This window comes from Streptomyces sp. NPDC000151 (assembly GCF_040301705.1).
GTDB lineage: Bacteria > Actinomycetota > Actinomycetes > Streptomycetales > Streptomycetaceae > Streptomyces.
Map to the genome: position 1 here is coordinate 1 of NZ_JBEPFC010000046.1, position 44,996 is coordinate 44,996.

41 protein-coding genes, 1 tRNA gene and 1 pseudogene are annotated in these 44,996 nt (G+C 70.8%); 29 read left to right on the plus strand and 14 right to left on the minus strand.

From position 1 onward, the window contains the following. Nucleotides 1–1,440, minus strand: a 1,440-nt coding sequence (locus ABT381_RS15680; RefSeq protein WP_351593531.1) for a sensor histidine kinase, incomplete at its 3' end; no start/stop codon positions are given. A gap of 241 nt (nucleotides 1,441–1,681) precedes the next feature. On the opposite strand from ABT381_RS15680, the gene ABT381_RS15685 reads away from it, so the two are divergent. Next, the gene (locus tag ABT381_RS15685) at nucleotides 1,682–2,908 is read left to right on the plus strand and encodes a GTP-binding protein (protein WP_351593534.1); all 1,227 of its coding nucleotides are present in this window, start codon (nucleotides 1,682–1,684) and stop codon (nucleotides 2,906–2,908) included. Between the two features lie 100 nt (nucleotides 2,909–3,008). Here the strand turns inward: ABT381_RS15685 and ABT381_RS15690 are convergent, their stop codons facing one another. Then, the gene (locus ABT381_RS15690; protein ID WP_351593537.1) at nucleotides 3,009–3,401 is read right to left on the minus strand and encodes a winged helix-turn-helix transcriptional regulator; all 393 of its coding nucleotides are present in this window, start codon (nucleotides 3,399–3,401) and stop codon (nucleotides 3,009–3,011) included. 63 nt (nucleotides 3,402–3,464) lie between these two features. On the opposite strand from ABT381_RS15690, the gene ABT381_RS15695 reads away from it, so the two are divergent. Continuing rightward, nucleotides 3,465–4,580 (plus strand): Gfo/Idh/MocA family oxidoreductase, encoded by a 1,116-nt coding sequence (locus ABT381_RS15695; RefSeq protein ID WP_351593540.1) that lies wholly within the window; start codon nucleotides 3,465–3,467, stop codon nucleotides 4,578–4,580. A gap of 25 nt (nucleotides 4,581–4,605) precedes the next feature. Here the strand turns inward: ABT381_RS15695 and ABT381_RS15700 are convergent, their stop codons facing one another. Further along, entirely contained in the window at nucleotides 4,606–7,101 is a 2,496-nt protein-coding gene (locus ABT381_RS15700) for a phosphoketolase family protein (protein WP_351593543.1), read from the minus strand. A gap of 212 nt (nucleotides 7,102–7,313) precedes the next feature. Here ABT381_RS15700 and ABT381_RS15705 point away from each other — a divergent pair, with 212 nt between their 5' ends. Then, nucleotides 7,314–7,727, plus strand: coding sequence for a hypothetical protein (locus ABT381_RS15705; protein WP_351593546.1), 414 nt, complete (start codon nucleotides 7,314–7,316; stop codon nucleotides 7,725–7,727). A gap of 109 nt (nucleotides 7,728–7,836) precedes the next feature. Further along, a complete protein-coding gene (locus ABT381_RS15710; RefSeq protein ID WP_351593549.1) occupies nucleotides 7,837–8,262 on the plus strand; it encodes a DoxX family protein in 426 nt (141 codons plus the stop codon). A gap of 7 nt (nucleotides 8,263–8,269) precedes the next feature. Here ABT381_RS15710 and ABT381_RS15715 read toward each other — a convergent pair whose 3' ends face one another. Then, nucleotides 8,270–9,013, minus strand: coding sequence for a DUF4232 domain-containing protein (locus tag ABT381_RS15715; protein WP_351593552.1), 744 nt, complete (start codon nucleotides 9,011–9,013; stop codon nucleotides 8,270–8,272). 218 nt (nucleotides 9,014–9,231) lie between these two features. Between ABT381_RS15715 and ABT381_RS15720 the strand changes: the two genes are divergently transcribed. Then, entirely contained in the window at nucleotides 9,232–9,873 is a 642-nt protein-coding gene (locus ABT381_RS15720; protein WP_351593555.1) for a YceI family protein, read from the plus strand. 323 nt (nucleotides 9,874–10,196) lie between these two features. Here ABT381_RS15720 and ABT381_RS15725 read toward each other — a convergent pair whose 3' ends face one another. Further along, nucleotides 10,197–10,709, minus strand: a complete 513-nt coding sequence (locus tag ABT381_RS15725) for a hypothetical protein (protein ID WP_351593557.1) — start codon at nucleotides 10,707–10,709, stop codon at nucleotides 10,197–10,199. 1,390 nt (nucleotides 10,710–12,099) lie between these two features. Beyond that, a complete protein-coding gene (locus ABT381_RS15730) occupies nucleotides 12,100–12,858 on the minus strand; it encodes a GntR family transcriptional regulator (protein ID WP_351593559.1) in 759 nt (252 codons plus the stop codon). Nucleotides 12,859–13,055: 197 nt separating this feature from the next. On the opposite strand from ABT381_RS15730, the gene ABT381_RS15735 reads away from it, so the two are divergent. The 9 genes from ABT381_RS15735 (at nucleotide 13,056) to ABT381_RS15775 (ending at nucleotide 19,180) form a co-directional block, all read left to right on the plus strand. Then, the gene (locus ABT381_RS15735) at nucleotides 13,056–13,385 is read left to right on the plus strand and encodes an SCO3933 family regulatory protein (RefSeq protein WP_351593561.1); all 330 of its coding nucleotides are present in this window, start codon (nucleotides 13,056–13,058) and stop codon (nucleotides 13,383–13,385) included. Between the two features lie 2 nt (nucleotides 13,386–13,387). After that, nucleotides 13,388–14,737 carry an FtsK/SpoIIIE domain-containing protein gene (locus ABT381_RS15740; RefSeq protein WP_351593563.1) on the plus strand — a complete coding sequence of 450 codons (1,350 nt, stop codon included), beginning with the start codon at nucleotides 13,388–13,390 and terminating at the stop codon, nucleotides 14,735–14,737. A gap of 82 nt (nucleotides 14,738–14,819) precedes the next feature. Further along, the gene (locus tag ABT381_RS15745) at nucleotides 14,820–15,560 is read left to right on the plus strand and encodes a DUF2637 domain-containing protein (RefSeq protein WP_351593566.1); all 741 of its coding nucleotides are present in this window, start codon (nucleotides 14,820–14,822) and stop codon (nucleotides 15,558–15,560) included. A gap of 11 nt (nucleotides 15,561–15,571) precedes the next feature. After that, complete coding sequence (locus ABT381_RS15750; RefSeq protein ID WP_351593568.1) at nucleotides 15,572–15,760, plus strand: mobile element transfer protein; 189 nt, start codon at nucleotides 15,572–15,574, stop codon at nucleotides 15,758–15,760. Nucleotides 15,761–15,780: 20 nt separating this feature from the next. Further along, nucleotides 15,781–16,050, plus strand: a complete 270-nt coding sequence (locus ABT381_RS15755; protein WP_351593571.1) for a hypothetical protein — start codon at nucleotides 15,781–15,783, stop codon at nucleotides 16,048–16,050. A gap of 91 nt (nucleotides 16,051–16,141) precedes the next feature. Next, the gene (locus ABT381_RS15760; protein ID WP_502965708.1) at nucleotides 16,142–16,330 is read left to right on the plus strand and encodes a hypothetical protein; all 189 of its coding nucleotides are present in this window, start codon (nucleotides 16,142–16,144) and stop codon (nucleotides 16,328–16,330) included. Next, nucleotides 16,327–17,811 (plus strand): replication initiator, encoded by a 1,485-nt coding sequence (locus ABT381_RS15765; protein ID WP_351593574.1) that lies wholly within the window; start codon nucleotides 16,327–16,329, stop codon nucleotides 17,809–17,811. Before ABT381_RS15760 ends, ABT381_RS15765 begins: the two co-directional genes overlap by 4 nt. A 2-nt stretch (nucleotides 17,812–17,813) precedes the next feature. Then, the gene (locus ABT381_RS15770) at nucleotides 17,814–18,017 is read left to right on the plus strand and encodes an excisionase family DNA-binding protein (protein WP_351593576.1); all 204 of its coding nucleotides are present in this window, start codon (nucleotides 17,814–17,816) and stop codon (nucleotides 18,015–18,017) included. Next, the gene (locus tag ABT381_RS15775) at nucleotides 18,017–19,180 is read left to right on the plus strand and encodes a tyrosine-type recombinase/integrase (protein WP_351593579.1); all 1,164 of its coding nucleotides are present in this window, start codon (nucleotides 18,017–18,019) and stop codon (nucleotides 19,178–19,180) included. The genes ABT381_RS15770 and ABT381_RS15775 overlap by 1 nt, the downstream gene beginning before the upstream one ends. A 63-nt stretch (nucleotides 19,181–19,243) precedes the next feature. Here the strand turns inward: ABT381_RS15775 and ABT381_RS15780 are convergent. Continuing rightward, nucleotides 19,244–19,317 (minus strand) — tRNA-Gly (locus ABT381_RS15780). Nucleotides 19,318–19,563: 246 nt separating this feature from the next. On the opposite strand from ABT381_RS15780, the gene ABT381_RS15785 reads away from it, so the two are divergent. The 4 genes from ABT381_RS15785 (at nucleotide 19,564) to ABT381_RS15800 (ending at nucleotide 22,682) form a co-directional block, all read left to right on the plus strand. Beyond that, a complete protein-coding gene (locus tag ABT381_RS15785) occupies nucleotides 19,564–19,722 on the plus strand; it encodes a hypothetical protein (protein WP_169746141.1) in 159 nt (52 codons plus the stop codon). Between the two features lie 136 nt (nucleotides 19,723–19,858). Then, on the plus strand, nucleotides 19,859–20,434 hold the full coding sequence (gene dcd, locus ABT381_RS15790; protein WP_351593582.1) for a dCTP deaminase: 576 nt from the start codon (nucleotides 19,859–19,861) through the stop codon (nucleotides 20,432–20,434). A gap of 51 nt (nucleotides 20,435–20,485) precedes the next feature. Continuing rightward, a complete protein-coding gene (locus ABT381_RS15795) occupies nucleotides 20,486–20,983 on the plus strand; it encodes a phosphoribosyltransferase (RefSeq protein ID WP_351593585.1) in 498 nt (165 codons plus the stop codon). Nucleotides 20,984–21,128: 145 nt separating this feature from the next. Next, the gene (locus tag ABT381_RS15800; RefSeq protein WP_351593588.1) at nucleotides 21,129–22,682 is read left to right on the plus strand and encodes a ricin-type beta-trefoil lectin domain protein; all 1,554 of its coding nucleotides are present in this window, start codon (nucleotides 21,129–21,131) and stop codon (nucleotides 22,680–22,682) included. Nucleotides 22,683–22,825: 143 nt separating this feature from the next. Here ABT381_RS15800 and ABT381_RS15805 read toward each other — a convergent pair whose 3' ends face one another. From ABT381_RS15805 to ABT381_RS15820, 4 genes are all read right to left on the minus strand, one after another. Beyond that, on the minus strand, nucleotides 22,826–23,806 hold the full coding sequence (locus tag ABT381_RS15805) for a Yip1 family protein (protein WP_351593635.1): 981 nt from the start codon (nucleotides 23,804–23,806) through the stop codon (nucleotides 22,826–22,828). Nucleotides 23,807–23,963: 157 nt separating this feature from the next. Then, on the minus strand, nucleotides 23,964–25,424 hold the full coding sequence (locus ABT381_RS15810) for an FG-GAP-like repeat-containing protein (RefSeq protein ID WP_351593591.1): 1,461 nt from the start codon (nucleotides 25,422–25,424) through the stop codon (nucleotides 23,964–23,966). A gap of 193 nt (nucleotides 25,425–25,617) precedes the next feature. Beyond that, nucleotides 25,618–26,943: an FG-GAP repeat domain-containing protein gene (locus ABT381_RS15815; protein ID WP_351593594.1), complete on the minus strand. Its 1,326-nt coding sequence runs from the start codon at nucleotides 26,941–26,943 to the stop codon at nucleotides 25,618–25,620. A gap of 191 nt (nucleotides 26,944–27,134) precedes the next feature. Beyond that, nucleotides 27,135–29,402 carry a heterodisulfide reductase-related iron-sulfur binding cluster gene (locus tag ABT381_RS15820; protein WP_351593596.1) on the minus strand — a complete coding sequence of 756 codons (2,268 nt, stop codon included), beginning with the start codon at nucleotides 29,400–29,402 and terminating at the stop codon, nucleotides 27,135–27,137. 425 nt (nucleotides 29,403–29,827) lie between these two features. Here ABT381_RS15820 and dnaK point away from each other — a divergent pair, with 425 nt between their 5' ends. The 4 genes from dnaK to ABT381_RS15840 are packed head-to-tail and all read left to right on the plus strand — an operon-like array spanning nucleotide 29,828 to nucleotide 34,007. Further along, nucleotides 29,828–31,684 carry a molecular chaperone DnaK gene (dnaK, locus tag ABT381_RS15825; protein WP_351593599.1) on the plus strand — a complete coding sequence of 619 codons (1,857 nt, stop codon included), beginning with the start codon at nucleotides 29,828–29,830 and terminating at the stop codon, nucleotides 31,682–31,684. After that, complete coding sequence (gene grpE, locus ABT381_RS15830; protein WP_351593602.1) at nucleotides 31,681–32,328, plus strand: nucleotide exchange factor GrpE; 648 nt, start codon at nucleotides 31,681–31,683, stop codon at nucleotides 32,326–32,328. Before dnaK ends, grpE begins: the two co-directional genes overlap by 4 nt. A gap of 39 nt (nucleotides 32,329–32,367) precedes the next feature. Next, complete coding sequence (gene dnaJ, locus ABT381_RS15835; RefSeq protein ID WP_351593605.1) at nucleotides 32,368–33,546, plus strand: molecular chaperone DnaJ; 1,179 nt, start codon at nucleotides 32,368–32,370, stop codon at nucleotides 33,544–33,546. A 2-nt stretch (nucleotides 33,547–33,548) separates the two neighbouring features. Continuing rightward, nucleotides 33,549–34,007 (plus strand): heat shock protein transcriptional repressor HspR, encoded by a 459-nt coding sequence (locus ABT381_RS15840; RefSeq protein ID WP_030259115.1) that lies wholly within the window; start codon nucleotides 33,549–33,551, stop codon nucleotides 34,005–34,007. 11 nt (nucleotides 34,008–34,018) lie between these two features. Here ABT381_RS15840 and ABT381_RS15845 read toward each other — a convergent pair whose 3' ends face one another. Both ABT381_RS15845 and ABT381_RS15850 read right to left on the minus strand, forming a co-directional pair. After that, nucleotides 34,019–34,423, minus strand: a complete 405-nt coding sequence (locus ABT381_RS15845; protein WP_351593608.1) for a hypothetical protein — start codon at nucleotides 34,421–34,423, stop codon at nucleotides 34,019–34,021. 81 nt (nucleotides 34,424–34,504) lie between these two features. Continuing rightward, complete coding sequence (locus ABT381_RS15850; protein ID WP_351593611.1) at nucleotides 34,505–34,909, minus strand: PPOX class F420-dependent oxidoreductase; 405 nt, start codon at nucleotides 34,907–34,909, stop codon at nucleotides 34,505–34,507. Between the two features lie 196 nt (nucleotides 34,910–35,105). Between ABT381_RS15850 and clpB the strand changes: the two genes are divergently transcribed. The 4 genes and pseudogenes from clpB to ABT381_RS15870 all read left to right on the plus strand — a co-directional run. Further along, nucleotides 35,106–37,748 carry an ATP-dependent chaperone ClpB gene (gene clpB / locus ABT381_RS15855; RefSeq protein WP_351593614.1) on the plus strand — a complete coding sequence of 881 codons (2,643 nt, stop codon included), beginning with the start codon at nucleotides 35,106–35,108 and terminating at the stop codon, nucleotides 37,746–37,748. Between the two features lie 105 nt (nucleotides 37,749–37,853). After that, a complete protein-coding gene (locus ABT381_RS15860) occupies nucleotides 37,854–38,384 on the plus strand; it encodes a YbjN domain-containing protein (protein WP_351593616.1) in 531 nt (176 codons plus the stop codon). 279 nt (nucleotides 38,385–38,663) lie between these two features. Further along, entirely contained in the window at nucleotides 38,664–39,185 is a 522-nt protein-coding gene (locus ABT381_RS15865) for an MFS transporter (protein ID WP_351593619.1), read from the plus strand. Between the two features lie 41 nt (nucleotides 39,186–39,226). Next, nucleotides 39,227–39,391 (plus strand): annotated as a pseudogene (locus tag ABT381_RS15870) (LysR family transcriptional regulator); the annotation flags it as partial. A gap of 258 nt (nucleotides 39,392–39,649) precedes the next feature. Here ABT381_RS15870 and ABT381_RS15875 read toward each other — a convergent pair. Continuing rightward, nucleotides 39,650–40,843 carry a pyridoxal phosphate-dependent aminotransferase gene (locus ABT381_RS15875; protein ID WP_351593622.1) on the minus strand — a complete coding sequence of 398 codons (1,194 nt, stop codon included), beginning with the start codon at nucleotides 40,841–40,843 and terminating at the stop codon, nucleotides 39,650–39,652. 794 nt (nucleotides 40,844–41,637) lie between these two features. On the opposite strand from ABT381_RS15875, the gene ABT381_RS15880 reads away from it, so the two are divergent. From ABT381_RS15880 to ABT381_RS15890, 3 genes are all read left to right on the plus strand, one after another. Beyond that, the gene (locus ABT381_RS15880; protein WP_351593624.1) at nucleotides 41,638–42,156 is read left to right on the plus strand and encodes a DUF2617 family protein; all 519 of its coding nucleotides are present in this window, start codon (nucleotides 41,638–41,640) and stop codon (nucleotides 42,154–42,156) included. Nucleotides 42,157–42,254: 98 nt separating this feature from the next. Next, the gene (locus ABT381_RS15885) at nucleotides 42,255–43,958 is read left to right on the plus strand and encodes a polyamine aminopropyltransferase (protein ID WP_351593627.1); all 1,704 of its coding nucleotides are present in this window, start codon (nucleotides 42,255–42,257) and stop codon (nucleotides 43,956–43,958) included. 109 nt (nucleotides 43,959–44,067) lie between these two features. After that, nucleotides 44,068–44,996: SRPBCC domain-containing protein (locus ABT381_RS15890; protein ID WP_351593630.1), on the plus strand; the 929-nt coding region annotated here is incomplete at its 3' end.

Here is a 44,996-nt window from a genome sequence, read left to right on the forward strand (position 1 = left end):
GTCGTCCGGGCCCCGCGACGCGCCCCCGCCGCGCGCGGCGCCCGTGTCCCGGTCGGGGACGGTGGGGTGGTGGTCGGTGGTCTCCGCCGCGTACTCGGTGGTCTCCGCCGCGTACTCGGTGGCTTCCCGGGCGTACTCGGTGGTCTCCCGGGCTTCCCCGGCCCCGGAGGCGGGGCGGGCGGCACGGCCGGCGGGCCGGTCGTGCACGTCGCTGCCGTGCCGGTGGCGTTCGCGTACGCCGCCTTCGTGCGCGTCCCGTTCGTGCACCTCGTGGGCCTGCGCGTCGTGCGCCGCCCGCAGCCCCGCGACGGGCACCTCGGGGACCTCGGTCCGGCGGCCGGCCGGCTTGGGCGGCGGCTGGGTGACCAGCTGCTGCGGGATCAGCACGACCACGCTCGTACCGCCGCGGGCCGAAGGGCGGAACGAGACGGTCAGGCCGTGCTTGCCGGCCAGGCAGCCGACGACGGCGAGGCCGAGCCGGGTGCCGGACAGCGACATCAGGTCCAGCGTCTTGGCGGACACCGCGGCCTCGGCGTTGCGCAGCGCCGTCTCGGTCATCACTAGGCCGCTGTCCTCGACGCTGACCACAATGCCGGCCTGGGCCTCCTCGACGTACACGTGCACCGTCGAGGTGGGCGGCGAGAAGGAGGTGGCGTTGTCCATGATCTCCGCGAGCGCGTGCATGACGCCCTCGGCCGCGTGCCCGGCCACCGCCGCGGTACTGCTGCTGTGCAGCCGCACCCGGCGGTAGGCGCTGATCCGGCCCATCGCGCCGCGCAGGATGCTCTCCATGGTGATCGGCTTGTTCCAGCGGCGGCCGGAGCGGGCGCCGGTCAGTACGGCGATGCTGTCCGCCAGCCGGCCCGCCTGCGCGGTGGTGTGGTCCAGCTTCAGCAGGTCGCCGAGGACCTCCTCGCCGTGCCGGTGCTCCATGTCGCGCAGGTCGGCGAGCATGCTGGTGGCCAGCGCCTGGACCCGGCCCGCCGCGCTGGCGCAGGCGGACATCGCCGCCGCGCGCATCCGCTCGCCGCGGCCGACCTCGGTGGCCAGCGTCTCCACGATCCGGCGGTGCGCCTCGTCGGCGGGCATCGTGGTGTGGCCGAGCGCGGTGCCCACCGAGGCGCCGTCCCGCAGCCGGGCCACGACCTCGGGCAGCGTCTCGTCCGCGAGCCGGTCGGCGGCGGCCGTCAGCTCCGCGATCCGGGCGCGGTGCCGGGCGGCGGTCCGTACCGCGTACACCGTGACCGCCAGCAGCACGCTCAGCACCGCGGCCACCGTGCCGCAGCCCCACGCCAGTTCGGTGCGCAGCGTCGTCGGGCCCGCGAATACCGCCCACAGGACGGCGCCGCCGGTCACGACGAGGGCGACGAGGAACGCGTACAGCGCCGCCACCGCGGGCGGGCGCGCTGTCTGCGGACGAGCGGGTGTCTGAGCTGTCATCAAACGGGTCCTCGGGCGGTCGCGGCATCGCAAGCGGGCCCTGCGGGCGCAGGAGAAGCGAAGATCGGAAGCACCCTATCCGCTTCCTACCGGCGGGCAACTTCCGCGTCATGACAATCTTTTGACGTCCTGTCCGTACCGGAATTCCCGGTGCGTCACCAGCTGTGCCGCGACCCGTGGCCGACCAGGGCGCACTCTCGCCCCTTGTTGAACATGATTATCATCTGCTACCGTTCCCGGTATGAACCACACGCCGCCCGAAGGCCGGCTGCCGGTCACCGTGCTCTCCGGTTTCCTCGGCGCCGGCAAGACCACCCTCCTCAACCATGTGCTCGCCAACCGCGAGGGCCTGCGCGTCGCGGTCATCGTCAACGACATGAGCGAGATCAACATCGACGCCTCGCTGGTACGGGACGGCGCCGCGCTCTCCCGCACCGAGGAGCGGCTGGTCGAGATGACCAACGGCTGCATCTGCTGCACGCTCCGCGACGACCTCCTCGAAGAGGTCGAACGGCTCGCCCGCGCCGGCCGCTTCGACTACCTGCTCATCGAGTCCAGCGGCATCTCCGAGCCGATGCCGGTCGCCGCGACCTTCGCCTTCGCCAGGGACGACGGCGCCTCGCTCACCGACATCGCCCGCCTGGACACCATGGTCACCGTCGTGGACGCGGTGAACTTCGACGGCGAACTGGGCCGCGGCGACGACCTCGTGGAGCGTGGCCTGGCGCCGGTGGAGGACGACGAGCGGACCGTCAGCGATCTCCTCATCGACCAGGTCGAGTTCGCGGATGTGATCCTGCTGAACAAGACCGACCTGGTCTCCGCGAAGGAGGCGGACCGGCTGACGGCCACGCTGCGGCGGCTCAACCCGGCGGCCCGCGTGCTGCGGACCGTACGCGGCGTGGTCCCGCCCGCCGAGATCCTCGGCACCGGCCTCTTCGACCTGGCCAGGGCCGAGCAGGCGCCGGGCTGGGTGGCCGAGCTCAACGGCGACCACGTGCCGGAGACGGAGGAGTACGGCATCTCCTCCGTGGTCCTGCGCGACCCGCGGCCCTTCCATCCGGGGCGGCTGTGGGACCTGGTGACCGGCCCGCTGGACGCCGGTACGTACGGAACGGTGCTGCGCTCCAAGGGCTTCTTCACACTTGCTACCCGTCCCGACGTCACCGGGCTGTGGTCCCAGGCGGGCGCGGTGGCCCGCTTCGAGCCGTCGGGTGTGCACGATCACGACCACGACCACGGGTCCGATAACGGCCACTCCGCCGAGGAGCGCGCCGCGGAGGACCGGCCCGCCGTCCAGGGCCAGGAGCTGGTGTTCATCGGCACCGGGCTGCGGGCCGACGCGCTGCGTGACGCGCTGGCCGACGCCCTGCTCACCGCCGGCGAACTGGCCGACGGACCCGCGGCCTGGGCGACGTACGACGACCCGTTCCCGGCCTGGGACCTGACACCGGCCCCGACCCCCTGAACCCGGGGATGCCCGACGGGCCCGGCAGCCCTCGCCGGGCATCCCCGAAGTCTGGCCGGCGCCTGTCCCGCCGGTCACGCGGCCGGCGTCCGCCCGCCGGTCACGCGTCCGGCACCGGCACCTTCTCCGCGAAGCTGCCGGTGTTGGCGCGTACCCACGTCCGCAGGTGCGCCAGCGGTTCCAGCGCGCCCCGGCCCAGCGGGGTGAGCTCGTACTCGACTCGGGGCGGCACCTCCGCGTAGACCGTCCGCAGGACCAGGCCGTGGTCCTCCAGCCGCCGCAGCGTCTGGGTGAGCACCTTCGGGCTCACGCCCTCCAGCTTGCGGCGCAGCTCGCCGAACCGGCGCGGGCCGTCCTCCAGCGCGGTGATCGCCAGCCCCGTCCACTTGTTGGCCAGCAGCTCGAAGACGGCCCGGCCGGGGCAGAGCAGTGCGTAGATGTCGTGCCGCGAAGCCGGGGCCGCACGGTCGTGAAGAGTGCGCTGAGCAGTCATGGTTCCCAGAAGATAGCAAGGGCCCTTGCGGGTTATCAGGCATGCCCGCCTAGCGTCCGGGCCATGACGAACCCCACTGCACCGGTCCGCGTCGGCATCGTCGGACTCTCCGCGCGCGGCGGCTGGGCCGCCCAGGCCCATCTGCCCGCGCTGTCCCGGCTGGACGGCCTCGAGGTACGCGCCCTGTCGGCGAGCAGCGCCGCGTCGGCGCGCGAGGCGGGCGAGAAGTACGGCGTTCCGCTGGCCTTCGGCAGTACCGAGGAGCTGGTCCGCAGCGACGAGGTCGATCTCGTGGCGGTCAGCGTGAAGGTGCCGCTGCACCGGGAGGCCGTGCTGGCCGCCGTCGGAGCGGGCAAGGCGGTGCTCTCCGAATGGCCGCTGGGCAACGGGGTTGCGGAGGCCGAGGAGCTGGCGGCGGCCGCGGCCGCCGCCGGTGTACGGACCTTCGTCGGGCTGCAGGCCCGTACCTCGCCGGTGGTCCGGTACCTCCGCGACCTGGTCGGCGACGGCTATGTGGGCCAGGTGCTGTCCACCAGCCTGGTGGCCTCGGGACGGGGCTGGGGAGCGGAGTTCCGTCCGGACGGGGCCTACTTGCTCGACCGGGACAACGGCGCCACGATGCTGACCATCCCGTTCGGGCACACGATCGACGCGTTCTCCATGGTGCTGGGTGAGTTCGCCGAGGTGGGTGCGGTGACGGCCACGCGGCGCCCGACGGTGCGCGAGGAGGGCACGGGTCGCCCGGCGCCGATGACCGCCGAGGACCAGATCGCGGTGAACGGGCTGCTCGCCTCGGGCGCGGTGGCATCGGTGCACTTCCGCGGCGGGCTGTCGCGCGGTACCGACTTCCACTGGGAGATCAACGGCACGGACGGCGACCTCGTCGTCAGCGGCGACTCGGGCCATCTGCAGCAGGCCGTCCTCACCGTGCGCGGTGCCCGCGGTCCCGCCGCCGCCCTGGCCGAACTGCCGGTGCCCGCCCGCTACTACGACGTCCCGGCGCTCGGCGACGTGGCGGGCCGGACCCCGTACAACGTCGGTGCCCAGTACGCCCGCATCCTCGCCGACCTCACCGACGGCACCGCATACGTACCGGACTTCGCGCACGCGGCAAGGCGCCAGCGGCTGCTCGCCTCAATCCAGCAGGCGGCCGCCTCGGGGGAGCGCGTCACGGTATGACGGTGATCATGTTGCGGAGACCGTCCTAGTACGGCCAGCGCCAGTCCGCCACCTCCGGCATGTCCGTGCCGAGTTCGCGGATGTAGGCGTGGTGGCGGGTGCGGGCGTCCTGCATCCGCTGGCGCAGGGCCGTGGCCCGTACGGCGAGGCCCGGCACGCGGTCGATGACGTCCATGACCAGCCGGTACCGGTCCAGGTCGTTCATGACCACCATGTCGAAGGGCGTGGTCGTGGTGCCGTGCTCCTTGTAGCCGCGCACGTGCAGGTTCGCGTGGCCCGTGCGGCGGTAGGCGAGCCGGTGGATCAGCCACGGGTAGCCGTGGTACGCGAAGATCACCGGCCGGTCGGGGGTGAACAGCGCGTCGTACTCGGCGTCCGGCATCCCGTGCGGATGGTCGCCGCTGGGCAGCAGCCGCGCGATGTCCACGACGTTGACCACCCGTACGGCGAGCTCCGGCAGATGCTCGCGGAGCAGCGCGGCGGCGGCCAGTACCTCCTGGGTCGGTACGTCGCCCGCGCAGGCCAGCACCACGTCCGGGGACGCGCCGCCGTGCTCGGTGCCCGCCCAGTCCCACACGCCCGCGCCCCGCGCGCAGTGCGCGATCGCCTGGTCCATGTCCAGCCAGTCGAAGGTGGGCTGCTTGCCCGCCACGATGACGTTGACGTAGTCCCGGCTGCGCAGCGCGTGGTCGGCCACGGAGAGCAGGGTGTTGGTGTCCGGCGGCAGGTAGACCCGTACGGCCGGCGGGTACTTGTTGAGCACGTGGTCCACGAAGCCCGGGTCCTGGTGCGAGAAGCCGTTGTGGTCCTGGCGCCAGACGTGCGAGCTCAGCAGATAGTTGAGCGAAGGGATCGGGTGGCGCCAGGTCAGGTCGCCGGTGACCTTCAGCCACTTGATGTGCTGGTTGACCATCGAGTCGACGATGTGCACGAAGGCCTCGTAGCAGGAGAAGAGGCCGTGCCGGCCGGTGAGGAGATAGCCCTCCAGCCAGCCCTGGCAGGTGTGTTCGGAGAGGACCTCCAGCACCCGGCCGTCCCGTGCCAGATCCTCGTCGGTGTCCAGCAGCTTGTCCTGCCAGTTCTTGCCGGACGCCGCGTACACCGCCTGCAGCCGGTTCGACGCGGTCTCGTCCGGGCCCACCAGGCGGAAGTTGCGGCTGTCCGCGGTGTCGGCCATGACCCGTTCCAGCAGCTGCCCGAGCACCTTGGTCGGCTCGTGCAGCTCGGTACCGGGGTGCTCGACCGGTACGGCGTACTCGGTCAGCGGCGGCATCGGGAGGGAGCGGGTCAGCTGCCCGCCGTTGGCGTGCGGGTTGGCGCCCAGCCGGCGCGCGCCCTCGGGCACCCAGCGCAGCACGTCGGCGCGCGGCCTGCCGTGCTCGTCGAACAGCTCCTCGGGGCGGTAGGAACGCATCCAGCGCTCCAGTGCGCGCAGGTGATCGGGGTTCTCGCGGGTGGCGGCGAGCGGGACCTGGTGGGCGCGCCAGGTGCCTTCGACGGGCTTGCCGTCGACCTTGCGCGGGCCGGTCCAGCCCTTGGGCGTACGGAGCACGATCATGGGCCAGGGCTGCCGCGCGGGCGGGGCGGTGGCGGAGCCGTCCCGGGCGCCGCGCTGGATGGCGCCGATGCGGTCCAGTGCCTGGTCCATGGCGGCGGCCAGGGCGCGGTGCACGGTGGCCGGGTCGTCGCCCGTGACGTAGAAGGGGTCGTGCCCGTAGCCGCGCAGCAGGTCGTCCAGCTCCTCCTCGGGCAGCCGGGCGAGCACCGTCGGATTCGCGATCTTGTACCCGTTGAGGTGCAGGATCGGCAGTACGGCACCGTCGTGCACCGGGTCCAGGAACTTGTTCGAGTGCCAGGAAGTGGCCAGCGGCCCGGTCTCCGCCTCGCCGTCGCCGACGACGCAGGCCACCAGGAGGTCCGGGTTGTCGAAGGCGGCCCCGTACGCGTGCGAGAGCGAGTACCCCAGCTCACCGCCCTCGTGGATCGACCCGGGCGTCTCGGGCGCGACATGGCTCGGCACCCCGCCGGGGAACGAGAACTGCTTGAACAGCCGGGCCATGCCCGCCCCGTCCCGGCTGACGTCCGGATAGATCTCCGAGTAGCTGCCCTCCAGCCAGGACCCGGCGACCACCGCGGGGCCGCCGTGCCCAGGCCCCCAGACGCACATCGCATCGAGATCCCGCTCGACGATCACCCGGTTGAGGTGGGTGTAGACGAGGTTGAGGCCGGGCGAGGTGCCCCAGTGGCCGAGCAGCCGGGGCTTGATGTGCTCCGGTGCCAGCGGCTCGCTCAGCAGGGGGTTGCTCAGCAGGTAGATCTGGCCCGCGGCGAGGTAGTTCGCCGCCCGCCAGTGGGCGTCCAGCGCGCGCACGTCCTCGTCGGACAGCGCGGTACCGGCCCGTGCGCCCGCGTTGGATGGCGCTGTGCTTGCGCCGGACGGTGCCGCGCCCGCGTCGGATGGTGCCGCGTCCGTCCGCTCGCCGCTCTCCGACGCCGTCCCGGTCCCCGGTGCATCCCGCATGAATCAACCCTTCTCCGGCTTTCCCGTCGAACCGACCCTTCCCATGCTGGGATCCGGGGCGCCACCCGGCAACGCAGGATCGGGCCGGGTACGCGGTACCCGTGACCTGGAGAGGAATGCGTACGGACGCCGACCTCCTCCCGTACCGTGCAGACAGGGAAGAACGCGGGGAAATCCGCGCGCAGCCGCTGCACGCAGATGGGGGACGGCCGATGGATCCGGAAATCGCGGCGCTGGCGGGCACCGCCGGCACGACGCTCGTCACGCTGATGGCCACCGAGGCGTGGCAGGGCGTGCGGGAGGGCCTCGTCGGACTGTGGCGGCGGGCCCGTCCCGAGCGCGCCGACGCCGTCTCGGCCGAGCTCGAAGCCGCCCGCGAGGATCTGCTCACGGCCCGCGACGCCGCCGACGACGAGACCGAGGACGAGCTGCGCCGGGACTGGCAGGGCCGCATCCGCCGGCTCCTCGCCGCCCGGCCCGACATCGCCGACGACCTGCGCACCCTCCTCGCCGAGGTCACCCCCGACGCGCCCCCGTCCGCTCCGGTGATCACCCAGCACGCCACGGCCTCCGGCTCGGCCCGCGTCTATCAGGCGGGGCGCGATCAGCACATTCACGAGCGGTGACGCCGGTCACGGTTGGCGGTAAGTCCCTTATCCGCGACATTACTCCGGAGTAATGTCGCGCCTCCCGGCTCTGCTCCCGGCCGCACTCCCGGCCCGTTCAGGAGGCGTCATGTCCCCCACCGCCGACAGCGGCACCGACCGCACCGACCGTACCGACCGCACCGATCGCACCGGACGTTCACCCAGGCTGCTCGCGGGGCTGCTGGCCGGCGCCGGTGTCCTGCACTTCGCCGCGCCCAAGCCGTTCGACGCGACCGTGCCCCGGGCGCTGCCCGGCTCGGCGCGCGGCTGGACGTACGCGAGCGGCGTGGCCGAGCTGGCGCTGGCGGCCGGTGTGGCCCATCCCCGTACCCGGCGGGTGGCCGCGCTGGCCACGGCCGCCTTCTTCGTCGGGGTCTTCCCCGCGAACGTCCAGATGGCCGTCGACTGGCGGCACCGCCCCGCGCCGCTGCGGACCGCCGCCCTCGCCCGGCTGCCGCTGCAGGCACCGCTCGTCCTGTGGGCCCGCGGCGTCGCGCGACGGGCCGGCCGCTGAACCGGTCTCAGGAGGCGCCGACCGGGTTCACGAACGTGCCCGGGCGGGTGGCGCCCGACTGGTCCAGGATGGCGCCGCCGTAGGGCCACTTCAGCTGGAAGTGCTGCTTCTCGTTCGGCGGGGTGACGATCACCTGAGCCGGCTCGACCTTCCGGTCCTCGTCGCTGGTCGAGGGCAGCAGCCGGAAGGTGAAGTGGGTGTTCTCACCCGGCTTCAGCGTCACCGGGGCGGGCTTCTTCGCGGAGCGCCGCAGGTCCCAGGTGGTGCCGTCGGTGCCCTTGAGCTGTACGCCGGGGAAGCCGCTGATCGTGCAGGCGCCGCTGCCGTTGTTCTTGAACCACACGGCGGCGGTCTGCTGCTGGTCGCTGTTCATGTCGGGGCGGCCACCGCCCTCGGAGCCCCAGCCGGCCGTCATGTTCGCCGTGGTGCAGCGGGCGGCCGAGGTGCCGGTGCCGGACGAGCCGCCGCTCCCGGAGTCGGCCTGGGAGCCGGAGTCCGTACCGGAACCGTCGGCGGCGCCCGCGCTCGCCTGAGAGGGCGAGTCCGAGGAGTCCTTCGCGGGGCCGCCGGCGGACCCGGTGGAGCTGCTGTCGGTGGAGCCGCTGTCGGCCTGGCTGCCGGTGGACGACGCCGGCGAGTCCGCCCCCGCGGCGCCGGACTCGCCGCTCTGGCAGGCGGTGAGGGCGAGCGCGGTGGCGGCGAGCAGCGCGGCGGCGGCCTTGCGGCCGTGGCGACGGGTGCTGTGCGTCATGGTGTCCCCCTGGTGGTGGCGTCGGTGCGGCCGGCCCTTCCGTTCCGCACCACCTACCCTCGCCACCCCCACTGCTGATCGGCTAACACCGCGCTAACGTGCGGCGTGCTTGCGGCGTCCTCGGGGAGTACGGACGCGTCACCCTTCACCGGAGTCTCACATTCCGCCCCCTGAACAGGGGTTGCGCCCGTACTTACGTTGAAGTAACAACGTTCCCCATGAACTTGTTCGGCCGCAGCTCCTCCTCCCGCCGCGCGGCGTCCCCCGCCGCGTCGGCGCCCTCCGCCCTCGCTGTTCTGCCCGACCCCGCCTTCGCTCCGCTCACCGGTGAGTGGATGATCGACCCCGCGCACAGCAGGATCGGCTTCTCCGTCCGGCACGCCATGGTGACCACGGTGCGGGGCGCCTTCACGGAGTACGAGAGCCGCCTCTACTTCGACGGCCGAGACCCGTCCCGCTCCCAGGCGCAGATAGCGCTGTCCACCGCCAGCATCGACACCGGCGTGGAACAGCGCGACGCACACGTGGTCGGCCGCGACTTCCTGGACGCCGCGAGCTACCCGCGCATGACCTTCACGAGCACCGCCGTGGAACTCGCGGGCGACGACGTCTACCGCATGACCGGCGACCTCACCCTCAGGGACATCACCCGGCCCGTCGTGCTCGAACTCACCTACATCGGCCATGTCACCGACCCGTTCGGCTACGAGCGGGTCGGCTTCGACGGCACCACCACCATCAACCGCTCCGACTGGGGCCTGACCTACAGCGCCAAACTCGCCCAGGGCGGCGCCATGGTGAGCGAAAAGGTCCGCCTCCAGTTCGACATCGCCGCCATCCGCACCTTCCCCGTCGACTGACGAAACCCCCGCCCCGGCGCCGGCGAGGGAGACCCAAGGGGGACCGGCCCGGACAACAAACAAGGCCCAGGTCACTGACCTGGGCCTCAACTCTGGAGCGGGTGACGGGAATCGAACCCGCGCTCTGAGCTTGGGAATCACGGGTCACTTGGGCAGCAAAAATGCTGCTGACCTGCTGGAATGCCTCGCATGCGGCGTGCGGTCGACCCCTCGTTGATCACCCGTATTCCCCGTGAATCACCGGCCTATCGGGCACACAGCGGGCACGTCGGCGTTGACCGCATAGACTGTCGGTGCCTTACGCCGGTCGTGCAACGCTGAGCCTACTTCTGTGAGTTGAGGGCTGTGCTGGCCTGTTCCGTGAACTTGCCCAACTGGCCGTTGAGGTCGAGCAGGCGTTCGTTGACGCGATTTGCGTCGGACTGTACGGGCCCGTCAAACCGCTGGGCGGCTGTGACGTAGTAATCGATGTCACTAGTGAGCTCCATGGCGCCATGAGTCATGTCCTGGGCCAGGGCTGACACGTCGGCAGGGCCTTCCACAGCCACTACCGGTGCTGCCGCGCGCACTGCAGGCAAGAGCCGGTTGAGATGCTCCAATGCTCGCGAGGCGTCGTCGGGGCTGTAAGTGTCGTCCAAGAGCCTCATGAGGCTGTCGGCCGCCTCTCTATGCGCCGTTACGGCAGCGATGAGTGCGCTGTAGGCATCTCGTCGGCCTTGTCGGCGCCACTGCGCGTATTGAGTCCGCCCCTGGTACCGACCAGCCAGCCAGGTAGAGCCCAGAGTGCCGCCAGTACCGATGGCCGTACCGATCAATGCAGCGATGCCCGCGTCCACGCCTTCATTGTGCAGGCAGTGATCGGCGCGACATCGTTACGCCGCGTTGCGAACTACCGGCAGTGAGGTTGCGGAGGTCCGCGGAGCAGGTCAGTCGGTCCCTGCCGGGTGCTGGTAGCCAAGGGCGGTCGCGCTGGTTGCTGTACTTCTGTGCTGTACAGCAACCACCCCTGATCACCCGCCTTGTCCGCGGTGGCTTCACTCACTTCCAACGAGACGGACCACGGGTACCCAGTCGTTCCGCAGGCGTAGGAGCCTTTGGCCGTCGCGTTCAAAGATCGTGAACCCATCCTCACTCCAGTACGGCCGGTCCGTCGTCACTTCGATCGTTTTAAAGGACTGCTGGTCTTCCGGATCGTCGCGATACGTGACCTCGTATGTGTACGTGCTCATCGCGGTACCTCCATTTTCGATTGTCGCTGCAGCCCACTAGATTCGCGAGAGCGGCTTGGTCGCCCGGGTTCTGCCCGGCAGTGAGCGGAGCGCCCATGACGGGCTCGGCCATATCGCGGCAGCAGGTAGCTCCCCCTTAGCCACGTATTGGAGCCTGGTCCGCTCACGCTGGAGCATCCGTGACGGCGTCGGTACGGCGGCCCGCCCCATGCCAGCGTCTTCGCCGGGAGCGTTCGCCCGCCCTGTCCCCGCCTCTCCCGTAGCTGGCCTTCTCCACAGGACTAGGACCTATGGTGCGGTCGGCAGTGCGCCTGTCACGTAAACCGCTCACCGTTTCCGCCCCACCCTCACCACTTCTCATCCGCACTCTTCTCGCCGCCCTCGGGGCTCCCCGTCTGGGCTCGCCCTGAGACTCGGGCCTCGGTGGGGCTGCTTCGCCTGGCCTGGTGGGTGCCCGTGGCGGTCCTGGGATCAGTCGGTGGTGGTGTTGGCCGGTGGGAAGCGCTGCTCGTTCCGGTGCTGCTTTGGGCGGGGCAAAGCGTGTAGGGAATCACCCCGTGGCAGCTTCGTTGGCGCGGGGCCGGGCGGAGCGGGCCGAAGGCAGGAGCGGCGCCCGAGTCCCCGTGCCCGCGCCGGCCCGTTGGCGGGCCGGTGGGGTGTGATTCCTAGCGGCGGCTGGCACAGCCGTTGGCCTGCGAGCCGGATGCCGAAGGCAAGAGCCCCCACAAGGCCACAGCCGCGAGCCGGACGGCTTCCGATGGGTCTGCCGCGAAGTGCCCGGCTGCCACGGCACATGGTGGTTGCTGGCCTAGATCGGTGTCCACGGGATCAACCGGCGAACCCCAAGTGATCGGCACCAGGTAGGCCCGGCAGGGAACGGCACCCCTCAGCGAGAACCACCGAGTGATCCCCGCCCTCCTCCTCTCCCCGCCCGAAGGGTGGGGCTTGATGAGGTAGAGAAACCTGTAACAGCTCCCCACCCCATCACTGGGAGCTCCTAGGCGTCGAAGTCGTACTCAAGAACGTACGAGGCGGAGTCCAGGGTCATCTCGTTGACCTCAACAGGTCGGCCTCCGTCGGCAAAGGCGGTCCGGCAGATGAGCATCACCGGCGTGCCCATGGAGAGGTTGAGCCGCTTCGCTTCGTCCTGGGAAGGCATGCGGGACCGAACCTCTTCGCGGAAGTGGACCGGCTTGGCTCCGAGTTCAGCAAGGCGGGCGTACGTACCGCCCGGTCCCGTGTCCTCCTGGGTGATTGCCGAACCTGCGACGAGCTCTGCGGGCAGGTAGCTCGTGGCCAGCAAAACCGGCTTTCCGTCGAGGACGAATCGCCTGCTGCGGACGCAGACAGCCGACTCCGGGTCGACATCCAGGACCCCCGCGATCCGCTCAGGAGTCGGCTCCTCGGTGACGGTGAGTTGGTCCACGGTGAGCTGGCGACCTTCAGTGTCGGCCGACCAGATAGAGCGGCCTGAGCCCCACTGCTCTTGGGAGAGGCGCTGGATGCCGCGTCGTCGCAGCGGTCGGAACGCCCGGACGAACACGCCGGCACCCTTACGTGACTCGGCGAGCCCTTCGTTCTGCAGGACTCCAAGAGCCTGCCGGGCCGTCATCCGGGCCACTTCGTACTTCGCCATGAGGTCGTTCTCGCCTGGCAAGCGATCACCAGGACCGTACTCACCTGCCGTAATTGCCTCCCGAAGCGCGTCAGCAATGCGCTGGTACTTCGGCTGCCGAACGCCGTTATTCGCGGTCATTGCGTCTCCCTCCTTTCATCCTCTCTAGACAGCCTAGGACATGCCTACGTCGCTGCATCCGGGCCTGGTGCCCCTTCCCGCCACGCGGGAACATCTCTAGAGATCTCTATTGACGTCTCTAGAGATCTGCGCTTCACTCGTAGATGTCTAGAGAGGCCGCCGGAAGGGGTGACCTCCCCAGCAACAAGGGGTGCTCTATGCCTTCGTTCAAGATCGACACGTCGACCGCTGTGGTGTTCGTCGCGACCGCGCCGACCCCGAAGGTCGCCAACCGGAAGACGGGCGAGATCGCCAAGGACCGCGAGACCGGCGCCGACCTGATGACGGTGGGCCTGCTGGTCTCGGATGAGGGTGAGGGCAACCTCTACCAGGTGTCCGTGCCGGAGACGGGCGTCCCCGAGGGCCTGACCCCGGGCATGCCGGTCTCGGTCGTCGGGCTGAAGGCGCGGGACTGGGAGAACGAGTTCAACGGCGAGAAGCGGCACGGCATCGCCTTCCGCGCGGCAGCTCTTGCGGCGGGTGCCTGATCATGACGGACGTGACCACGGTGCTGGAGGCCACCGGTGCTCTCGCCGGTGTCGGTGGCCTCGGCTACGCCAAGGCCCGCGCCCCGCGCGTGTACTGGTCGCTGGTGGGCCTGCCGGTCACCTGGGGTCGGGTGAAGTGGACGTACGGGACCACGATGGACGTGTGTGGCCTGACGGTGCAGCCGTCTCGCCTGCGGGCGTTCATGGTCCGCAACGTCGCCCGCCGTGAGGTGCAGCCGGTCCCGCCCAGGGTTCGCAGCATCCGGGGTACTTCGACCGGCCTGCGGGTCTCGCTCCGGCTAACCGCCGGTCTGGAGCCCTCGGACGTGGCGGCGGCCTCGAACCGGCTCCGCCATGCCTGGGGCGTCCACTCCGTCAACGTGGTGGAGACCCGGCCGGGCGTGGTGGAACTGCGGATGACCGGCTATGACGTGCTGCGACGGGTGCGTATGCCGCGCCAGCGTCGCAAGAAGCCCGGGCCGATGGAGGTGCCAGTGGCTCTGCGGGAGGACGGCACCACCTACGTCCGCAACTACCACAAGGTCCCGCACGCCCTGACGCTTGGCGCCAACCAGTCGGGCAAGTCGATGTACCAGCGCAACCTCATCTCCGGGCTCGCACAGCTGTCGGTGGGCCTGATCGGCATCGACTGCAAACGAGGGGTCGAACAGAGCGTCTATGCGCCCCGCCTCTCGGCCCTGGTGACCACGCCCGAGGACGCCGCCCGGCTGCTGGATGCGCTCGTGCAGGAGATGGAGGGCCGCTTCGACCTGCTGAGCGACTACCAGGTCTCGGACCTCTGGGACCTGCCCAAAAAGGTCCGGCCCGTGCCGCTGGTCCTCCTCGTCGACGAGGTGGCCGAGCTGTTCCTGACCGCCGCGAAGAAGGACGAGGAACGCCGGGACCGCATGGTCATGCAGCTGGTACGGCTGGGCCAGATGGCCCGCGCGGTCGGCATCTTCCTGGAGATCTGCGGGCAGCGGTTCGGCTCCGAGCTGGGCAAGGGCGCCACCATGCTCCGCGCCCAGCTGACCGGCCGCGTCGTCCACCGGGTCAACGACAAGCAGACCGCCGAAATGGGCCTCGGTGACGTGTCCTCGGAGGCGGTCGTGGCCGCCACTGCGATCATCGCGGACCGGCCCGGTGTCGCGGTGGCCGGGGACTCCTCCGGTGGCTGGTCCCGCATCCGCACCCCGGAAATGACGCCCGCCAAAGCCGCGGCCATCTGCCGCCAGTTCGCCCACCTCACCCCGCATCCGCCGTTCCTGGCCCCGTTCCGCCCCGCGATGTCGGCCGAATCGACGCCGGATGAGGCGCCTTCGCTGGTCAAACCGGTGCCCGTCACCGAGTAGCACCACCTTCTTCCCCGGTTGGCGTGACCGTCTCGCGCCAGGTCCCTACCCCGCCCATGCCTGAAACCGAAAGGAGGAGGCGATGACCAAGCCGCAGGCGGAACGGACCGCGATCCTCGTCGCCGGTGCCGTGATCATGGCCCTCACGATCGCCGCGTTCTGGCTCTCCTACGCCCACCTCGCCTCAGTCGCTGAGTCCCACGGCCTGGCCACCTCCCCGGTACGTCGGTGGGCCTGGCCGGGCACCATCGACCTGTTCATCCTGGCCGGTGAGGTCCTGATGTTCCGCGCCGCGCTCCGCCACGTCACCGACTGGTGGGCCATCGGCCTCACGGTCGCCGGATCGCTCGGCAGCATCGGTCTCAACGTTGCAGGCGTCGGCACTGACGCCCCGCTCCTGGACTACGTGGTGGCGGCCGTACCGCCGTCCGCCGCCCTGCTGGCCTTCGGCGCCCTGATGCGGCAGGTCCACACCCTCGTCACCGACCCGGCCCCGGTCTCGGAGCCCATGCCGGCCGCCGAGCCGGTCACCGTTGAACGCGCCCCGGAACCGCCCCCGGCGGAACTGCCCGCACCTGCTGCGGTGCCCGAGGAAGTGCCCGAAGCGGCTGAGGAGCCGTCGCCGGAACCTGCACCGGTCGCGCCTTCGCCCCGGCCCGTCGCGTCGGCGCCCTCGGTGCCTCCGGCCCTGCTGGATCACGCCCGCAAGGTCGCCGACACCCACCAAGCCGCCACCGGCACCCCGATCGACTCCGCCACCCTGCGCGCCCGGCTCGGCGTCCCGCCCACGCTGGCCGACGCCATCACCGCCCAACTCGCTTGAAAGGAGAGCAAATGGCCCGCCCGAACCGCTTCTACAACATCACCCGCCTAGGCCCCGTCCAGGTCGGCTCCTACAACGACGGACGCGGACGCACCAAGCACACCGCTTCCTGCACCGCGCCCGGCTGCCGCTTCTCGGTCGAGAAGTCGGACCGCTCCGCCGCCGAACTCGCCGCCCGCACCCACCGCTGCAACCCCTGACCCCGGACGGAGGCAAGGCCATGCGCTACCCGGACGCCCAGCTCCGCGCCAACCACCGCCCGGCCGACCTGATCCCGGCCAGCGTCCACCCCGGCGACGTCGTCGTCATCCAGGCCCCGACCCGCTCCTACGCGGGCCCGATCCTGCTGACCATCACGATCGCCCTCGGCGCTTCCGTGGTCATCATCGTGCTCGCCGTGGCCTTCCAGATCGCGGCCGCAGCCGCCGCAGCCGCCGTCCCCACCGTGGGCGGCGCGGGCATCTCGCTCAAGCTCGCCCGCAAGCGCTAAACGGCCCCCGGGACGGCCTCAACGTCCAAGTATCCGCCGCCCCGGGCGCCTGCACCCCTTCCAGATCCGCTGACCCGAAAGGGACACCTTCATGATGCCCGAGCACACCCCTGCCCGCGTCCGGCTCTGCCCCGACTGCGACGGCTTCCCGACCGTCGCCATCACCACCGGCCAGACCAACCCCGACGGCTCCCGTAAGACGCTCACCGTCGTCTGCCGTACATGCGAGGGCACCGGCACCGTGACCCGTCGTGCAGCTGCTCGTGAGGTGGCCGCGTGAGTGACGCCGCCACCCTGGCGGGCCTGGACCCGGCCACCCTGAGCGACGTGCTCAAGGTGGCCGGGTCCCCCGGCTTCGACCGCTGGCAAGACCAGATCCGCCGCACCGGCGGCTGCTCCGGCCCCATCCACCTCACCGGCGCCACCAAGATGGTCGACCCGGCCACCGGGGCGGTCCTGCATACCTACGCCACCGACCATGAACCCGGCGGACGGCTCCGGGTCGCCTGCGGCAACCGCCGCGCCTCCCGCTGCCCCTCCTGCGCCTGGACCTACGCGGGCGACACCTACCACCTCATCCGCGCGGGCCTGACCGGCGACCCGGCCAAGAACACCCCGGAAACCGTTCGCGATCACCCCCGGGTCTTCGCCACACTCACCGCGCCCTCCTTCGGCCCGGTCCACAACCGCCCCGACAACGGCCGCCGTCCCTGCCGCTGCGGCGTCCAGCACGCCGAGGACGACCCGGCCCTGGGCACCGCGCTGGACCCGGCCCGCTACGACTACGCGGGTGCGGTGCTGTGGAACAACCACGCCGGACACCTGTGGCGGTACGTGACCATCTACCTGCCCCGGGAGCTGGCCAAGCGCGCCGGCATCACGCAAAAGGCGCTCAAGGAACAGCTTCGCGTCTCCTACGGCAAGGTCGCCGAGTACCAAAAGCGCGGCGCCATCCACTTCCACGCCGTCATCCGCTTCGACGGACCCACCGGCCCCGACACCGCGCCCCCGGCCTGGGCCACCATCGACCTGCTCACCGACGCACTCCGCGCCGCTGCTGCCCGGGCACAGATCGAGCTTCCCCCGGCCGGAGACCAGCCCGCCCGCACCCTGCGCTGGGGCACCCAGCTCGACGTCCGGGCCATCGGCGCCTTCGGAGCCGGGGAAGATCTCACCGAGCAGGCCGTGGCCTCCTACGTGGCCAAGTACGCCACCAAGGCCGCCGAAATCGCCGGAGGCACTGACACTCCGGTCCACTGCCGCACCTGCCAGGGCACCGGCCGTTCCGCCCGCTACGACCGCCTCGGCTCGCCGCTGAGCCGGTGCAGCAAGTGCAAGGGCAGTGGAACGAGCGAGGACCTCACCGTCCTGTCCATCCCCGATCACACCCGGCGCCTCATGGCGGCTTGCCTGCACCTCACCGCGCTCTACCCGGAACGCAAGCTCGCCGCCTGGGCGCACATGCTCGGCTTCCGCGGCCACTTCTCCACCAAATCCCGCCGCTACTCCACCACCCTCGGCGCCCTCCGCCAGGTCCGCGCCGACTACCGCGCCGCCCAGCAACGCGCCGCCCTCGGCCTCCCCGACCCCGACGACCACCCGGAGGCGACCACCCGCGTCGTCGCCCACTGGGCCTACGCCGGACACGGCCACACCCCCGGCGAATCCTGGCTCGCCGCCAACATCGCCCGCGAGATCCAAGCCAACCGCGACATCGCCCGCGAAGTCCGCGCCGAACTCGACAACGAAGGGGAGCACTGACCATGGCTGATCGGCTGTTGACCGTGCAGGAGGTCGCTGACCGGCTCGGTACTACGGTCCGCTTCCCGCGTCGGCTGATCGAGGAACGGCGGATCGAGTACGTCAAGATCGGTCGGCACGTCCGCATCCCTGAGCGCGTCGTGGAGGCCTTCGTCACGGCGCATACCGTCGCGCCCTCTACGCGGCGCCTGCGGGGTGTGGCCTGATGGCGGGGAAGAAGCGCTCGTTCGGTCGTGTGCGCAAGCTGCCTTCGGGGCGGTATCAGGCGCGCTACTTGGGGCCCGATGGGATCGACCGGCCGGCACCCGAGACCTTCCGCACGAAGAAGGAGGCGGACGACTGGCTTGCGGATCGGCAGAGCGAACTCCGGTCCGGTGACTGGCAGGACCCTGCCGCGGGGGCCGTGAACTTCAAGGTCTACGCCCTGCAGTGGGTCGATGAACGTGGACTCGCGGCCACCACGGATGAGCTGTACCGCCGTCTGCTCCGGCTGCACATCCTGCCGACCTTCGAGGGCCTGGACCTCGACGAGATCACTCCGCCCCGAGTGCGAACCTGGCGAGCTGAACGGCTGAAGGCGACGGAAGCCGCTACGACTGTGGCCAAGGCATACCGGTTGCTGAAGGCCGTCATGGAGACCGCCGTCGAGGATGAGCTGATCCGCCGTAACCCCTGCCGGATCAAAGGTGCTGGTACGGAGTCGGCGAAGGAACGTCCCACTGCCACCGTTGAGCAGGTGGACGCCCTGGCCGACGCGATGGGCCCGCGCTGGCGGCTGATGGTCTACATCGCCGCGTACGGTCCTGCCCGTCCAGAAGAGCAGGCCGCGATGCGCCGTCTTGATGTGGATCTGGAGAACGTCGGTGTGTGGATTCGCACAGCCGAGCCTGAGCTGACCACTGGTCGGCGTGCGCCGGGCGACACCAAGTCGTCGGCGGGGAAACGGTTCCTCGTCCTGCCGGAGTTCATGGCGGTCGACCTGGAGAGGCATCTCGACTGGTACGCGGAGAAGGAGCCGAACGGTCTGCTGTTCGTGGGGGAGCGCGGCAAGCCGTTCCGCCGGTCCACCTTCGGGCGAAAGTGGCGCAAGGCCCGTGCGAAGGTCGGGCTGCCCGACGACTTCCGGTTCTACGACCTCCGGCACACCGGGCACACGCTCTCGACGCGTTCCGGGGCGACCTTGAAGGACACGATGGTTCGTGCCGGCCAGTCCTCGGAGCGGGCCGCGCTGATCTATCAGCACTCGGACGTGGAGCGGCAGAAGGAGGTCGCTGGCGGCATCGACGCACACGTGCGTGCTGAGCGGCTGAAGGCGAAGGCTGCCCGTGATCAAGCCCGATCGGGCACGCAGCGGGCACGGAACGCTTAAGTCGGTCTGGACAACACAGAGGCCCAGCCGGGGGATTCGTTCCCTGAGCTGGGCCTTAGTCGCTGGAGCGGGTGACGGGAATCGAACCCGCGCTCTGAGCTTGGGAAGCTCATGTTCTACCATTAAACTACACCCGCGCAACCGCCTGATCTTGCACGGCGGTGCATCGTCGCACACTGTACCTCATCCCCGGCCTCCGGCGTATTCGACCGTGAGGCCTTTGTCATGTCCGGGTGTGGCGCGCGGGGGGTAAGTGGGTGCGGAGGGCGGGAGTTGAGGCGTACGGTGGGGACTCTTCCCCGGTTCGGAGTGCCGCTTGGGAGTGCGCCCAGTTCATCCCCTAATGTGGCTTTTGTTGTCCATGCGTTTGGGAGAGGGACTTGATGGAGCGCACCGTCGTCCGTTGTGCCGAAGGGCACGTGTTCAGCACCGCTTCGTTCCCGATGCAGACCACCGACCGGCTCGGCCCCGGTCGGCTGCTGCGGTGCCCGCGCTGTGCGCGGCTGCGCCACGCGGTCCCTGTACAGATGGAGAAGCGCTAGCGAGGGCGGTGAGGGCCCGGTTCCCGGAAGGGGGCCGGGCCCTCACGGCTGTCCGGGAGCGGTGCAGAGGCGGGGCGGGGGGCCGGGGCGGAAGCGGGATGCGGAGGCGGGAGTACCGGGCGCGTATCCTCGTGGCGTGCTTCTCTCAGACAAGGACATCCGGGCCGAGATCGACGCGGGCCGGGTGCGTATCGATCCCTACGACGAGTCGATGGTTCAGCCATCGAGTATTGATGTGCGCCTCGATCGGTACTTCCGAGTGTTCGAGAACCACCGGTACCCGCACATCGACCCTGCCGTCGAGCAGCACGACCTGACACGGGAGGTCGTGCCCGAGGGGGACGAGGCGTTCATCCTGCACCCGGGCGAGTTCGTGCTGGCGTCGACGTACGAGGTCATCTCGCTCCCCGACGACCTCGCGTCCCGGCTGGAGGGCAAGAGCTCGCTGGGACGGCTGGGGCTGCTGACGCACTCGACGGCCGGGTTCATCGACCCCGGGTTCAACGGGCACGTCACGCTGGAACTGAGCAATGTCGCGACGCTGCCGATAAAGCTGTGGCCGGGCATGAAGATCGGGCAGCTGTGCATGTTCCGGCTGACCTCGCCGGCCGAGTTTCCGTACGGGTCGGAGCGGTACGGCTCCCGCTACCAGGGCCAGCGCGGGCCGACGCCCTCGCGTTCGTACAAGAACTTCCACCGTACGCAGGTCTGAGGACCGTACGGCGGATGCGATGGGGAATCGCTAGAGGGCTGAGAGAGATACGTGACTGACGTGCGGGAAAATCTGACGTACGAGCGCTTCGGCACCGCCATCCGTGAGCTGGCGCAGTCGATCGCGGACGACGGGTACGAGCCCGACGTGGTGCTGAGCATCGCGCGTGGCGGCGTGTTCGTCGCCGGCGGCCTGGCGTACGCGCTGGACTGCAAGAACATCCACCTGGTGAATGTGGAGTTCTACACCGGTGTGGGCGAGACGCTGGAAATGCCCGTCATGCTGGCGCCGGTGCCGAACGCGATCGATTTCAGCGACAAGAAGGTGCTGATCGCCGACGATGTCGCGGACACCGGCAAGACGCTGAAGCTGGTGCACGACTTCTGTCAGGGGACCGTCGCCGAGGTGCGCAGCGCGGTGATCTACGAGAAGTCGCAGTCGCTGGTGAAGTGCGAGTACGTCTGGCAGCGCACGGACGACTGGATCAACTTCCCGTGGAGCGTCGAGCCGCCGGTCGTGCGACGCGAGGGTCAGGTTCTCGACGCCTGACGGTTCTCGACGCCAGAGGTGAACTTCCTTAGTCCGTGCGCCAGTTGGTGCGCGGGTGAAAACGGGCCAATCCTGTGCCGGGTGTTCCGCCGGTGTCTACCTACGAGTAGAACCGGCGGTAACAGCAGACCGGAGGGGAGGCCCAATGGTGCGTGCGAGACGAGGGCGGCGGCTGGTGACCGCGGCCGCCGCCGTGATGGTGCTGACCGGTGGTGTGACCGCCGCCGGTACGGGGACGAGCGTGGCGGCCCGGCCGTCGGCCGGGGCCACGGCCGCGGCGGCCACTGCGGACAGCAAGCCGCTGCCGCCCGAGCTGGAGAAGATCAGGGCCCAGGAGGCCACCGGGCTCTACGGTGACCCGGCCGAACGCCCGATGGGGCAGCGCAAGACCTCGCTGATCTCGCTGGGCGACAGCGAGATCTCGGGCGAGGGCGTCGGGACGTACGAGCCGGGCACGAACGGCCCGGACAACTGGTGCCACCGGTCGCCGGACGCGGCCGTCCACCGGACCGGCATCGCCGCGGACGTGACGTACAACGTGTCGTGCTCGGGCGCGTACACCGGGAACATCAAGGCCGGCGGCAGCAAGCAGTACGCCGATGAGCTGGTGCAGAGCGACAGCCTGGCGATCAAGGCCAGGAACACCCGGCTGAAGATGGTCGTGCTGGTGGCCGGGGCCAACGACGACCTGCAGTTCGGGCCGGTGATGACGGACTGCGTCACGCGCTGGCTGCTGCTGCAGGGGACCTGCGAGCCCAAGTACGCGCCGGGATGGCAGGCGCGGGTCGACGGGCTGGTGCCGAAGGTCGAGCAGACCGTCGGTGACCTGCGGACGGTGATGCGGGACGCCGGGTACGCGGACGGCGACTACCGGCTCGTGGTGATGGGATACCCGAGCCCGATCGGGCCGGACATCGAGGACAACCCGAATTACCCGGGAAAGCTGCCGGGCGGTTGCACCGGGTACACCTCCGACTCGGCGTGGGGGCGCAACGCGGCGGTCCCCGCCTTCGAGAAGGGGATGCGGAAGGCGGCCCGCGAGTCGGGCGCCGTGTACCTGGACACCTCGCGGCTCTTCCACGGGCACGAGGTGTGCATGGAGGACCCCTGGGCGCGCGGCCTGTACGTCGACGTCTCCCACCCCTTCCCGCCGGACGCCAACTCCGTACGCCAGTCCTTCCACCCGAACGCGCGCGGGCACGCCGCGTTCGCGTCCTGCCTCACCCAGCTCTACGCCTCCGGCCTGCGTGAGGCGTCCTGTGCGGACCCGGCGAGCACCGGGAAGCCCGAGCTGTACGCGGGGGCCTGGGACGACGCCTACCGGCCGCTGAAGAACGCCGGCACGGGAAGCTGTGTGGACGCGACCGGCGGCAGTTCGCGCAACGGCACGGCCGTCGGCGGCTGGGACTGCAAGGACCAGCGGAACCAGGGCTGGTGGTACGACAGCGGCCGGCGGTCGGTGCATGTGGAGCTGACGCAGGACCGGTGCCTGGACGTGCCCGGGGCGAAGTACGAGGCCGGGGCCGGAGTGGTGCTGTGGAACTGCTCGGACGCGGCCAATCAGCGGTTCGTGAAGGACGCGGGGTCGCAGACCATCCGGCCGGAGGCGGCCCGGGAGCTGTGCCTGACGCTGGCCTCGGCGACGGACGCGGTACGACTGCAGAAGTGTGACGGGTCGGGCGCGCAGCGTTTCACGTGAAACAGCCGCGTGAGCACGCGATGACACAGCGTTTCACGTGAAACAGCTTGAGATCAGCGCCAGTTGATATGCAGCAGGGCCCCGTTCCGTCCGGAACGGGGCCCTGCCTCAGGATGTGTCGCCGGCGTGGGCGGTGATGCCCGCTACAGCGTGCCCAGCTTCACCAGGGCGAGCAGGGCGACCAGTTGGATCGCGGAGGCGCCCAGCGCCTTGGGCCAGGGCAGGTCGTGCGACCTGCGGACCATGGTGGTGAAGAGGTAGGCGGCGGCGAGCCAGGTCATCCAGCCGAGGACCTGGACGAGCGTGCTGTCGCCGCCCAGGAACATCGCGAAGAGCAGTCGCGGCGCGTCCGTGATCGACATGATCAGCATGGACAGGCCGATGGTCGGCTGCCACGCGCCGTCGCCGCCGAGCTGCCGGGCGAGCGTGTGGGTCACCGCGCCCAGGATCAGCCCGCCGATGACGAACATCACGCCGGTGATCAGCACCCACGGGATGCTCTGGGAGAGCGTGGCATTGAGCACGTCCTCGCGGGCGGCGTCGAAGCCGAAGACCGCGAGCAGGCCGTAGACGAAGGTCACGACGAGGGCCGGGCCCCACACCGCGTAGTCGCGCATCCGCCAGAAGGTCTGGTCGGGCTGCCGGACGATGCCGGTCAGCAGCTGCTTCCACGGCAGGCGCGGAGCGGCGGGCGGGACCGCCGACTGGCCGGCGTGGTACGTACTGCCACCGCTGTACTGGCCGTTGTCGTACTGGCCACCGCCGTACTGGTCGTCCCCGTACGCGTCCGGCGCGTCGCCCAGACTGAACTGCTGGGTGTGGCCCGGTGCGTCCGCGCGGGCGTTGCCGCCGCCGTAGGGCGGCTGCTGCGGGGCGTGCCCCGGGTCGCCGAAGTACTCGGGCTCGCCGTGCGGGCCGGCGCCCTGAGCGCCGCCGTGGGGAGCCTGCTGCTGCCACTGTCCCTGTGCGGGGGGCGGCGCCTGCCGGCCGTACGGCGCCTGCTGCTGACCGTACGGCGCCGGTGCTCCGTACGGAGCAGGCCGACCGTGCGGAGCCTGCTGACCGTACGGGGCCTGGCCCTGCTGCCCCTGCTGCGCGGTGCGGGAGTTCCGTCCGCGACCCATCCTGAATCCAGCCACGCTTCGAACGTACCTGGTCCCGGCGGGTCGCAGGCGGGAGAGAGCGGACAGGACGGGCATTGCTGCCGACCTGTGACATCCCCTAGGGGAATCCCGGCGGGGCGGCCGCGGGCCGCGCGCAGGGGCCGAGCGGGGTCCGGAGTCAGCCCGTGAGGACGGCGCCGAACTGCGGCCGGCCGGTGGTCGGTACGCCCACCGCGCCCGGCGTCACCGAGCGGGCGCCGGCGGTGCCGATGCGGGTGCCGTCGGACGGCAGCGAGACGACCGCGCCGTTGCCGTCGTTCTCGTAGCTCGCGCCCACGGACAGGTCGGCCTTGCCGTCGCCGTTGATGTCGGAGAGGAAGACCTCGGTGCCGAAGAGGTCATTGTCCTCGGACGCGCCGGGCACACCCGGGGTGTCCTGATGGAAGTACTGGACGCCATGGGTGGTGTCGATGCCGGACGCGGAGCCGCGCAGCACGGTCACCGAGCCGGTGTCCGTGACGCCGTCGATGTCCTCGCCCGCCGCACCGATCGCCAGGTCCTGCCGGCCGTCGCCGTCGATATCGCCGAGGGAGACCTCGTAACCGAAGCTGTCGCCGTTCTCGGAGCCGCCCGGGACCGCGCCGGACTCCTGGGTGATGGTGTCCATCCGGCTGGTGGGGCCGCTCGCCGAGCCGTAGATGACGTTGACCTTGCCGCCCTTGGTGGTGCCGGGCGCGGGGCTGGCGTCCCAGTGCATGCCGGTGACCAGGTCGCCGTAGCCGTCGCCGTCCGTGTCACCGATGGCGGTGATGAAGCCGGCGGGCAGCTTGCGCGCCGCGGAGCCGGACGGGCCGGCGGCCGAGCCGGGCAGGTAGTAGTTGGCGTTGTAGTAGTTCTCGCCGTCGTCCGCGGCGTTCTGATAGCCGTTGGCGACCAGGTCGGTGCGGCCGTCCGCGGTGACCTCGCCCGCGGTGAGCTGGAAGATGCCGGTGTCGGAGCCGCTGAGGATCGGCAGCGTGACCGCCGACTTCGACGCGGAGACGCCTGCCGAGGTGAAGCCGCCCTTGAAGACGCGCAGCGTCGCGGCGCTCGTACCGACGGCCAGGTCGCCCTTCTTGTCCCCGTCGAAGTCGCCCGCGGCGAGCGCCATGCCGAAGCGGTCGTGCTTGGTCGGGGCCGGGTCGGGGACCGTGGCGGCGCGCGATATGCCGCCGGCGGCGCCCCACAGGATCTGTACGGTGCCGCCGTCGGTGTCGCCCGAGACGTCCTCGTACGGGGCGGCGACGGCGAGGTCCGCGTACCCGTCGGAGTTGAAGTCGCCGGCCGAGACGGCCTCGCCGAACATGTCGTCGGTCTCCGCCGCACCCGGAACCCCGGCGGTGTTCTGGGTGAAGGTGGCGTGCCGGGCGGCGGACACGCCGTCGGCCGCGCCGTACAGGACGGTGACGGCGCCGGCGTTCCTGTGGCCCCCGACGGTGGCGGCGGGCGCGGCCACGGCGAGGTCGCGGTAGCCGTCGCCGTTGAAGTCGCCCTGCAGGCCGCCGGCGGCGGCCGCGGGGCCGGTGGAGAGGGTGAGCAGACCGCCGGTCAGGGCCACCGCCGCCGCAGTGGCCAGGGCCGTACGAAGGTGCTTGGGCACGCTGTTCTCCTGCTGCATGCGGGATGCGGGCGCATCCCGTCCGAATGAGTGCCGACCGCCGCGCGGCACCGGGCATTCGCCGGGGATTGGGCGGCAGTTGGGCGATCAGGAGACCTGCGAGAGGGCCGGAGGGTTGCATGCCGGACGTCTCCCGTCCGCGGGCCCCGGCGCACTCACTCGGCAAAGGCCGCCGTCACTCGGCGAAAGCCGCCGTGCTGAAGGAGACCGCGGGCCGCTCGGCGAAGCCCGACGCCGTTCCGCGGTGCACCGTGACCGCGTCCCGGCCGCCCGAGCGGGTGAGGAGGACCAGGTCGGCCCGCCCGTCGTGGTCGTAGTCGGCCAGCCGGAGCACCGCCGCGCGTGCGGCGGCGGGCATACCGGGGACCTTCGGCACGGCCTGCTCGCGGTCCGCGCGCAGGCCGGCGGCCGACCCCAGGAGGAGCACGGGGCGCGCCGCATCACCCGACACGACCAGGTCCGTACGGCCGTCGCCGGTCACGTCACCGGCGGCCACCGACCGCCCCGCCACCGGAACCGTGGCGCTCCGCGGGGCCGCCGTGCCGACGCCGTACCGGACGGCGAGCCGGTCGCCCCCGGCCACCACCGCGTCGGCCGCCGCCCCGCCGTCGAACCGCCCGAACGCCACGTCGTACCCGGCCGGCAGCGCGGCCCCCGCCGCGTCCGGCCCCCGCGCGCCGCCCAGCGCGAGCCGGCCCGGCGCGCGGCGGCCCGGCGCCCCGGACCGTACGAGCAGGTCGTCGGCGCCGTCCCCGTCCACGTCGACGGGCGCCGGCAGCCCGGCGAGCGCCGTGCCGGGGATGTCCAGCGGCGCGCCGGCTCCCTTCGGCGCGCCCGCGCGCGTGAACGGGCCGCGCAGGAAGCTCGCCCGCGGCCCGGACGCGGTGACCGCCAGGTCCTGCGCGCCGTCCCCGTCGAAGTCGCCGCAGACCGGCTGGTCGGGCCACTCGTTGCCGAATCTCGCGCGGTCGGGGATGCGCAGCTTCACGGCGCGCGCGGCGAGTCCTTCCGGGGAGCCGAAGAGGATCTGTACGGGGACGGGCGGGCGGCCCCGGCCGTCGTACGGCGGGTCGGTGCTGACGACCAGGTCGGTGAAGCCGTCGCCGTCCAGGTCGCAGGCGGCCTCTGCGTCGAAAACGGCCGGTACGACGCCGTCCGTGGGCGCCGCGTGCCGGGCCGGGGTGAGGAGCCGTCGTACGGCCGGGTCGAGGCCGTGATCGGAGCCGTAGACGATGCCGATACCGGGGTCGTCGTCGTGGCTGTCGTCGGTGTTGAGCAGCGTGTCGAGTACGAGGTCGGGGTGGCCGTCGCCGTTGAAGTCGTCGGCCTTCTCGCTGCCCTTGCCGTGCGGGACGGGCCGTACCGGAAGGCCGGACGCGGCGTGGTGGGCGGTCGTCCGCGCGCCGCCGCCCGCCGGGAGCATGCCGCAGCCGGCCGCCAGCAGTGCGCAGCACAGCCCGGCTCCCGCCGCGCGTGCCGTTCGTGATCCCCGGTACCGCACTTCGCCCCCCAGCGCCCCATCCGTATCCGGCGCCTCATGGTCGCACGGACATACGTCATGGGCCCGCACGTTCGTCCGGTTCCATCCGGTTCCGGACACAGGAGTACAGAGGGTTCCGGACACGGGCGCGCAGACGACGACGGCCGGCCCCGCGGGGTGCGGGACCGGCCGTCAACAGGACGTACAGCGGGTTACTTCACCGGCTCCGGCTCCGGCTCGTCCGCGGGCTCCGCCTCGCCGGCCGGGTCGGCCGGGGTCCTGACGGAGTCCAGCAGCAGCTGGGCCACGTCGACGACCTGGACGTTCTCGCTGACCTTGCCATCGTTCTTCTTGCCGTTGACCGAGTCGGTCAGCATGACGAGGCAGAAGGGGCAGGCGGTGGAGACGATGTCCGGGTTGAGGGACAGGGCCTCGTCGACGCGCTCGTTGTTGATGCGCTTGCCGATGCGCTCCTCCATCCACATGCGGGCGCCGCCGGCGCCGCAGCAGAAGCCGCGCTCCTTGTGGCGGTGCATCTCCTCGTTCCGCAGGCCCGGCACCTTGGCGATGATCTCGCGCGGCGGTGTGTAGACCTTGTTGTGGCGGCCCAGGTAGCAGGGGTCGTGGTAGGTGATCAGCCCCTCGACCGGGGTGACGGGGGTGAGGCGGCCCTCGTCGATGAGGTGCTGCAGCAGCTGCGTGTGGTGGATGACCTCGTACTCGCCGCCCAGCTGCGGGTACTCGTTCGCGATCGTGTTGAAGCAGTGCGGGCAGGTCGCGACGATCTTCTTCTTGGACTTCGGCTTCTTGGTCGACTCGTCCTCGTCGTCCTCGCCGAAGGCCGCGTTCAGCGTGGCGACGTTCTCCGCGCCCAGCTGCTGGAAGAGGAACTCGTTGCCCAGACGGCGCGGCGAGTCACCGGTGCACTTCTCGTCGCCGCCCATGATGGCGAAGTTGACGCCGGCGATGTGCAGCAGCTCCGCGAAGGCCTTGGTGGTCTTCTTGGCGCGGTCCTCCAGGGCACCGGCACAGCCGACCCAGTACAGGTAGTCGACCTCGGTGAGGTCTTCGACGTCCTTGCCGACGACGGGGACCTCGAAGTCGACCTCCTTGGTCCAGGCGAGGCGCTGCTTCTTGGCCAGGCCCCAGGGGTTGCCCTTCTTCTCCAGGTTCTTGAGCATCGTGCCCGCCTCGCTGGGGAAGCTGGACTCGATCATGACCTGGTAGCGGCGCATGTCGACGATGTGGTCGATGTGCTCGATGTCGACCGGGCACTGCTCCACGCAGGCGCCGCAGGTGGTGCAGGACCACAGCACGTCCGGGTCGATGACGCCGTTCTCTTCGAGGGTGCCGATCAGCGGGCGTTCGGCCTCTTCCAGAGCGGACTTGGGCACGTCGGCCAGCTGCTCGGCGGTCGCCTTCTCGTTGCCCTCGGCGTCCTTGCCGCCGCCGGCGAGGAGGTACGGCGCCTTGGCGTGCGCGTGGTCGCGCAGCGCCATGATCATGAGCTTGGGGGAGAGCGGCTTGCCGGTGTTCCACGCGGGGCACTGCGACTGGCAGCGGCCGCACTCGGTGCAGGTGGAGAAGTCCAGCAGGCCCTTCCAGGAGAAGTGCTCGATCTGGGAGACGCCGAACTGGTCGTCCTCGCCCGGGTCCTCGAAGTCGATCTCCTTGCCCTCGCTGGTCATCGGCTGCAGCGCGCCCAGCGCGACATCGCCGTCGGCCTCGCGCTTGAACCAGATGTTGGGGAAGGCCAGGAAGCGGTGCCACGCGACGCCCATGTCGGTCTTGAGCGCGACGGTGATCATCCAGATGAAGGACGTCGCGATCTTGATCATCGCGAAGAGGTACGTCAGGTTCTGCAGCGTGCCGACGCTCAGCCCCTTGAAGGCCGCGACCAGCGGGTATGAGGCGAAGTACGCGGCCTCGTAGTGCTCGACACCGTGCTGGGCGCCCTCCAGGGCGTGCAGCGTCACGATGCAGATGCCGACGATGAGGATGACGCCCTCGACGAAGTACGCCTGCCCGAAGTTGGAGCCGGAGAAGCGGGACTTGCGGCCCGCCTTGCCCGGCTTGCTCAGCTGCCGGATGACGATCAGTACGAGGATGCCGATCGTGGTCAAGGTGCCCATGCCCTCGACGAACATCTCCCACGGCAGCCAGCTGCCGATGACCGGCAGCAGCCAGTCGGCCTTGAAGAGCTGGCCGATGGCGTTGGCGATCGTCAGCAGCAGCGAGAAGAAGCCCACCGCGACGAACCAGTGCGCGACGCCGACGACGCCCCAGCGGTTCATCCTGGTGTGGCCGAGGAATTCCTTGACCACCGTGACGGTGCGCTGCGTGGGGTCATTGGTCCGTGAACCGGCGGGTACGGATTGTCCGAGCCGCATGTAGCGGTAGATCTGCACAATGGCGCGGCCGAACAGTGCGACGCCGACCGCGATTAGGACCAGCGACACGATGATCGCGGCGAGTTGCATGGGTGGCTCCTCGGGCCTGCGTGAGCGGGTTCTTCGGTGGTCTGTCGGTACTACTAAGCAGTAACTTAGTTAATCCCTCCGAGATTACCCACTATTCAAGCCCGGCTGTACCGGGTGCGGCGGTGATCTGCGTCGCTGAGGGTCGCCTAAGGGTGTCGTAAAGCCCGCCCCGCCCGTGCGTACGCGACACGCCGGAGATGCGGCGGCCGCCCGTGAGAGGGAGGGTGGGGGTGTCGATGACGTGCCCGTCGCACCCCGGGCGCTTCCCCTCCTGGTCTTCCGTGCCGCTGTGACCTGCGCAAACGCTGTGGTGCGCAGATCTTCGGCAGGAGAGTTGAGTGGCTATGGCTCAGGTCCTTTGACAGGGCCGGATCTCTGGTGCACCCTTGAGCCAGTTCCACTCAATGTCAGCTGGAGGAATCGAAATGGCACGTGCGGTCGGCATCGACCTGGGCACGACGAACTCCGTCGTCAGTGTTCTCGAAGGCGGTGAGCCCACCGTCATCACCAACGCCGAGGGCGCCAGGACCACGCCGTCCGTCGTCGCTTTCGCCAAGAACGGTGAAGTGCTCGTCGGCGAGGTCGCGAAGCGCCAGGCGGTCACGAACGTCGACAGGACCATCCGGTCGGTCAAGCGCCACATGGGCACCGACTGGTCGGTGGACGTCGACGACAAGAGCTTCAACCCGCAGCAGATCTCCGCGTTCATTCTGCAGAAGCTGAAGCGCGACGCGGAGTCCTACCTCGGCGAGAAGGTCGCGGACGCGGTCATCACCGTCCCGGCGTACTTCAACGACTCCGAGCGGCAGGCCACCAAGGAGGCCGGCGAGATCGCGGGCCTGAACGTCCTGCGCATCGTCAACGAGCCCACCTCCGCGGCGCTGGCGTACGGCCTGGACAAGGACGACCAGACCATCCTGGTCTTCGACCTCGGTGGCGGTACCTTCGACGTCTCGCTGCTGGAGATCGGCGACGGCGTCGTCGAGGTGAAGGCGACCAACGGCGACAACCAGCTCGGTGGTGACGACTGGGACCAGCGCGTCGTCGACTACCTGGTCAAGCAGTTCCAGAACGGCCACGGCGTCGACCTGGCCAAGGACAAGATGGCGCTCCAGCGCCTGCGCGAGGCCGCTGAGAAGGCGAAGATCGAGCTGTCGTCCTCCACCGAGACGACGATCAACCTTCCCTACATCACCGCCTCGGCCGAGGGCCCGCTGCACCTGGACGAGAAGCTCACGCGCTCGCAGTTCCAGCAGCTCACCAGCGACCTGCTCGACCGCTGCAAGACCCCGTTCCACAACGTCATCAAGGACGCCGGCATCGAGCTGTCCGAGATCGACCACGTGGTCCTGGTCGGCGGTTCGACCCGTATGCCGGCCGTCGCCGAGCTCGTCAAGGAGCTGACCGGCGGCAAGGACGCCAACAAGGGCGTCAACCCGGACGAGGTCGTCGCCATCGGCGCGTCGCTGCAGGCCGGTGTCCTCAAGGGTGAGGTCAAGGACGTCCTCCTGCTGGACGTCACCCCGCTGTCCCTCGGTATCGAGACCAAGGGCGGCATCATGACCAAGCTCATCGAGCGGAACACGACGATCCCGACCAAGCGTTCGGAGATCTTCACCACCGCCGAGGACAACCAGCCCTCCGTGCAGATCCAGGTCTACCAGGGCGAGCGCGAGATCGCGGCGTACAACAAGAAGCTCGGCATGTTCGAGCTGACCGGTCTGCCGCCGGCCCCGCGTGGCGTCCCGCAGATCGAGGTCTCCTTCGACATCGACGCCAACGGCATCATGCACGTGACCGCGAAGGACCTGGGCACGGGCAAGGAGCAGAAGATGACCGTCACCGGCGGCTCCTCGCTGCCGAAGGACGAGGTCGACCGCATGCGCGAGGAGGCCGAGCGCTACGCGGACGAGGACCACAAGCGCCGCGAGGCCGCCGAGACGCGCAACCAGGGCGAGCAGCTCGTCTACCAGACGGAGAAGTTCCTCAAGGACAACGAGGAGAAGGTCCCCGCCGAGGTGAAGACCGAGGTCGAGACCGCCGTCGGCGAGCTGAAGGAGAAGCTCAAGGGCGAGGACACGGCCGAGATCCGTACGGCCACCGAGAAGGTCGCCGCCGTCTCGCAGAAGCTGGGCCAGGCCATGTACGCCGACGCCCAGGGCGCGCAGGCCGCGGGCGGTGCCGAGGGTGCCGCCGACGGCGAGCAGGCCAAGGCCGAGGACGACGTCGTCGACGCCGAGATCGTGGACGACGAGAAGCCCAAGAAGGACGGTGCCGCGTGACGGAGGAGACCCCGGGCTTTGACGAGAAGCCTGACGTCCCCTCCGACGCCGCAGCCCCTGACGATGCGGCGCAGGGCGCCGGGTCCGCCGACAAGGCGGGCCCGGCCCCGGCCGGGGACGCGAATCAGGACGTCGGCCTGACGGCACAGCTGGACCAGGTGCGCACCGCGCTCAACGAGCGCACGGCGGACCTCCAGCGCCTGCAGGCCGAGTATCAGAACTACCGCCGGCGGGTGGAGCGGGACCGCGTGACGGTCAAGGAGATCGCCGCGGCGAACCTCCTGTCCGAGCTCCTGCCGGTCCTCGACGACATCGGCCGGGCTCGTGAACACGGCGAGCTGGTCGGCGGCTTCAAGTCGGTCGGCGAGTCGGTGGAGACGGTCGTGGCCAAGCTCGGCCTGCAGCAGTTCGGCAAGGAGGGCGAGCCTTTCGACCCGACGATCCACGAGGCGCTCATGCACTCGTACGCACCGGACGTCACGGAGACGACGTGCGTTGCGATCCTGCAGCCGGGGTATCGGATCGGCGAGCGAACGATTCGCCCCGCGCGGGTGGCGGTCGCCGAGCCCCAGCCGGGGGCCCAGGCCGCCAAGTCCGAGGAGCAGGCGCCGGACGAGGAGAGCGGTGGCCCGGACGAGGGCTGACGTGAGAAGCAGGACAGTACGGGAGGAGGGACGTCGGGGATGAGCACCAAGGACTTCGTCGAGAAGGACTACTACAAGGTTCTCGGCGTCCCGAAGGACGCCACCGACGCCGAGATCAAGAAGGCGTACCGCAAGCTCGCCCGGGAGAACCACCCGGACGCGAACAAGGGCGACACCAAGGCCGAGGCGCGCTTCAAGGAGATCTCCGAGGCGAACGACGTCCTGGGCGACCCCAAGCGCCGCAAGGAGTACGACGAGGCGCGGGCGCTGTTCGGCAACGGCGGCTTCCGTCCGGGTCCCGGCGGCGCCGGTGGCGGCAGCTTCAACTTCGACCTGGGTGACCTCTTCGGGGGCGCCCAGGGCGGAGCGGGCGCCGGCGGCTTCGGCGGCGGCCTCGGGGACGTCTTCGGCGGCCTGTTCAACAGGGGCGGCGGTGCGGGCACGCGTACGCAGCCCCGCCGCGGCCAGGACATCGAGTCCGAGGTGACGCTCAGCTTCACCGAGGCGGTGGACGGGGCCACGGTCCCGCTGCGGATGTCCAGCCCGGCGCCGTGCAAGGCGTGTTCCGGTACCGGCGACAAGAACGGCACCCCGCGGGTCTGCCCGACCTGTGTGGGTACGGGCCAGGTCAGCCGGGGCGCGGGCGGCGGCTTCTCGCTCACCGACCCGTGCGCCGACTGCAAGGGCCGCGGCCTGATCGCCGAGGACCCCTGCGAGGTGTGCAAGGGCAGCGGCCGCGCGACGAGTTCGCGCACGATGCAGGTGCGCATCCCCGCCGGCGTCTCCGACGGGCAGCGGATCCGGCTGCGCGGCAAGGGCGCCCCGGGCGAGCGCGGCGGGCCCAATGGCGATCTGTACGTCGTCGTGCACGTCGACACGCACCCGGTGTTCGGCCGCAAGGGCGACAACCTCACCGTCACCGTGCCGGTCACCTTCCCGGAGGCCGCGCTCGGCGGCGAAGTGAAGGTGCCGACCCTGGGCGGGCCGCCGGTCACCCTGAAGGTTCCGGCAGGCACGCCGAACGGCCGGACGATGCGTGCCCGCGGCAAGGGCGCGGCGCGCAAGGACGGCACCCGGGGCGACCTCCTGGTCACCATCGAGGTGGTCGTGCCCAAGGACCTCGGCGACAAGGCGCGCGAGTCGCTGGAGGCGTACCGCGAGGCGACCGCGGGTGAGGACCCGCGATCGGAGCTCTTCCAGGCCGCGAAGGGAGCTTGATGATGGACAGTCGGGGCGGGCGGCGCAGTCGTAACCCCTATGAACTGACCGACGAGTCACCGGTGTACGTCATCTCCGTCGCGGCTCAGCTCTCCGGCCTGCACCCGCAGACACTGCGCCAGTACGACCGGCTCGGCCTGGTCTCACCGGACCGTACGGCCGGGCGCGGTCGGCGCTACTCGGCCCGCGACATCGAGCTGCTCCGCCAGGTGCAGCAGCTGTCGCAGAACGAGGGCATCAACCTCGCCGGCATCAAGCGCATCATCGAACTGGAGAACCAGGTCGCGGCGCTCCAGCAGCGCGTCGCCGAGCTGCAGAGCGCGGTGGAGGGCGCCGCCGCCGCCATCCAGCAGCGGGAGGCGGCGGTGCACGCCAGCTACCGCCGTGACCTGGTCCCGTATCAGGACGTGCAGCAGACCAGCGCGCTGGTCGTGTGGCGCCCGAAGCGGACGTCCGAGTAACGCCCGCCGCCTCAGCGGCCGTTGTAACCGGCCGTGGGCATCGACAGCCGGCGGTGCACGTGGGACTTCATGGCCGAGGTGTAGACCGGCTCGGCGAGGTCGACGGTCTCCAGCCGGACGCCGGCCGCGGCGCAGCGGGCGGTGAAATCCTCGGCGGAGTCGACGGCGTTCTCCAGGGTGCGGCGGTTCGGTACGACGAAGACATCGACCAGGCCCGCCTCCACGTCCTGCCACAGGGCGCAGTGATCGGCGCGCAGGTGGTGCAGGCTCAGCCGCCAGATGAGGCGGTAGTCGCGGTCCGCGGCCCACTGCGAGCACATCTCGTGCTGGCCTCGGTCGTCGACCAGGAACGGATCGTCGTCCAGCTCGGACAGCGGCATCAAGCACGCGATCGCCGTCACTCGCACCGCATTCATCGTGCCCCCCGGGACCTGACGACTGTGGGGGTGACGATACCCCTGTGGACGGAGCGGGGGCGGCGGCACCCGTCGGCGCTCTCAGGCCCGCCCGAGCATCTTCGTCACCCGGATCTCGATGACCACGCGCTCGGGGTTGGGCCGCGGCGTCCGCTCGTACCGCACGGCGTACCGCTCCTCCGCGTCCCGCACCTCCGCCTCGGCCGTACGGACCGTCGCCAGCCCCTCCAGCGTCGCCCACCGCCGCCCCTGCAGCTGGCACACCGCGACGCGCGCGCCGCCGTCGCCCCTGGCCAGGACGTTGCGGACCTTGGTGCTGCCCTTGCTCGTGATGACCCGGGCCAGGCCCTGCTCGTGGTCGTACGTCACCCCCACCGGCACGACGTGCGGCGTCCCGTCCGGCCGCATCGTGGTCAGGGTGCACACATGCCGCTCCCGCCAGAAGGCGAGGTACTCGGGGTCGGGATTCCGCAGATCTTGAGCCATGTCCGCACTGTACGTCGGGCGTACTCGCAGGAGTGGGCGGCAGGTCAGGGGGAACCCCAAGGGGCGGTGGACGGGTAAAGGTCGGCGTTTTGGGCTTGAGTGGAATAGACTCAACTTATCGCATGTTGAGCTAGGCAGGATGGCCCCCGAGGGCCGTGTAGGTGCAGGCCAGAGGCATGAGGAGGAGCGCGAGCACGTGGACGCCGAGCTGACCAACAAGAGCCGGGAGGCGCTGAGCGCCGCCAATGAGCGGGCCGTGAGCGCGGGACACGCGGACATGACCGCGGCCCATCTGCTGCTCGCGCTGCTCGCCGGGCAGGACAACGAGAACATCACCGACCTGCTGGCCGCCGTCGGCGCGGACGCCGCGGCGCTGCGTGCCGGGGCCGAGCGGCGGGTCGCCGCGCTGCCCAGCATCCAGGGCTCGACGGTCGCCCCGCCGCAGCCCGACCGCGAGATGCTCGCGGTGATAGCGGACGCGGCGCAGCGCGCCAAGGAGCTGGGCGACGACTACATCTCCACCGAGCACCTGCTCATCGGCATCGCCGCGAAGGGCGGGGCCACCGGCCAGCTGCTGGACCAGCAGGGCGCCTCGGCCAAGAGGCTGCTGGACGCCTTCGAGAAGGCCCGGGGCGGGCAGCGGGTGACCAACGCCGACCCCGAGGGCACATACAAGGCGCTGGAGAAGTTCGGTACGGACTTCACCGCGGCCGCGCGCGAGGGCAAGCTCGACCCGGTCATCGGCCGGGACCAGGAGATCCGGCGCGTGGTGCAGGTCCTCTCGCGGCGTACGAAGAACAACCCCGTGCTGATCGGTGAGCCCGGCGTCGGCAAGACCGCCGTCGTGGAGGGGCTCGCGCAGCGCATCGTGAAGGGCGACGTGCCCGAGTCGCTGCGGGACAAGCGGCTGGTCGCGCTGGACCTCGGCGCGATGGTCGCGGGCGCGAAGTACCGCGGTGAGTTCGAGGAGCGGCTGAAGACCGTCCTGGCGGAGATCAAGTCCAGTGACGGGCAGATCATCACGTTCATCGACGAGCTGCACACGGTCGTGGGTGCCGGGGCAGGCGGCGACTCCGCGATGGACGCGGGGAACATGCTCAAGCCCATGCTGGCCCGCGGCGAGCTGCGGATGGTCGGCGCGACCACGCTGGACGAGTACCGCGAGCGGATCGAGAAGGACCCGGCGCTGGAGCGGCGCTTCCAGCAGGTGCTGGTCGCCGAGCCGACCGTGGAGGACACGGTCGCGATCCTGCGCGGCCTCAAGGGGCGCTACGAGGCGCACCACAAGGTCCAGATCGCGGACTCCGCGCTGGTCGCCGCCGCCACCCTCTCCGACCGGTACATCACCTCCCGCTTCCTGCCCGACAAGGCCATCGACCTGGTGGACGAGTCGGCGTCGCGGCTGCGCATGGAGATCGATTCGTCTCCGGTGGAGATCGATGAGCTGCAGCGGTCCGTCGACCGGCTGCGCATGGAGGAGCTGGCGCTCAAGAACGAGACCGACGCGGGCTCCGTGCAGCGCCTGGAGAAGCTGCGCAAGGACCTCGCGGACAAGGAAGAAGAGCTGCGCGGGCTGACCGCACGCTGGGAGAAGGAGAAGCAGGGCCTGAACCGCCTCGGCGAGCTGAAGGAGAAGCTCGACGAGCTGCGCGGCCAGGCCGAGCGCGCCCAGCGCGACGGCGACTTCGACACCGCGTCGAAGCTGCTGTACGGCGAGATCCCGGGCCTGGAGCGGGAGCTGGACGAGGCCGCGGCCGCCGAGGCCGAGCAGGAGGCGTCCAAGGAGTCGATGGTCAAGGAGGAGGTCGGCCCCGACGACATCGCCGACGTGGTCGCCTCCTGGACGGGCATCCCGGCGGGGCGGCTGCTGGAGGGCGAGACCCAGAAGCTGCTGCGCATGGAGGATGAGCTGGGCAAGCGGCTGATCGGGCAGACCGAGGCCGTGCGCGCGGTGTCGGACGCGGTGCGCCGTACGCGTGCCGGGATCGCCGACCCCGACCGCCCGACCGGCTCGTTCCTCTTCCTCGGCCCGACCGGCGTCGGCAAGACCGAGCTGGCCAAGGCGCTCGCCGACTTCCTCTTCGACGACGAGCGGGCGATGGTCCGCATCGACATGAGCGAGTACGGCGAGAAGCACTCCGTCGCCCGGCTGGTCGGCGCGCCTCCCGGCTACGTCGGGTACGAGGAGGGCGGCCAGCTGACCGAGGCCGTGCGCCGCCGCCCGTACAGCGTCGTGCTGCTGGACGAGGTGGAGAAGGCCCACCACGAGGTCTTCGACATCCTGCTCCAGGTGCTGGACGACGGACGGCTCACGGACGGCCAGGGCCGGACGGTGGACTTCCGCAACACCATCCTCATCCTGACCTCCAACCTCGGCTCGAACTTCCTGATGGACCCGCTGCTGAAGGAGGAGCAGAAGAAGGAGAAGGTACTGGAGACGGTCCGCTCCGCCTTCCGCCCGGAGTTCCTGAACCGGCTGGACGACACGGTGGTCTTCCACCCGCTCGGCACGGACCAGCTCCAGCGGATCGCGCGGATCCAGCTCGCCCACCTGCAGAAGCGGCTCGCCGACCGGCGGCTCACGCTGGACGTCTCCGACGCGGCGCTGACCTGGCTGGCCTGGCTCGGCCAGGAGCCGGTGATCGACAAGCCCGAGCAGTCGCAGCCGGACCTGTCCTACGGCGCCCGGCCGCTGCGTCGCCTCGTCCAGACCGCCATCGGCGACCAGCTCGCCCGGGCGATCCTGGCGGGCGACATCCGCGACGGCGACACCGTACGGGTGGACGTGGACGGCGACCACCTGTCGGTGACGGCGGAGCGGGAGCCGGCCGCGGTCTGACCCCGTCCTTCGCTGTACGCGCAGCTGCTGACCCGCCCCGTCCGCTTGCCAGGACGGGGCGGGTGTGGGGGAGGATGGCGGGGACCATACGAAGGGACTTCCACGGTGACTATCGACCCGTCCTCGATTCCGAATTTCGGGGGCCAGCCCGAACAGCAGCCGACCGGGCCTGAGGGGCCGATCGTGCCCGATCAGGACCTGGTCAAGCAGCTCCTTGACCAGATGGAGCTGAAGTACGTCGTCGACGACGAGGGCGACCTCGCCGCCCCGTGGGAGCAGTTCCGCACGTACTTCATGTTCCGCGGCGAGGAGGAGCAGCAGATCTTCTCCGTCCGGACGTTCTACGACCGCCCGCACGGCATCGAGCTCAAGTCGAAGCTGCTGGAGGCGATCGACGACTGGAACCGCCGCACCCTGTGGCCCAAGGCCTACACCCACACCCACGACGACGGCACGGTCCGTCTGATCGGTGAGGCATCGATGCTGGTCGGCACCGGCGTCTCGCTGGAGCACTTCGTCTCCAGCACGGTCAGCTGGATCCGCGCGTCCATCGAGTTCGACAAGTGGCTCGTCGAGCAGCTCGGCCTGGAGGCCGACATCGACGGTGACACGAAGAAGCCCGACGACGAGGCGTGAGCCCGTTACGACGGTTCTGCGGAAGGGCCCCGGAGCACAGCGCTCCGGGGCCCTTCCGTATGCGGGCGCGGCGTCCCGGCGGGGAACCGGGGACGCGGGGGCGCGGGACGTGGCGGGGCGACGCATCACGATTCGTGATCGGTGCCGGATCGGATTGCGTCTTGGACGGCCCCTGGGGCGGTGCTGGACTTGAGCCATCGAGGCCCCGCCCCTGAGACCCCGCCCTTGAGAACCTGCCCTTGAGAACCTGCCCTTGAGACAAGGAAGTTGTCCGTTGTCATGAAGACCGCAGTGGCGGGCAACCTCACCTCCCGCACCCTGCTCCGCAAGCGGCCCGTCAACCGGCTGCTGTGGACGGGGCACGGCTTCTTCTTCGCCGGCGCGCTGATGATGCTGGCCCTGGGGCTGAGCGGGGCAGGCAGGCCCTGGGGGCTGCTGGTGCTGGTCTTCATGCCGGTGATGACCTTCGGCAACGGCTTCCTGCTGCCGCTGTCGATGAGCGCGGGCGTGACGAGTTTCCGCTCGACCGCCGGCTCGGCCTCCGGGCTGATGGGCGCGCTCCAGTTGCTGGGCGCCTCGCTGGGAATCCTCCTTTCCAGCCGGCTGCCGGCCGGTGACCTCTTCGCGCTGGGATGGTTCGTCATCGGCGCCTCGGCGGTGGGCATCGCGGCCTTCGCGTTCTTCTTGTCTATGGCGGCGCGGCAGGCGGCGGCGACGGAATCCGCTGTCGTACCGGAGCCCGTTATGGAGCCCGTTACGGATGGCCGGGACGCCGATTTGCAGAAAGCTGCCGTCGGATAAATGAACGCGGCGGGGATCGCCCGCAGGAAAAGGGGGATCCTGTGGAACTGCGTCAGATTCAATACTTTTGCGGTGGCCGAGGAGCTGCATTTCGGCAGAGCGGCCGAACGACTGCACATAGGCCAGCCGGCGGTGAGCCAGTGCAGGTGCGCCAGCTGGAGCGCGAACTGCGCCCCCAGCTCTTCGACCGCTCCGGCCGCACCGTCTCCTCCCGCCGGATCGCGCTGCTGCCGCTCGACGGCGCGCCCGTCACCATCCGGATGTCCCTGGCACTGCGCGAGAACGCGGATCCGGAGCGTCGGGAATTGCTGGCGGTGGCCAGCGCGGAGCTCCGCAGGAGGATTGCGGGTGAAGAATCGGTGGTTGCTGGAGGATGAAAAGGTAAGCCCGGAGAGGGGGGTCCCGCTGAACGAAAAATGTGAATTCTCTTTTCGGTCCGCCGCATCGTCGCGGCCGGACCCGGCTCACAGCCGCTGGAGGCGTGACACCGCGTCCCGCAGGACCTCGTCCTTCTTGCAGAAAGCGAAGCGGACGAGGCTGCGGCCCGCCTCCTTGTCGTCGTAGAAGACGGAGTTCGGCACGGCGACCACGCCGCAGCGCTCGGGCAGCCCGAGGCAGAAGGCCAGGCCGTCCTTCTCGCCCAGGGCCGTGATGTCGGTGGTGACGAAGTACGTACCGCTCGGCCGGAAGACCTGGAAGCCGGCCTGCGCCAGCCCGTCGGACAGGATGTCCCGCTTGCGGCGCAGGCCCTCCCGCAGCCCGTGGAAGTAGCCGTCCGGCAGCGCGAGCGCCTCGGCGACCGCGTACTGGAAGGGGCCCGCCGAGACGTAGGTGAGGAACTGCTTGGCGGAGCGGACCGCGCCGACCAGCTCGGGCGTGCCGGTGATCCAGCCGACCTTCCACCCGGTGAAGGAGAACGTCTTGCCCGCGCTGCCGATGGTCACCGTGCGCTCGCGCATCCCGGGGAAGGACGCCATCGGCACGTGCTCACCCTCGAACACCAGGTGCTCGTAGACCTCGTCCGTGACGACGAGGAGGTCGCGCTCGCAGGCCAGTTCGGCGATGGCGGCCAGCTCGTCGCGGCTGAGCACCGTGCCGGTGGGGTTGTGCGGGGTGTTGAGGAGGATGAGGCGGGTGCGGTCGGTGACGGCGTCCCGCAGCTCGTCCAGGTCGAGGCGATAGCGTCCATATGCGGCTCCGCCGCGTGGAGCCTCCCCGGGAGAGGGGCGCAGAGTGACCGGCACGCGCTTGGCGCCGGCCAGCGCGATGCACGCGGCGTAGGAGTCGTAGTACGGCTCCAGCGCGATCACCTCGTCACCGGGCTCCAGCAGCGCCAGCAGCGACGCCGCGATGGCCTCGGTGGCGCCCGCGGTGACCAGTACTTCGGTGTCGGGGTCGTACGGCAGGCCGTACCAGTGCTGCTGGTGCGCGGCGACGGCGGTGCGCAGCTCGGGAATGCCGGGGCCGGGCGGGTACTGGTTGCCGTGGCCGTCGCGCAGGGCGCGCACCGCCGCCTCACGGACCTCTTCGGGGCCGTCGGTGTCGGGAAATCCCTGGCCGAGGTTGATGGCGCCGGTCCGTACGGCGAGCGCGGACATCTCCGCGAAGATCGTCGTACCGAATTCGGCCAGGCGGCGGTTGAGCAGCGGTCGTCCCATGGCCGCCATCCTGCGCCGAACCTCTGGAGTTCCTCAACTCCGCTTTGAGATCAACGAGGCCGGGCATCTGACCCGCACGCAAGAAAGCTTGCTCTGAAAAGCGGGCTCTGACGTAAGGAGTGCCTCGCTTCGGGGGAACGGAAGGAGCGTGAGGCAGTGAGTGGTTTTGTGATCTTCCTGGTGATATGCGGCGCGGTGGCGGCCGTGGTGTGGCTGGTGTCGCGCGCGGCGGCTAACGAGTCGCCCAGCGGCCGGATGCGGAAGGCGGCGCGCGGCGGCACGGTGTCCGGGGGCAGCTGGTGGGCCGGCGACGGGGGTTCGCCCAGCGGTCACCACCACGGCGGGCACCACGGGGGCGGACATCACGGGGGCTGCGGTGGCGGCTCGTCGTGCGGCGGTGGCTCGTCGTGTGGTGGCGGCGGCGGTGGCGGCTGCGGTGGCGGCGGGGGCTCCTGAGCGGAATTCCCGCGCGTCCCGCGCCCTCTGCGCGGCGGCACGGCGGTGAACATGCATACGGCCCATGCCTCTTCGCATATGCGCCCGGCGGTTCTCAACAACCGTCGGGCGCAAGCCTGTTGAACAACTGAACTGGGAGGCCCTCTGAGGGATGGAAACCCCACGAAGATGGGTAAAAAGGCTGTGGGCCCCGCGAGTTTCATGATTCCCTCTCTTGTGAGAATCCACCAGTTCTCGGACCCCACGTGGTCACGAGCCGGCAGCCGGTAAGTCGTATCCCTGGTCCTCCTCCGGGGCGGGCCGGCCCACCATCCACTGCGTGCTTGCGGAGCCGACCCATGCTCACCACCATCAAGACCGCCTACACCGACACCCGCGCGGCCGACCTGGCCTGGGCACTCGGCCGCGAGCCGCTGCCCGCCCTCGCCGTCCTCGACCTGCAACTGGAAGACGTCAAGGTCCAGTTGCGGCTGCTCGGCGCCTCGCATCAAGTGCTCCTGGAGGAGGAGCACGGGAGCTGCTCGGAGACCGTGGCGTGCATGCCCGGCAGCAGCACCCCGCTCCCCCTCGGCGTGGCGAAACGCATCGGCGACTGGGAGTACGAATTCGCCGCCCATGTGGAGACGCTCTCCCGCGGCTCGTTCGCGGGCCGGGCGCAGGAGTTGCTCGCACTGGTGGCCGAGCATCCGTACGGACTCGCCGGCACGTTCCCCGGCGCGCCGCACGCGTTCACCGCGATGCTTGCGCAACGGGAGAGCGGCCAGGTGCGCTGGCGCACCTGGCACGCCTACCCCCAGGAGGGCCGGCTGGTGGCGACCCGTACGCGCGTGGGAGTGCGGGCGGTGGCGGCGCTGTGAGCGGGCGCGCGGAAGCGGCCCGGCGTCGTCCCCGCGCGAAGCCAATGCGCTCTTGTGGGTGACGAGGCGCGACCGGGCCGTCACGTAGCGTTCGCAACATGATCGATCCGCCAGCGGCCCTCACCTCCGGCCCCCGCAAGCCGCCGGAGATCGTCAGGCCACCACGGCTGCCGGTGCCCGCCGGGCTCGGCCGGCTGCTCGTCCTCACGGTTGTCTTCCTCTGCGCCGCCTGCGGACTGGTGTACGAGCTGGAGCTGGTCGCCCTCTCCTCCTACCTGGTGGGCGACTCCGTGACGCAGGCGTCCGTCGTGCTCTCCGTCATGGTCTTCGCGATGGGCGTCGGCTCGCTGCTGGCCAAGCGGCTGCGCTGCCGGGCCGCGGTCGGCTTCGGCGCGGTCGAGGCGGCGCTGGCTCTGGTCGGCGGGGTCTCGGCGATGGCGCTGTACGCGTGCTTCGCGTGGCTCGGCCAGTCCCGGCCCGCGCTCGTCGGCTTCTCGCTGGTGATCGGCGTGCTCATCGGCGCCGAGGTCCCGCTGCTGATGACGCTCATCCAGCGCGTCCGCAACCAGGACGCGGGCGGCGCGGTCGCCGACCTCTTCGCGGCGGACTACGTGGGCGCCCTGGTCGGCGGCCTCGCCTTCCCCTTCCTGCTGCTGCCGCTGCTCGGACAGCTGACGGGCGCGCTGGTCACGGGCGGGGTGAACGCGGTGGCGGGCGGCGCCCTCGTCCTCGGCCTGTTCCGCCGCGACCTCTCCATACGGGCACGCCGGTCACTGCTGGCGGCCAACGCGCTCGTCCTCGTGGTCCTCGTGGCGTGCACGGTGCTGGCAGGGCCCTTCGAGGCGGCCGCGCGCAAGGCGGTGTACGGCACGGAACCACGGGTCGCCGTGCAGACGGACGTACAGGAAGTCGTGCTGACCGGTGGCACGGGCGGCACGGGCGGTGCCGGGCGCGCGGGCCGGGGCGCCGGGCGTACGGGGGCGCCGCTCGCGCTGTATCTGGACGGCCGGCTGCGGGTCAGCGCGCGGGACGAGTTCCGCTACCACGAAGCGCTGGTCCACCCGGCGATGGCGGGCGGGCCGCACGGCCGGGTGCTGGTGCTCGGCGGCGGCGACGGGCTCGCCGTACGCGAGCTGCTGCGCTACCCCGACGTCGACTCCGTCACCGTCGTCGAGCGCGACAGCGGCCTGGTCCGGCTGGCCCGCACCGACCCCGGCCTCGCCCGGCTCAACCGCCGCTCGCTCGACGATCCGCGGGTCCGCGTGGTGACCGCCGACGCCTTCGACTGGCTGCGCCGGGACGCCCGGCGCGAGGTGCGCAGGGACGGCCCGTACGACGTGGTCCTCTCCGACCTGCCCGACCCCAACATCACCGCCGGCACCAAGTTCTACTCCCAGGAGTTCTACGGCCTCGCGGCCCGGGTGCTGGCCCGGGACGGGCGGCTCGCGGTGCACGCCGGGCCGCCGCGCGTCCGGCCGCGCAGCTTCTGGACGGTCGAGGCGACGCTGCGCGCCGCGGGCCTGCGCACCGTCCCGTACCGGATGCCGGGCCGCCCGCACGCCTTCTCGGGCGGGCCCGACCGGGGCGCGTCCGGCACCGGCCGCGCCGACCCGCGGACCGTCCGGTACTGGGGCTTCCTCCTGGCGGGCCGCAGCACGCCGCAGCTGGGGCTCCCGTCCGCCGCGCCGCCGCTGCGCTCCCTGACCCCCGCCCTGCTCCGTTCCGGCCACCGCGCGCTGGCCCGTACGCGCCTTCCCGGCCTCCCGCCGTCGACGCTCGTGCGGCCGCGGTACGGCGGGTGAGGCGGCGGGGCCGCGGCGGCCGGCGGGCATGGCCCGGACGGTGACGGTATGTGGAGAAAGTTGTGCGGGAGCGGGCACGGGGCGGGGCCCGCTGGGTAGGCTCCGATTCATGGAGCACGAGGTGTACGTTCCGTTTCCCGTCGGCACGGTGCGGCAGGCGCTCGCCGAGCCGGAGCGGCTGGCCCGTTGCGTCCCGGGCGCCCAGCTCGACGCGGACGCCGCTCCCGGAGTTCCGGAGGGCCGGCTGCGGCTGCGGATCGGCGGCTCCACCATCACTTACCGCGGGTCACTGCGGGTGACCCCGCGCGAGGGCGAGCCCGACGCCTTCGACGCCGCGGCGCACGGCACGGAGGTGCGCGGCGACGGCCTCGCCGAGCTGGACCTGACCGTCCGGGTGGCGCCCGACGCGGGCGGCAAGGGCACGACGCTGTCCTGTACCGCCGTCGTCCGTGCCGAGGGCCGGCTCGCGGACGCCTCGGACGAGGCGGCCCGCACGGCCGGCCGCCGCCTCCTGGAGCGCTTCGCCACGACCCTCACCGACGACCTGACGACGGCCCCGGTCGCGGGGCAGCAGGACGGGCCGGACGCGGCGGTGGGGGCGACCGCGGCGGTGGACGGCCTGTCGGTACTCACCGGGGGCGTGGCCGACGAGGACGGGGCGGACCTCGAAGAGGCGGGCCTGGAGGACGAGGCGCTGGACGAGGCGGGCCTGAAAGAGGCGGGCGCCGAGGACGACCCGGCCGATGTCATCGGCACGGACGACGACGAGGACGACACCGACGAGGTGGACGGCGCCGAGGACCTCGCGGAGATCTCGCCGCGGGCCGGGGTCTTCGAGACCGAGATCCCGCCGTCCTCGCTGGACCCGCTCGGCGAGGACGACCTCGGCATCCCGGCCGAGCCGCCCGCCGAGGCCGCGCACGCGCGCCGCACGATGATCGGCCGCAGCGCGGAGGAGGTGGACCACGCCCCGCCGCGCGGCCGCTACGCCCCCGTGCCCGCTCCCGAGACGTCCGCCGCCTCGGCCTCCCTCCGCTG

Coding starts and splice junctions, on each gene's coding strand:
- ABT381_RS15685 (WP_351593534.1), top strand. CDS start 1,682: ATGAACCACACGCCGCCCGAAGGCCGGCTGCCGGTCACCGTGCTCTCC.
- ABT381_RS15690 (WP_351593537.1), bottom strand. CDS start 3,401: ATGACTGCTCAGCGCACTCTTCACGACCGTGCGGCCCCGGCTTCGCGG.
- ABT381_RS15695 (WP_351593540.1), top strand. CDS start 3,465: ATGACGAACCCCACTGCACCGGTCCGCGTCGGCATCGTCGGACTCTCC.
- ABT381_RS15700 (WP_351593543.1), bottom strand. CDS start 7,101: ATGCGGGATGCACCGGGGACCGGGACGGCGTCGGAGAGCGGCGAGCGG.
- ABT381_RS15705 (WP_351593546.1), top strand. CDS start 7,314: ATGGATCCGGAAATCGCGGCGCTGGCGGGCACCGCCGGCACGACGCTC.
- ABT381_RS15710 (WP_351593549.1), top strand. CDS start 7,837: ATGTCCCCCACCGCCGACAGCGGCACCGACCGCACCGACCGTACCGAC.
- ABT381_RS15715 (WP_351593552.1), bottom strand. CDS start 9,013: ATGACGCACAGCACCCGTCGCCACGGCCGCAAGGCCGCCGCCGCGCTG.
- ABT381_RS15720 (WP_351593555.1), top strand. CDS start 9,232: ATGAACTTGTTCGGCCGCAGCTCCTCCTCCCGCCGCGCGGCGTCCCCC.
- ABT381_RS15730 (WP_351593559.1), bottom strand. CDS start 12,858: ATGACCGCGAATAACGGCGTTCGGCAGCCGAAGTACCAGCGCATTGCT.
- ABT381_RS15735 (WP_351593561.1), top strand. CDS start 13,056: ATGCCTTCGTTCAAGATCGACACGTCGACCGCTGTGGTGTTCGTCGCG.
- ABT381_RS15740 (WP_351593563.1), top strand. CDS start 13,388: ATGACGGACGTGACCACGGTGCTGGAGGCCACCGGTGCTCTCGCCGGT.
- ABT381_RS15745 (WP_351593566.1), top strand. CDS start 14,820: ATGACCAAGCCGCAGGCGGAACGGACCGCGATCCTCGTCGCCGGTGCC.
- ABT381_RS15750 (WP_351593568.1), top strand. CDS start 15,572: ATGGCCCGCCCGAACCGCTTCTACAACATCACCCGCCTAGGCCCCGTC.
- ABT381_RS15755 (WP_351593571.1), top strand. CDS start 15,781: ATGCGCTACCCGGACGCCCAGCTCCGCGCCAACCACCGCCCGGCCGAC.
- ABT381_RS15760 (WP_502965708.1), top strand. CDS start 16,142: ATGATGCCCGAGCACACCCCTGCCCGCGTCCGGCTCTGCCCCGACTGC.
- ABT381_RS15770 (WP_351593576.1), top strand. CDS start 17,814: ATGGCTGATCGGCTGTTGACCGTGCAGGAGGTCGCTGACCGGCTCGGT.
- ABT381_RS15775 (WP_351593579.1), top strand. CDS start 18,017: ATGGCGGGGAAGAAGCGCTCGTTCGGTCGTGTGCGCAAGCTGCCTTCG.
- ABT381_RS15785 (WP_169746141.1), top strand. CDS start 19,564: ATGGAGCGCACCGTCGTCCGTTGTGCCGAAGGGCACGTGTTCAGCACC.
- ABT381_RS15800 (WP_351593588.1), top strand. CDS start 21,129: ATGGTGCGTGCGAGACGAGGGCGGCGGCTGGTGACCGCGGCCGCCGCC.
- ABT381_RS15805 (WP_351593635.1), bottom strand. CDS start 23,806: ATGGGTCGCGGACGGAACTCCCGCACCGCGCAGCAGGGGCAGCAGGGC.
- ABT381_RS15820 (WP_351593596.1), bottom strand. CDS start 29,402: ATGCAACTCGCCGCGATCATCGTGTCGCTGGTCCTAATCGCGGTCGGC.
- dnaK (WP_351593599.1), top strand. CDS start 29,828: ATGGCACGTGCGGTCGGCATCGACCTGGGCACGACGAACTCCGTCGTC.
- dnaJ (WP_351593605.1), top strand. CDS start 32,368: ATGAGCACCAAGGACTTCGTCGAGAAGGACTACTACAAGGTTCTCGGC.
- ABT381_RS15840 (WP_030259115.1), top strand. CDS start 33,549: ATGGACAGTCGGGGCGGGCGGCGCAGTCGTAACCCCTATGAACTGACC.
- ABT381_RS15845 (WP_351593608.1), bottom strand. CDS start 34,423: ATGAATGCGGTGCGAGTGACGGCGATCGCGTGCTTGATGCCGCTGTCC.
- ABT381_RS15850 (WP_351593611.1), bottom strand. CDS start 34,909: ATGGCTCAAGATCTGCGGAATCCCGACCCCGAGTACCTCGCCTTCTGG.
- ABT381_RS15865 (WP_351593619.1), top strand. CDS start 38,664: ATGAAGACCGCAGTGGCGGGCAACCTCACCTCCCGCACCCTGCTCCGC.
- ABT381_RS15875 (WP_351593622.1), bottom strand. CDS start 40,843: ATGGGACGACCGCTGCTCAACCGCCGCCTGGCCGAATTCGGTACGACG.
- ABT381_RS15880 (WP_351593624.1), top strand. CDS start 41,638: ATGCTCACCACCATCAAGACCGCCTACACCGACACCCGCGCGGCCGAC.
- ABT381_RS15885 (WP_351593627.1), top strand. CDS start 42,255: ATGATCGATCCGCCAGCGGCCCTCACCTCCGGCCCCCGCAAGCCGCCG.